This window comes from Vibrio sp. 14N.309.X.WAT.E.F5, from assembly GCF_030397615.1.
GTDB lineage: Bacteria > Pseudomonadota > Gammaproteobacteria > Enterobacterales > Vibrionaceae > Vibrio > Vibrio lentus.
Genome location: NZ_JAPNXR010000001.1, coordinates 403,700 through 461,370, shown reverse-complemented (window position 1 = coordinate 461,370; position 57,671 = coordinate 403,700). Strand labels below are relative to the sequence as shown.

Here is a 57,671-nt window from a genome sequence, read left to right as displayed (position 1 = left end):
TCGCCTTGCAGAAGTAACCGGAGAGATACTGAGACAGACCAGCTCGTTCAAATGCTTGAATGATATCTTGTTCTGTCGAGTCAGCGGCGTTGGTTGCGACATAGAGTTTGTGCTGTTTCGAAAGCACAGCTAGCACTTCACGCGCCCCTGCAACTTCTTCGACAACTTCCCAGTCGCACATTTTCCCTTGTGCTTCTGGGAAATCGACCATCAGCGTATTGCCCCAGTCGAATAAGACTATTTCTGTTAATTCGATTAGCTTTGTCATCTTGCCTCCTGCATACGATGAATTTCTAGCGTTTAGGCGAGCCTATAAGAACTTCTCAATAAGAACTTCGTCAAAGTACTGGTCACCAATCTTACCGTGTTTCTTAGCCGTTCCGACGATTTCAAAGCCTTGCTTCAGATAAACCGATAATGCGCGCTCATTGTCTGCTCTTACATAGGCGAACAGCTTTTCATAACCTTTGGCTTTCGCTGCTTTGAATGTGTAATCAAACAACTGCTTGGCGACACCCTGCCCACGGCTATTGGCATCAACATAGGTTCCAATGATACCAACATGCTCAAAGGCTTTAGTATAAGTAGCAAATGGCTCGACATTCTGGAAGCCAAGTAACTGACTCGTAGCTTCGTTAACTGCAACGCTAAACACACCACGCTCAGGGAACGACTCAATGAATGCCTTTTCTTCATCAACAGTAAAAGTCTGATCCAAGATCGTATAACGCGCTTCGATAATGATTGGATTCAAGACATCAATAATTCCTTGTGCATCTTCTACTGTTACTTCTCTGATTGTTAAGCTCATACTTCTCGACCTTTTATTGCTTTGGGCAGATTCTATCGCTACATGCCATCTCTTTGATAGGACAGAATGTTGTCGAAAGCGATATCGAAGTAGAGTTCGTAGCTATTTTGTTCAACATAGCCCAAATGTGGCGTTGCCGTGACGTTAGGTAAGGATAATAGAGGTTCAGCGTCTGTTGTTACTGGCTCACAATCGAAAACATCGACGGCGGCGCGCTTAGTCGGAACTTTACGTAATTCACGGTATAGAGCTTGTGGTTCAACTAATTCTGAACGGCTGATGTTTACAAACAGCGAATCTGATTTCATTAGCTGAAGGTCGTTTGCAGTAACACACCCTTTCGTCGCATCGTTCAAACGTAAGTGCAAAGAGAGCACATCAACATCTCGAAAGAAGTCTTCTTTGGTTGCTGATGCTTCAAATCCGTCAGCCTGCGCTTGAACTCTTGATTGCTGGCTGCCCCACACCACTACAGACATCCCAAATGCTTTGGCATATTGTGCAATGCATTTACCGATTTTCCCGTAACCCCAAATGCCAAGCTTTAGCCCTTTCAAAGTTCGACCTAACCCTAATGAGCCTGAATCTTGCCATTGGTTTTGCTTGAGGTTTGAAGCGTAAGTTGGAATGTGTCGAGACGCTGCCATGATAAGCGCCCAACACAGTTCAGACGGTGCGACAGGTGAACCGCGCCCTTCTAATACTTTCACGCCAAAACACTCACACATTTGAACGTTAATATGATTACTGACTTTGCCCGTTTGGCTAATCAGTTTTAAGTTTGGAAGCCTTGAAAGTAGTGACTCTGTAATGTCCGTTCGTTCGCGAATAAGGACCAAAGCATCAAACTCGCGCAGTTTTAACACCAGTTCATCTTCAGGATAGGTTTCTGTGAATACCGTAACATCATGCTGTTCTAACTTGCTATAACACTCAAGGCTTTCTACTACGTTCTGATAATCATCCAGTATCGCTATTTTCACTACACACTCCTTGTTGTATCGCTTAACCGCTTTACGCATTTAAGTGCCACGAGTTAAGATTCAATTAATCCTTGGACACTTTCCAAACTCACCATTTATTGATGAACCACTTTGAAACGCTCAAGTACCAGCATCATATCTTCACTCGGGTTTATCTTGAGCTCTTCACATTCACGAGAGAAAAAGTTCCAGTGCGCTTCTCGCCACCATTCGAGTGTTTTATCACCCTCTCCTTCGGGCGGCAGCAAACTCGGCAGTCACTTCGTTGTACGAACACGAAGAAACAGAGGTAATTTCAACGATACAAACTGGTTTGCCATCCCAATCAGTGACGACTTGCAAATGCCCCACGACAGGCATCGCTTCTCCTTCATGGCTATACCAATATTCAAGGCTACAAGAAGCCTGTTTTTCGCCTTTGAGTATCAGCTGCGCGCAGAGATTGGCGTTGTATTCGTCGGCGCAGTAATAGTCTGCACTAAAGGAGGTGTATTGCGAGGCAACGTCTGCTGACAATGTATTGAGGTAGCTATCGAGATAAGCTTTGCTTCTTTCTTCCATGATTTGTCCAAATTCAATATAAGGTCGAGTCGATAAATACTTATAGATTAAGCATTTGACTGCATTGGAAATAACCTATCAAGCCACGTTATGGCTGTAAACTGAGTGAATATGAAAATGTGGGCTGAGAAAGAAGAATATGGGTAGGAGTTTAAGACTAATACATGAAGAGCTAAAAGCGACTTAAGACAGTGCTTTTAGCTCTTCGTATTTCGTTACTAGTATCTAAGCAGGAAATTAACGATTTAAGAAGTCGACCGCTTTGTCTGGGAAATCGGTAAACACACCATCGACTTTTACTTGGTTGTAAAAGACATCCAACATGCCATCAAAGTTATCCGCATAATCTGGGATTCTTCCCGGATCGGCACGGAACGTGTACGGGTGAACGTCTAAGCCCGCGTCTTTTGCTGACTTCATCAATGGTTTAATAATGATGTTATCTTTGGTCGATGCATCATCCACCAGCATAGGCTTCCATGGACCAATGCCATCTGCGTAGCTAGCGACTTTTGCCATGCCGCCTTTCTCAAACATCCAATCATAACTGTACGGCGTCGCTTTATCGCCCTTGTAAGTCATGGTTTCGTTCCAATCTGTATAGGCCATCAGCTGAACAAGCTTAAGATCCATTTCCATCGCAGGCATTAATTCATCGTTAATACGTTGCAGCTCATTGGCATCAAAACACTGTAGATATACCTTGTCTTCTTTTGATAGATAACCATATTGCTGCAAGGTGGCAAGCACCGCTTTCGAGATATCTTTGCCTTCATGACGATGGAACCAAGGCGCTTTAATCTCAGGATAGATACCCACGTCATAACCCAGCGTTTTGTTTAAGCCTTGAATCAGTTCAATTTCTTCCGCAAAAGTAGCAACGCGAAAATCTGACTGCCACATAGGGAAACGTGTTGGGTACCCTGCCACTCTGTTGCCTTGCTCATCTAGGTTAAAACCTTCTGTCACTTTTAATGATTTGATCTCAGCAAGCGTAAAGTCAATCGCATAATAGCGGCCATCTGCTCGTGCGCGATCTGGAAAGCGGTCAGCAACATCGGTGACGCGATCTAAATAGTGATCATGCAATACCACCAGTTGGTCATCTTTGGTCATCACGACATCTTGTTCGATGTAGTCAGGTTTCATTGCGTAAGCGAGTGCCTTAGCAGGTAGTGTGTGCTCGGGCAAATAACCAGACGCACCGCGATGCGCAATCACTAAAGGATCGGCGAACGCATTTGCAGATAAGCTAAGTGCTAATAAAGTCAGAGACAGTGACGTTGTTTTCATTATTGTTTCCCTTGATAAAACAGAAGCAGGATATACCTGCCTCTGTTGTTTACTAGTATGACGTTGTCCAGTTAATGAACTATTGAGTTAATGCTTCTTTCTGTTGTTCGAGTTCTTTTTGTTTGTGGTGTTCACGCTCTCCTAAGAAGGCGTAAAGCAGACAAATTATTGAAGCAACACAAGCACCGACCAAGATAATGAAGCCGCCATCCCAACCGTAATGGTCAACCATGAAACCAAGCACGGCATTAGCAGCAACTGCGCCACCTAGGTAACCAAACAAGCCAGTAAGACCTGCAGCCGTACCTGCCGCTTTCTTAGGTGCAAGTTCAAGTGCATACAAACCAATTAGCATGACTGGTCCATAGATAAGGAAACCAATCGCGATAAGTGCCAGCATATCAACCGTTGGGTTACCTGCCGGATTTAGCCAGTACACTAATACAGCGACAGTAACGAGAACCATGAACAGGATCCCTGCTGGTGCGCGTCGGCCCTTAAACAACTTATCTGAAATCCAACCACACAGTAGCGTTCCAGGAATACCCGCCCACTCATACAAGAAGTAAGCCCAAGATGATTTATCTACTGAGAAGTCTTTTGCTTCTTTTAAGTAGACCGGAGCCCAATCAAGTACGCCATAACGGATGAGGTAAACAAACGCATTAGCAATCGCGATTGACCACAACAACTTGTTAGAGAAAACGTACTTAAAGAAGATCTCTTTCGCCGTCATTTCTTTCTCATGAGACGTATCGTAGTCGTCTGGGTAATCGTCTTTATGTTCTTCAATCGGCGGCAAGCCACAAGATTGAGGTGTATCTCTTACGGTGAACCAAACAAAAATAGCAACGAGAGTGGCAAAAAATGCAGGAACATAAAAAGCGGTTCGCCAGTCGTCATTAAAAGCCCAAAGACCCAATAAGAACATTGGACCGATCAAACCGCCGCCGACGTTGTGAGCAACGTTCCATACCGACACTATCTCGCCACGTTCTTTACGTGACCACCAGTGAACCATGGTTCGCCCACAAGCTGGCCAGCCCATGCCCTGAAACCAACCATTCAAGAACAGTAGGATAAACATCGCAGTGATGCTGCCTGTCGCCCATGGCATGAAACCAAAGCAGAACATGACCAATGCCGACATTAACAAGCCGCCACTGAGGAAATAACGAGGATTAGAGCGATCAGAAACGCTGCCCATTAAAAATTTAGATAAACCGTAAGCAATGGAAACCGCGGCCAAAGCAACCCCGAGTTCTCCGCGACTATACCCTTGTTCAATAAGATATGGCATCGCCAAACTGAAGTTTTTGCGGACTAAATAGTACCCCGCATAACCAACAAAGATGCCGAGAAAAAGCTGCCATCGTAATCGTGTGTAGGTGCTATCGATCTTATCGGTAGATAAGCGATCGATATGCGCCATAGGTTTGAATATTCCAAACATAGGAACCTCATGTGTATTGGGCGATAGAAATAAAAATGCTCGAACGAAAAAATTAAGCGCTCATTCGAAAGCCAGGGCATTGTATGTGCTTCAGGATTAATTTCTGTGATAGAGATAGCCATTAACAAAAAATAACTTTAAATACAGCATTTTAGTTTCATTTAATTAGACTACGCTTCATATTTTCGTTTGTGTATTTTACTTTTGGAAGGTTCTTTAGAGACGCTCAATAATTCGAATGAACAAATAACGAACGGAAGAAGAGTTAAACTGGTAATGCGAGATTCATCTAAACGACTGTTGAATCGATTAAAGCTATATGTAAGGCGGTGTAAATAAGGATAAAAAAAGGGCCTAGATTTCTCTAGACCCTTCTATATAACAGCGTTTTGTACTCGACATTATCGAGTTACACGAAGTGATTAATCTTCGATGTAGAAAGCTTCTACTGTGCCTTTAAGAGTAATAAGCATTGGCTGGCCAAAGCGATCTAGCGCTTTTGGAGAAGGGATCTTAACCCAACCTTCGCTGATGCAGTATTCTTCAACATCAGTACGCTCTTTACCATTTAGACGAATGCCGATTGGGTATTCGAAACACTCAGCCACGTGGTGTGGGCTGCGTGGGTTACCTGCAAGATGATCTGGTAAAGCTGGTCTTGAATTAGTATCGCTCATGTTCATTACCTGTATGTACGTAAATAAAAAAAGTGCGTCATTCTAGTCAATATAGGCTTTGTGCTCAACAACTGCTGCAATAAATCGTCTTGATCGTTTTAATCAGCGTCTAGTTGTTTGATTTAGCAGCGGTAGTTGCTCTGTTTGAATGCAAGATAAACCCATCAGTAACACAATCCAGTATTGAGCTGAGAATAACGATGACTGAAATCCGTGTAATAATATTATTGGTAGGAATAAGCAAAAAGTAGCGAACGAGTATGAAAATAGGCAAGCTATCGATGTATCTAGCAAATTAGCGCCAAGCTCAAGGGCTCGGCGCTACGTAGCAATGTTGATTACGCTTTATCAGTCTCAACCGTTTGGTTAGAACTAAAAAGAAGCGCATCGACGATTTCTTTAGAACGCACAGCCAACACAGAAAGCAGCGTATCACTCAGACCGTGAGAAGATTCACAGCAACCCTGTAGGAAAATCTTAACCTCGCAGTTTGACTTCATGTCTAATTGGTATGAACGCCCTACCGATTTGCTATCAATCAAGGGTTCAATCGAGCTGAGCATTTGGTTGAACTCATCGTATCGATAACCAGTAGCAAGAATGATCGCATCGTATTCATTCCATGCCTGTGTTTTGTTTATCGTGTTATTTAAGCGCAACGCTACTTTATCGTCTTTCATTGCCACTTCTTGGATGTCATGACAACGTAGATGTTGATGGTTACCTTCCCCCGTTACTTTCTGCAAGTAAAGAAGCTCATAAATCGCGTTAAGCTCCTCGGTATCCACAACTGAATAGTTGGTCGCGCTAAAGCGAGAAAGAATGTGATCACGTTGCTCTTGTGTGCTTTGGTACATATGGTCAGTAAACTCAGGGTCAAACACCTCGTTTACAAACGGGCTGTCATCAGCTGGGTGCAATGCAAAGCGGCGGTTAACCATGTGAACTTCACCATCCGCATAACGGTTTGTAAGATCAACGAATATTTCAGCGGCGCTCTGCCCAGCACCCACGATAGCGATTTTTGGCTCTGAGTTTGGCTTAAATGTTTCACGCCACGCTTTGTACTTCGAGGAGTGGATGATTTGTTCGTTATCATGACCTTCAAACTGTTTTGGAAGCTTCGGCATCCCTCCCATCCCAACAATAAGGTTCTTAGCGATTCGAACTGTCTGATTACCATGTATATCGGTAGAGGTCACTTTTACTTTGGAGCTATGACCGTTTTCATCAATCGCTTCAATATCAATCACTCGCTGGCCGTAATTTACGCGTTCTGAGAACTGATTAGCAACCCAAGTCAGGTAGTCGTTAAACTCAACACGAGAAGGGTTCATGCTGCCTAGGTTGATGAAAGCGTTTAGCCGGTCTTTAGTGTGTAAATAGTTTACGAATGAATATGGACTGGTTGGATTTCGTAACGTCACCAGATCTTTCAAACAAGAGATTTGCATTCTTGTTCCATCAAGCAACATGCCGCCGTGCCATTCAAAATGAGACTTTTGCTCCAAGAAGCAATAACTTAAGCCTTTATCTTTAGCTTGCTCTTCCAAAGCAATGGCTATCGATAAATTAGCAGGACCAAAGCCCACTCCGAGAACATCATATTCCTTAATTTGTTTCGTCATGTATAACCTCATAATAATTTCTTTGAGTACAAAGCACCCTCTTCCAACTCCCTTTCCCAGTACTTGCCGCTTAATTATTAGAACTCGTTACTGAAAAAGCTGTCTTTCAACTGACACATTAAAGCCGCACGTTTATGCGGAAATTCAAATTCTTTTACTTTGGCAAATCCATATTTCTGCAGATATCCGATCATCTTGTCGTTATCGGCTCTTGGCTCGCTAACAATCTTTTCTGTACGGGGATCTGATAGATAGATGAAGTGACAAACAGAAGGCAACCAAGCAGCAACTTTATGTGCACCACGGTGGGATTCTTCACCGACCAACATATGAATACCTCGGTCATAATCTCCCGCCGCGTAATAAGGTGCGATTCGGTCTTCTTTGGTCCAGTACACTTCGATATAAGCGAAAGGCTGATTGTCTAAACACACAACAAGAAGCTGATTCTTGTTGTTTTTAACTGAATCTTCTAAGTACTTTCTGTGTTCTTCCAGTGAGCCCGTTTGCTCCCAGAAATTCGCTACACGCTGGCTGTTTTGCCACTTATTGAAGAAGGTTAAGTGTTTGTCGACATCTAAGCCTTCTAGAGTGAGAACAGCGTTAAGGTCGGGAATATAACGGCGATATAACTCACCCAACAAGGGCTTTGGTCTAGCTGGGTGATACCCTGCAGCGTCGAGGATTTGTTTATGGGGGTAAAGCGTTCGGTGTCGATTCTTAAGCCAAAGTTCAGGAACTTGCATAATGGCTTCACGCCATAGCACCTTTAAGCCCTCAGCAGTTTCAAAGCACAAAGAATCCAATACTTCACTTCTAAACAGCCCAAGCTCAATCGTTCGAATTTCGGGGTTAGCAGAGAATAGAAGTGCAAAAGCAGAAAGTTGCTCCGTGTTTAACGCTGTCATTTGAGTTAAACGCCAGAACTGGTTTGTTTCACGCACAACTTCAACCACACCGGAACTGACTTCAACGCAGTAACGGTCTTGTTCCTCACTTAAAGAAACACTCTGCCCATCGGGCAGAGTGTTCAGAGGCTGGTGCTTACCAGTCATAGGTTACGCTCGCAATTACGTTACGACGGTCACCGTAAAAACAAGAACCAGAGCAAGTCGCCACGTATTCTTTGTCCGCTAAGTTCTTCGCTGCAACTTGGAACTTGTAATCTTCGATTCGGTAACTCAGTGTTGCGTCAAACAATGTGTAAGAAGGAACAACGTTAGTTTCTGTATTATCGGCATACGAATCGCCAACGTAACGCGCGCCAGCACCGACGGTTAGTCCATCTAGGGGACCACTCAAGAAGCGATAGTTTGCCCAAGCCGAAGCCAGTTGATCAGCAATTTGTGACGGAGTGTTCCCTACAATACTGTTATTTGCATCCTCGGTAATTTCAGAATCAATGAACGACACATTACCAATCAAAGTCAATGCTTCGGTTACGTTTGCCACCGCTTCTAGTTCAATGCCACGATTGCGGACTTCACCAATTTGCGTGAATTGATTTGTGTACCTACTCTTCAAGTTCTCTTTCGATACTTCAAACGCTGCAATGTTGAAATAACCGTCGAAACTACGCGGTTGGTATTTCAAGCCCACTTCGTATTGCTCACCACGTTCTGGTTTCGCAGGGTTTTTATTGTCATCGAGTTCGATAATAGGATTAAACGACTGTGCGTAACTAACATAAGGCGTAAAACCATTATCCATCAAATAAGCAACGCCGAGGTTAGTTGTCCACTCTTCGTTATCAACCTTAGTCTTAGCTCCGGTTGTTGTGTTATGTGTCTTGTTTTCAGAATCATCATAGCGAACACCAATCTGAACAGCCCATTTGTCAGCAATCATCATTTGGTTTTGTAAATACAGACCCAATTGGTGGTTTTTTGTTTTAGTCGTTTCACGATCCGACTCTGTATACGGTTGCTGGCTAACCGGATTGATCAAAGCGACATTGTTGCCATATGTAGGGTCAAAAATGTTAAACAGTAGGTTTCCATCAACTGCGACAAATGGGTCTGAGCCAAGATTAAATGCAACACCGTCTGTAGGATAGTCCTTACTATCGATATCAATATTTTGGTAATCGATACCAGCCAACAAAGTATGTTCTACGATGCCAGTGGTAAAGGTGTGCACAATACGGTTATCGATATTAAATGCGTCAGACGAGCCTTCTTCAGTAGTAGCCCCGCGTAGAATATTACTGCTTGTGGGGTCAGGAAAGCCCAAGTCTTTCGCATAGCCAACCGTGTACATTTGACGAAGGTTGATGTCCATCTTGCTGTAACGTGTGTTCTGCATGAAGTAGGTGCTATCATTGAAATGATGTTCAAATTCATAACCTAATGACAGTTGTTCACGCTCGAACGTTTCCCAATCTGTATTACCTACTGCAGTGCTATCACTGATTTTGCCATTTGGATTCGAGGTTAACGTTCCTTCCATTGGTAAAAACTGTAGGTACGGGTCAGAATCGTCTTTCTGGTAGCTCGTTAGTAATGTAATTTTTGTGTCGTCTGTGAATTTATAAGCCAGAGAAGGAGCGATGAAAATGCGTTCAGCTTCTACACCATCGACACGGCTGCCATTTTTACGCCCAAGCGCTTGCAGACGAAACGCCATTTTGTCATTAACTTCAGAGTTCACATCTAAGCTAATTTGCTTGCGATCATCAGTACCGTATTCGATAGCAAATTGACCAGAACCACCGTCAAATTGAGGGCGCTTGCTCACAACGTTAATTACACCACCTGGTGGAGTTTGACCATACAGTGCAGAGCCTGGACCACGTAAGATTTCAACTCTCTCCAATCCAAACGGGTCGATTTGCCAGCTGTAGAAGCCAGATGAGTACAAACGTGTACCATCTTGATACAAGCCGCTGTTTGCTTGCTGAAAACCACGGATAACAAACCAATCTTGCTTGTTGTCTTCACCAAAGTAGTTCGCTTGAATACTTGGTGTGTACTGCAGTGCATCGGCAATACTGATTGACGCTCGATCGTCCATTTGTTCGCGAGTCACAATCGAAATAGCGCGCGGCGTTTCACCTATCGCAACGTCAGTTTTGGTTGCTGTGCGACTGCTTAAACCCACGTAACTAAAATCTGGACCTACTGAACTGTCTTCAAGCTGCTGACCAATAACAACAACGGTTTCATCTTCGTTGGCCTGAACCATTCCTGACGATATAACTAAAGCGACCGCAAGAGCTGTTGGGGTGCGCATAAAGTGCCGATTCATATATTTCTCCTTCAATACGGCTATGAACCAATTGTAATAAAAGCACAAACAATAACGATAATGGTTATCATTGCGATTAATAATTTAACGAAGTGTACCACGTAATTTTCAAAAAAAAACATCTCAGCAATAGATATTTATAAAATTATTCACAATACAAATGCCTGTATAAGTCTTTGATTACTTTATTGTTCTGCACAATTCCTAAATGATCAGTATCTACAACAACGGAATATTGGAGTTCGTTATGCTTATTCAACCCTTTTGATAACAGCTCTGAGCGCCCATTTGGTTGCCCTGCCCACCAACAATGCAACTGGGTTTTTATGCTTGGTAATTGATAACCGCGACACAAAGCACGCATGTGTTGTTCAACAGCCCAGCTATAGAGCATTTGTTTTGCGTTGTCCGCCATGTAGTGGTCGAAGTTATTTTCCGCTAACCATGTATTAAAAACTTCTGGCCACCTTGGAGGAGGCGCAGAATCGAGCAACTGTAAACATCGCTGCCGTTGCGCTTCCGTAATTGAACCAAGCAGCAATGAAATATGCTCTATTAGTTTGGTTTTTGAGGTTGGTGAGTCCCACTGATCTTCAGTAATTTCAGTCCCTGGCACATAGCAATCGAGTAACCCGACGAATGCAATATCGTCACCATTCTTCTCTAAACGTAGTGAGATTTCCTGAACGAGTGCCCCGCCCAATGACCATCCAACTAATCGATAAGGGCCATGAGGCTGGATCTGTTTGATCGTTTGGTAGTAGGTGTCGGCCATATCATTAAACGAGGAATCAAATAAATTCTCTGATATAAAGCTCTGTGACTTTATGCCAAATACGCTTCTATCGCCTTCAAGCGCTTGTGCGAGTCTCTGGTAGCCCGTCACACGACCCGTTACCGGGTGAATACAGAATAGGGGCTCATTTTCGTCAGTCGTGTCATTGAGTTTTTCCACGAGTCGTGGATTCGCGGAGCATTGATTGGTATTTAATGTCTTGCGTTCTTTATTCATAGCACTGACAAGCACCGTTAAACGCTCGACATAGCGCTCGGCTATTTGTTGAATATCGTCCAGTGAATAATGCGTTTTCGCAAATTCCCATGACAGGCTTAACTGCCCAGACACAACCTGAGAATTGACGACAAGTGGCGTCAACATCTGATTGAGTCCAGATTGAGGTAGGCTTCCGTCTTCGATAGGCGTACACCAGTGTGCAAACCCGTCACTTGAGTACTGGCCGAGATAGTTAAACGTTGCACTTGCTCGATAACTATCAGTAGTACCTTTGTTTAAATGCCTCACGCCATAGCCGATACCGCCATCTTGCTTAACGCTCTCTAGATAGCCATGGGTTTGGTTGAGCACACCAAGAATATCTGGTTGGAAATGCCCAATCATTGGATACAAACTTGTCGTCCAACCTACCATTCGTGATAGATCAACGCCTGAGAAAACAGAAGCTTCTCGACCATGTCCCTCTAGATACAGAGAAATTTCAGGTTGCCCTTCATTCGTCAATGCTGACACTAACGCAGTAATCAACACGCTTTGGACATCGCCATTACTGGTGTTTGAAACACGCAGTAACGTTTGAGTTAGATCATTCGATAACTCAGTTTTGTAGACTTGTTTGTCTTGGTAAAAGGCAGGAATTATCTCTTGTTTATTTTCTATGGAATCAGCCGATTTTTGGGTTAATTCATGCCAAGAGTATTGCATCAACTTACCTTGCTCGCTTGATGACCACTTATCAATTGCTTGAACGGTTTCATCCATTGCACTCGAATTCGGCATCAGTTCGATAACTTGCCCTGCAACTTGTTGTTGATACGCTTTCCAGAGGTCATCTAATAGAATTCGCCAAGACACACCATCCACAGCTAAGTGATGAATCGCTATCATCAAACGATTCGGTGCTGCATTAAATTCTGCATATCCAGCTTGAATCAACCTTCCAGCCCCGATGTCCATACTTTGATGGATCTCTTGCGCAAACGCTGAAAACGCTTCTTCAGAATCCACCGAGGTGCGCCATAGGTACTCACGTTCCTGATAAGGTTGATACTGTTGCTTCCAATTACCCTGATGCTGATTAAACGCCAATCTCAAACTTGGGTGTTGTTTTACCAGTGCTTGAATCGCCAACTCTAAGTAATCAGTATTCATGTCTTGTTTAAGCTCGACACAAATATGCTGATTCCAATGATCAGGCTCTGTAAACTCTTGAGCAAAGAAGTGTGCTTGTATCGGCATCAATCCAAACTGTTCTTCAGTCAGAACACGCTCTTTTGCCACTTTATGGATATCAAGCATGCACGCCAGATCACTTAAGGATTTAGCTTCAAACACTTGCTGTGGTGTTAAGTTGTAACCCGCAATGCGTACTTTGCTCACCATTTGCAAGGAAAGTATAGAATCACCACCCAATGCAAAGAAGTTATCCGAGCAGCTTACTTCCTTGATACCTAGCAGTTGCTGCCATATCTCTACGAGCAACGCCTCTTGTTCGGTTTGAGGTAACACAAACGCCACAATCGATTTGGTGTTCCCGCTAATCGTCGGCAGAGTTGTTCTATCGATTTTTCCTGCCGGTGTTAGAGGAAGTTTATCTAGCACCATTAATTGGCTTGGTACCATGTAATCAGGGAACTCTCGTGAAAGCGCTTCGAGAATGTAATCAAGCTTAAAGCGATCAGGTTCACTACTCTGCAAATAACCAAACAACTGTTTTTGTTGACCAGCTTCTTTCACAGCCACAACACAATGTTCAACCTTAGATATTGCTTGGAGGCGGCTTTCGATTTCGCCTAACTCAACACGAAACCCTCTGATCTTCACCTGTTGATCTACACGCCCTATGTATTCCATAACACCATCATGATTCCAACGAACCAGATCTCCAGTACGATACATCCGCTCGCCCATCGATTCGTTTCTGCCATTACCGTTGTTAGTAAACGGATCAGGTATGAAACGCTCAGCAGTTAAGTCAGGCTGTTCCAAGTAACCACGAGCAAGACCCACTTCTCCGCCAATATATAACTCTCCGACTTTGCCAAACGCCACCTTATTCAGCTGTGCATCCAAGATATACAAGCGACGCTCACCGACAGGTTGGCCTATAGGTGCGTAGGCACTGCTTAGTTTATCTTTCGGGTACGCGCGCCAAATCATCGGTGTGACAACGGTTTCGGTTGGTCCATAACCATTGATAATACGAGGAGGGTTCACAACCTTCTGCAAACGTTGATAGGTTTCAGCGGTAAAGGCTTCGCCACCCAATGTCCAAGAACGCACATTAATAGATGGTTTTTGATATTCAATCCAATCTAGCAAAGGGCCTACATAACTAGGCGGGAAGCAGGCAATGGTGATTTTATCATCACATAACACTTCACAAGTTTTCTCTGCACTCCACAACGCCTGATCTCGAATAACGAGCTTACTGCCAAACGCTAATGGGACGGTCCAACGCTCGACGGCGCCATCGAAACTAATTGAGGCGAAGTGAAGTTCAACATCCTTTGGTGTCATACCATATTGTTTACCAATGGTTTGAACGTGCATCGACAAACCAATGTGGTTAATCGCCACGCCTTTGGGTTTACCTGTAGAGCCTGACGTATAAATGATGTAAGCCAGCTGTTCAGGGAGTATGGTTGGTGCGAGTTCACTCTGTTTGTCTGCTTGGTCTTGTTCATACCGTTGATCTAGTGAGTTATTTAAGTCTTGTGAACCATAAGCGAATGAACCTGGTTGAAACGAGGAGACATCAAACTCAGAATGAATGTATTGCCAACGTAATTCTAAGCCTTGCTGGGTGATCACAAAGCCAGCCTTAGAATCCTGAATCATGAAAGCCAGACGCTCGGTTGGGTAATCTGGATCCAGTGGCAAAAACGCCCCACCCGCTTTCATTACTGCGACCATAGCAACAACCATTTCTACGCCTCTTTCAAAGAGTACGCCGATAGCTTGGTCGCGCTGCACGCCTTGGGCGATAAGTTTGGAAGCGAGTTGGGATGAAGCTGAATCCAATTGCTGATAGCTTAATTCAAGATCTTGATGTTTTAATGCGATGGCATTTGGCTGTGCTTTCATTTGAGCATCGATCAATTCTATAATTGACTTAAAGCTCCATTGCCCTTCAGGTTGCGATAGCCTTTCTAACACGGATGCATCATGTGACGTCAGGTGATTAATTTGCACTAAACTTGTATCTGCTTTGTATTCCAACTCACCAATCAGATTTTCAAGTATGGCATTCAGCTCAACCATGGTTTCTGAATCGATTCGATCCTTGGAATAAGTCAGCACGATACGCGTTTTTAGTTCAGTCTCGCGAACATCCAATGCAATATCGAATAACGCAAATTCACCACTTTGATCTTCCGACGACAGCGTAAGTTGATTGTCTAATTGAATCTCATCAGCCAATGAATTTTGATGATTAAAAAGCACTTGAAACAAGGGTGTTTGTCCTGCTTTTCGGTCGTAAATCTTTGACTCACTATTGTTTTGCTCAGTCTTGAAAGCGTTGACCAACTGATCGAATGGCAATAGTTGATGTTCTTGCGCCTCAAGTACTTTGTCGTGAGCCCCATTAATCACATCAGATAAAGAGCTGTTAGGCGTTATAGATTGCTGAATCACCATGGTATTCACAAAGAAGCCAATCAGATTGGAAACCTCATATCGTGTGCGATTTGCCATCGGTACACCGACTGAAATATCTTCGCGATACGTGACTTTCGCTAAAGCCGCCTGCCAAACACCTAACCATAGGCTTGACGTTGTCACCGACATTTGGCGGGCAATCTGTTTGAGTTTTCCAGATTGCAACTCACTCAATTCATAACTGATAGCATCGGCAGTACGTCTTTGATTTGGGATAACTTCACTGTACCAAGGAAACAACATGGTTGAATCTGATAGTGCAAGTTCGCCCTTCCAAAACTCAATATGTTGATGCCCTTTCCCCGCATCTAACAAAGCACTCTGCCAGTGAGAATAATCACGATATTGAATCGGTAACTTAGGTAGTTCGCCTTGTTGATAAAGAGTTATCAGCTCATTTAAGAACACACCTATCGACCAACCGTCAGAAACAATATGGTGCATGACGAGTTGTAACTTCCATGCACCGTCATCAACTTTCAAACACTGCATACGAATCGGCAATTCAGTCTCAAGCTCGAACGGCTTTGCGATAAACGCTTGTTGAGCGTCAAGAACTTGCTGCTGATTCCAACTTTTGGCATCAACACTCACCGGATACATAACCGCTGCGTTATCGACAAACTGAATAACCTGATCCGTGGCGTTAGTTATAAAGCGTGTTCTTAACACATCATGACGATCCACCACTTGATTGACGAGATGCGTTAATCGCTCTGTATCCAGATCTCCATTTACCTGAAACGTGCCAGACATGTGATAGGCACTGTTCCCCTTATCTAAGCGATAGATATCCCACAGGCGTTGCTGCGCCGGGGACAACGCCACTTGTCGTTCACTACCAACCGATACAATCGGTAGCTTTTCGAAATCTAAGCCTTTGTTACTCAGCAGTTCGATGAACTTGATTTGTTCTGGTTTACCCAATAATAAAAAGCGTTTTGCTAATGCTTGTTTGTCGATTTTTCCTTGGCTCGTTGTCTTGGGTTGAGTCATCGTTTTGGAGTGACTCTTTGTTTCTAGTTGGATATTATCTTTTAGGTGGCTCATAGCAGCTCCAGTTCGTCCATCAATGCTGCCATGGCATCGAATTCGTCTTGTTCATGTTCATTTTGTGTTTGATATTGATTTTGCAAGCTATCCGTTAGTGCCTGCAGGCTATTGGCTTCGAAAAAGTCTTTAAGTACCACCTCTAAGCCAAGCTCTTGATGTGCCTTAGCTACCACTCGAGTTGCTAATAATGAATGGCCACCCAGAGCAAAGAAGTTATCGTCCAAGCCCACTTGAGGGACTTCTAGAACCTCTTCCCAATTAGTCGCAAACCACAATTCCAACTCCGTTTCCGGTGCGCGGTATTTGATTGATTGCCATTCAGGCGCTGGTAGCGCTTTTCTATCTCGTTTGCCATTAGGAGAGAGTGGCATTTCGCCCAACCCAATCAGTATCGTTGGCACCATGTAGTCTGGAACATGCTCAGATAGATGTTTCTTCAGGAGCTCTTGCTTGTCTTGTTCCCAGTGAGAGTCGATGACATAGCCAACCAATTGATCGCCCGTTTGGTGTTTAAAGGCGATCACCGCAGACTCTTCAACCCAGTCCAGTTGATTGATCACATTCTCAATTTCTTCTAGCTCGATTCGTAAACCGCGAATTTTGACTTGGTTATCCAAGCGACCTAAATACTCCAAACGACCATCGGCCATTTGCACCACTTGGTCACCAGTGCGATACATTCGACTGCCAGCTTCTCCAAATGGATTCGGTATAAATCGATCAGCCGTTAAATCCGGTCGAGCTAGATATTCACGCGCTAATCCAATGCCCGCTAAATACAGCTCACCGGGCACACCAATGGGTACCGAGTTCCAGTTATCATCAAGGACATAAAGTTGCGTGTTGCTGATCGCGTAACCTATTGGGATACGTTTAGAAACTGGCAACTCACAAGGCCAATACGTGACATCAATCGCCGCTTCCGTTGGTCCATAAAGGTTGTGCAGTTCGACAGGCGCATGGCTAAGCACCTGCTCTACAAGATCGGCAGGCAATGCTTCTCCACTACAGATGATACGTTTGAGTGACACACAATCCGAGATATTGGTTTCAACCGAAAATGCATTCAACATCGATGGCACAAAGTGAAGTGTGGTCACTTGTTCTTGTTGAATGACTTCAGACAACACACTTGGCTGACGATGAACCTCTGGCGGTGCGATCGCTAGTCGTGCACCAGTCATCAATGGCCAGAAGAACTCCCATACCGAAACATCAAAGCTAAATGGGGTTTTCTGTAACACACAATCGGACTCATTGAGTACATATTCTTGTTGCATCCAATTCAAACGGTTTTGTAATGCAGCTTGAGTGTTTACCACCCCTTTGGGCAAACCCGTTGAACCAGAAGTAAAGATCACATACAACGCCTGCTCTGGATGCCAGTGAACCAAAGGTGGTACTGAAGGTTGTCCCGATACATCAAGCTTGCATAAATCGACATACTCACAATCTTGGCTTTGTGGCCACAAGTGCACCGAGTTTGAGTCAGTCAATAACAGGTCAATGTTGGCTGATTGCAGAATATACTGCAGTCGCTCTACTGGATAACTCGGATCCAATGGCACATATGCACCACCAGCACGAGTGATAGCATGTAAGCCAATGACCAATTCAAACGAACGCTCAAGCCCTAATCCAACACGAGTTTCAGAATTCACTCCTTTATCTCGTAACCAGTTTGCTAGTTGATTGACGCGCTTATCAAACTCTTTATATGTGAGAATTTTACCTTGCATCGATAGCGCTATCGAGCCAGGTGTTTTCTCTACTTGATGCTGAATCTTGTGTGACGGCGTCACAAACCCACCCCAATCAAGGGACGTGTCATTGAATGCTCGGTTTTGTTGCTCTGCTGTCTCGTCTATCAAATGAAGTTGGCTAACTAACCCATCACTATTTGTAGCTACCCTATCTAAAAGTAATAACCAATGACCAAGTAACGCTTGTACGAAATCTTGTGTGAAAATCGGTGACACATAGCTTACGAAACCAAGCCACTTACTCTCAGACATCTGTTGGATGTCCATACCGATTTCGAGCTGAGCATTCACAACACCCGGATCAAATGGCTCAACATCCAGCCCCCCTTGCCAATCAAAGAGCTCTGCCTCATCAAAGCGCTGGAAGTTGAAACTGGTTTGGAAAACGGGATGGTATTGCAAATTCCCAGTAATCCCGAGTGATTCAACCAACATTTCAAATGGGAAGTCTTGCCTGCCCAAAGCTTGCTCAGTGAAAGACTTCACCTGATGCAATAAATCTGAGAAAGATTGCTCCCCATTAAACTGAGCCAGACTCACCAAGCTGTTGATGAAACACCCTTGTATCGTCTGTGTTTCAGGTTGTGTGCGACCAGCAACCGGCACACCAACACGCACTTGCTCTTGGCCGGAATACTTGTGCATCAACAAATGCCACAGTGTCAGCATTACAGTGAAAGGAGTCGTGTTATGCGACGTTGCCAATTGAGTGATATTAGAAACTTGCTCATTCGTCAGTTCAAAGTGAAGTCGGTGACCTTGTGTTTCGGTTTGTTCTCTTGGAACATCACTGTGCAGCACTAGAGGGTCGATATCGTATTTCAACGCGTCCAACCACCATGATTTATGCTCACTCGCTTCCTCGGACTCAAGCCATTGCTTCTGCCAGTTCACATAATCTGCATATTGAACATCATGAATAGCAGGAGTCTCAAAAGCTGCTGACTCCCCAGATTCTAAATATGCAGAAATCATCGATTGATAACAGACGGCTAACTCTTTTAGCAGCAACTGCATCGATATCCCATCAGAGATAATATGGTGCGCTACGATCAATAGCTCAGCCTGTTCAACACCATTAGATCGCTCGGAAGCTCTTACTATCCAATCAAAGCGAATCAACTGGCCTTCAGCGAAATCAAACGGTTTAGCGATCAGTTCTTTATATGCTAAGAGTCTTTGTTCATCGGACACTAAGCTTTCGTGCATCCCAAGGCAGATCTCACGCTCAGGATGGATAGACTGCATGAGCTCACCTTCAACCTGACTGAAGTTAGTTCTCAAGATCTCATGGCGTTCAACTAACACATTGATTGCACGCTCAAGGGCGGCAACGTTCACATTGCCCGTGAACTTAAGTCCTAGAGGCATGTGGTAAGCAGCACTGGCTGGCAACAGTTGTTGCACGAACCATAAACGCTTCTGCACAGCGGAGGCTGGCATGTAAGGCAGCCTTGAAGCTCGCGCTAAGGAGACGACTTCGCCCCTATTTCTAACATCTGTCAACATACATTGAGCAGCAAGATCTTTAAGTACTGGTGCATCGAACACCGCCTGTAATGATAATCTGATGTCGTCTTGTTGACTCAACCTTCCAACTAACTGGGTCGCCAGTAACGACTGACCACCTAAGGCAAAGAAATCATCCTCACGGCTTATCTGTTCTTTATCAAACAGCGCTTGCCACTGCTTTGCTAAAGTCAACTCAATCTCACCAATCGGCGCGATGTAGTCTGCGCTGACAACCTCTTGCCAATTCGGCATTGGTAAGCGTTTCTTATCCACTTTACTTGCTGGAGTCAGTGGAATCTTATCCATTTTGACAACTTGGCTAGGTACCATGTAATCGGGAAGATCTTTTGCAAGATCTTGTAAAGCACCTTCGCTAGACAGCACGTTATCGCTTTGAATATAAGCCACCAGATTTTTGCCTGACGGGCTGTCACAAGCAATGACCGCACATTGCTCTGAACCTGTGATCTTTTGTAGACGAGATTCAATTTCGCCCAACTCAACCCTGAACCCACGAATCTTAACTTGCTCGTCGCTACGCCCGAGATACTCCATCACTCCGTCTGAACGCCATTTCACCACATCTCCGGTTCGGTACATTCGTTCACCGTTATTTGAGAATGGATCGGGAATAAAGCGTTCTGATGTTAAGTGAGGACGCTCAAAGTAGCCCCTAGCTAACCCGACTTCTTCGCCAATATAAAGTTCTCCGGCAACACCTGTAGGCACACGATTGAGCGCAGAATCCAACACATATAAGGTTCGGTTTCCGACAGCCTTTCCGATAGGTGCATAGGCACTTTCTAGCTCAGTATCAGAATACGCTTCCCAAATCATCGGAGTCACAACCGTTTCAGTTGGGCCATAACCATTAATAATTCTTTTTGGTTTTAGTACGTGTTGTAGTCTGAAATAGGTATCGCGAGTGAAAGCTTCACCACCGAGTGTCCATGAGCGCACATAGAGCTCTGGGTCGCTACCCTCTATCCACTCCAACAACGGCAACACATAACTTGGAGGGAAACACGCAATTGTTACCTGTTCACGAGTCAAAACGTCACAAGTTTGTTGTGCACTCCACAACGATTGGTCTCGAATCACTAAACGAGAGCCGAACGCCAATGGCACAGTCCAACGTTCAATCGCACCATCAAAGCTTATTGACGCAAAATGGAGTTCAACATCGCTTGCTGTCATGCCATAGCGTTGACCTATGGTTTGAACATGCATGCTCAAACCTTGTTGCGATACACAGACCCCTTTCGGTTTGCCCGTAGAACCCGATGTATAGATCATATACGCCAGTTGGTCCGGCAAGATGACGGGGGTATCATTAAGGTTTTTAGTTAGATCAAACGAGTCATAACTAATGATTTTCGCTTGGTTCCCAATCTGATCCCCTAAAGACTCACTCAACGCATCATGAATCAATACTCGCGCGCCACTGTCTTGAATCATGAAGTCTAAGCGTTCTTGAGGGTAAGAAGGATCTAGAGGCAAGAATGCTGCGCCCGCTTTCATGATGCCCATCATCACGACCAGCATATTACAGTCACGCTCAAACAGCACACCGACAATATCATCGCGCTTTACACCTTCAGTGATCAACCTTGAAGCTATCGCAGCGCTTTGTTCAACCACTTGTTGGTACGTTAAAGATTGTCTTTGAAGGCCATTCTCGACTTCAACGTTAGAGACTAACGCCTCATCATTTGGGCGCAGTAACATCTGTTTTGTAACCAAGTCGGTAAACGGTTCAAATGCCCATGGTTCCGGTTGACGGTCAAACGACCTAAGTTCACGCAACTGATCTTCAGCTAATTCAGATAATCGGCCTAAATCTTCGGCTAGGTGTCCCACTAACTGAGTTAAATAATGTCGATTAGTTGCACAAAGCACTTCAATCTGTTGAGACGTAAATTTACTTTCGTCGTACGCGAAAACAATGCGAAGTGAGTCACTCGGCAAAATTGCTAAGGTTAACGGGTAATGAGTAAATTCATAGCTTTCAGGTTCGCCAATACTAAACTCGTCGTTACCTTTACTATTCAGAAGCGCTTCATCTAACGGATAGTTTTCGAAGACCACCAAGGTGTCGAATAAGTTCTCTCCTGACCAACCCGTCTGCGCTTGGATATCAGATAACGATGAATAACTGTACTCACGCTGTTCACTTGATGAGGTTTGAATATCCAACAACCATTCGGATACTCGCTTTGAAAGGTCAACTCGGTGCGCAATAGGCAAGGTATTAATAAACAAACCAACCATAGAATCACTATGAGCAAGCTCTGTTGGGCGCCCTGCTACCGTGTTTCCAAATACTGGAACCTCTTGCCCTGTAAAGCGATTCAATGTCAGTAACCAAGCCGCTTGCGTTAGCGTATTGAGCGTCACACCAGCTTGGTTTAGTTTAGGTAACCATTCGCTGACGGTTTCCGGTGAATAATCATCATTGTATCGATGGAAGCTAGACACCTTGGAATCAAATGCCTCAGTGTTCGATTGTCCAAAGGATTCTGCCAAACGCGTCGGTGATTCCATATCTTGGAGGTAATGCTGCCAATACTCATTAGACTGGTTTTTGTCTTGGCGCTGCGTCCAAGCCAGATAATCAGAAAACTCACCTTTGACCGGAGTAATAGCACGACCTTGGTACAAGGCGAACAAATCACTGAGTAGCACCCCCGTACTCCAACCGTCCATTAAGATATGGTGAATCGTGAAAATACACTGCACTTGATGGTCGTGAGTTTGAATGAAATCAACACGCCATAAAGGTTTTACCTTTGAACGCTCGACAACTTGCTCTAATTGAAAGCCACCCTCAACCCTTAGTTGCTTATATCCCTCAATATCAAATTGGCTGCGCTTACGAACATCCAACACCTCATAGTCCAAGCCAAGTTCTGCCCATTCCGCGAGATAAGCGTTCCCATCAAATGAGAACAACGTTGAACGTAGCATTTGGTGTCTTTGCATCACACCTTGCCAAGCCTCTACCATCTTTGGCACATGGACATTGTTCAAAGGCAATGTGATTTGATTGACGTAAGTGCTGTCACTATCAGAGAGCTTCGCGTGGAAATACAGGCCTTGCTGTAACGTTGATAACGGTAGAATCGTGCTAGGTAAATCGGCAGCGGTACTCACACACCCGCAAAGTTGCTTAAACTGGATTTGAGATAAATCGACCAATGGTGCATCGGCTTTCGTCAATATAGGGCTGGCTTCTATAAACAAGTCATGTAAACGTTCGATACTGCTGTCAAATGCCGCGTGTAAAACATCAATTTCAAATTCATTGAAACATCCATTGTCTAATTCGATATCCCACAATAATGCTTCTTTGACCACAGACGCATTGATCACAATGGCTGCGTCTGCGGTGTTAGACTCATCTCTCCACAGGCCTGTGTTAGTCACCTCTACTGCGTCATTAATCTGTTGAGCCGCATTACCAAGATAGTTGAACAGCACATCCATTTCGCCAACATGAGGCCAAAGGTTTTGTATAACACCAGCGTGGAACGTGACTCCGCCAAGTTGGTCAGCATCAAAGCTGTCTTTTATGGATTTAACCCACTCTTCCAACGAATCAAGAACCGGAATAGCTTGCGGATACAACGAGGTATACCAGCCGACAGTTCGGCTGAGATCGAGTCCAGAGTCCTCGGTAAAACGGCCATGCGATTCGCGATGAATAGTTAACGCTTTACCTTGATTTAACGTGCTTACGGTTAAAGTACTCACAAGGAACACTATTTGTTCTTGTGTAAGACGTGCAAAGCCAAATCCAGCTTTTGTCAGAGCTTCTATTTTTGATAACGGCGTATGCCAGTGTGTCGAAATAGGTTTACCACGTGGCGTGGAATAAAGTGGCTCCTTGGTTTGTTCTGCCCAATAAGCTTGTTGGTCATCAGATATCGACAGTGTATTTAAAGCATTTGCCCAATTTCCTTGATGATGCGTCTTTTGCGTAAGTAGATGCGGACTAGAAATACCTCTTGGCTCATATGAAAGCTCTGATGTAGGCTCTGAAACGTACAGTTTAACGAGATCTTCGATAATGACTGGCCATGAAAGCGCATCAACTGCTAAGTGATGAATAGCGATTAACACTTCACTATTCTCGGCCGATTCATCTAAGCCGTCCATACTCCGTATGCCAACCGCACCTATCACACCGTTGATTAAGTCTATGCTCGTTTGAACTTGGTTTATATTTATCTCGCTATCAAACGAGTGAATCGTAAACTCAACATCGTCTTGGTAATTTGCCGTCATTCCAATTGCGGTATCAGCAGAGAAACGTAATCTAAGCGCATCATGATGTTCGATAAGGCCGCGGAATGCGTTAGTCAATCTTGCTAAATCAAACGGATAGTCCCATTTAAACTGGATATATTGGTTACAACGACTTAACTCAAAGTGTTTGATGTATCTTTGCTGAATCGGCAACAACGCCACTTCACCTTGGAGTTTGTCTTGTTCAGCTACGACAAGTTGTGCTTCTTCTAAGTTCTCCGCCATATCTTGTAATTTTGGAAAATCGAAGACTTGTTTAGGAGATAACATGTAGCCCTGTTGACGCAGCTTTCCGACCAACTGGAGCGCCATAATCGAATCACCACCTAACGCGAAGAACTGGCTGTTCGCACCAACACTCTTCACTTTAAGTAATTCACACCATACTTCAGCAAGCATTACTTGTCGGTTGGTCTCAAGTGCACCTTGATCACTGCGTATCTCTGTCCAATCAGGAGCAAACAGCTCCTTTCTATCGACCTTACCAGCCGGAGTCAGCGGCAATCTGTCTTGAACAATAATACAAGCAGGTACCATGTAGTCAGGCAATGTTTGCCCTAGCAGTTCAAGCCATTGTGATTCTTCATTTCCATTCGAACTTTGCAATTGAGGCGTATTTGACTGGGCATTGCTTTTTTGAACTTTGTTTAGCTGGACATAGCCTACAAGCTTTTTACCCGTAGGTGATTCGTGATCAACAACAGCACAAAACTCCGCACTAGAGAGCGCTTGAAGTTGAGATTCAATCTCTCCGAGCTCAACACGGAAACCACGGATCTTCACTTGTTGGTCAACACGACCTAAATATTCCATGACGCCATCATCACGCCACTGTACGAGGTCTCCCGTTCGATACATTCTCTCGCCGTTACTTGAAAATGGATCGGGTAAAAAGCGTTCCGCGGTTAAATTAGGCTGTTTCAAGTACCCTTGAGCTAAGCCCACTTCTGAACCAATATACAGTTCTCCACTGCAACCGAACGGTACTTGGCTTAATTCAGAGTCAAGCACATACAACTTCCTATCACCTACTGGTGTTCCAATCGGTGCATACGCGCTGTTCATTATATCGTCGGCATACGCTTCCCAAATCATCGGCGTGATCACCGTTTCAGTTGGGCCGTAGCCATTGATGATTCGTGGCGGCGCTAACACATTTTGAATACGATCAAAGGTCTCGCGGGTGAAGGCTTCGCCACCTAAAGTAATAGAACGTAATGACAGTGCAGGCTTCGTCGCTTCAATCCAATCGAGTAGCGGGCCTACATAGCTCGGAGGGAAACAAGCAATAGTGACTTTTTCTTGCTGCAATACATCGCAGGTTCGTTCCGCAGTCCATAGCTCTTGGTCCCGAATCACTAGTTTTGAGCCAAACGCTAATGGCACAGTCCAACGCTCAACGGCACCATCAAAGCTGATGGAAGCGAAATGTAATTCTACGTCCTCTTCGCTCATGCCATAGCGCTGGCCTATGGTCTGAACGTGCATGCTCAAACCTTCATGCGATATGGTGACGCCTTTTGGCTTTCCCGTTGAACCAGAGGTATAGATGATATAAGCCAGTTCTTCTGCCAACGGGCGATTAAAAGAATTATCTGAAGGAAAGCTCGCAAGCTTTGCATTCTCAATACAGAATTGAGTGACACAGTTACCTCCACTCAAGACGTCTCTACATCTATCGTTAGATTTTGAGTGAGTGAGAAGTAATTCTGCCCCGCTGTCTTCCAACATGAAGCTTAATCGTTCCGTTGGATAATCAGGGTCTAATGGTAAGAACGGCGAGCCAGCTTTCAAAACTGCGATCATAGAGACGATCATATCGACACCGCGTTCCATCATCACACCGATTGGTGATTTGGCCGCTGTGCCTTGAGATAAAATAGAATGCGCTAATTGGTTGGAGCGAGTCTCTAGTTCTAGGTAGCTCATTGACTCGTTTTGGTGTTTTAACGCAATGCTGTTCGGGCACTTAAACGCTCGTTCAGTCACTAAGTCAGTGAATGGACGGTATTGCCATAAGTGGTCACCTGAACCATATTGATCAATTAATCTCATGTCTTTACTTGATAAAGCATTAACTGAGGCGACAGCAGCGTTAGGTGATTGAACAATGGTCGCTAAATTAATCTTAAAACTTTCGATAAATTTAGTAATAAACGGTCGGGTAAACTTCTCTTTTGCATAGACAAATCGCAGCGGAGCATCACCTTTATTGATGACATCCAACACCAACTCAAACGGTGTTTCTAATACTGGAAACTCTTCAAACTCAGCAAACACTCCGTTGGTGTTAATCGATAATTTGTCACCATGATTTCTAAAATTTAAAGCGGTTGTCGGTAGCGGTAAATCGCCCACTAGCGCCTCTAGCGGCGTGCTTTCAAATGCGAGCGATGCTTTCATAGAAGCGTGGGTATTATTGACTAGCTGCGACAACGACATTTCAGCATCAATGCGATAGCCCATCACGGCACTATTCACATAGAAGCCTACCGTTCTTCGGTTCTGAGCATTACGGTTTAGCGCTGGAACACATATAGAAGGATGAACATTGGAAGAGTACTGGCGTAACGTTAGCATCATTGCCGACGCTAACACCTCAAACTTAGTAGCGCCTAGCTCACTCCCTAACAGCTTGATCGAATCATTGATCTCTTTAGATAAATGAACAAGTTCATGTCTTGCCCCATAGGTGTCTTGCGACTGGTCATTCAGGTTTGATAACGACAGCGACTCTTCACCGATAAACTGATTTTCTATCCATGCCGCTTTCTGTTGCTTATAGATATCAGACTTTTCTGTACTAGCCTGCTCAGCTGCGTAATCAAGATAACTTTGAACCTCTTTTCCACTGTAGGCTTTGCCTGCAACTGAGTTGACTAGCATTTTAATTTTGATTTGGAATGACCAAGCATCAGTAACGATGTGATGAGTGGCAAGCAACACAGCGAAGCGATGTTCACTGACTTGATAAATACAACAGCGAGCAAGATTGCCTTCCAATAAATTAAACGGTTGTTGCCAACGTTTGCGAGCATCTTGATTAATAACTTCAACCGCATCCGAGCCACCCTGCATGTCAATACAATCATAATCAACAGGACTAAAAGGCAAGACGCGTTGAGCCGATTTTCCCTCAATTTCGGAAAACTGACTTCGTAATGAGGGAAATGCCGACACCATTTCATTTAATGAATGTTGGATCTTTTCAGCGGTGATATCTTTACCTTCAAACCAAAGTAAACCACCCAGGTTATAGGCCAGGCTCATCGGTTGTAATTGCTGAAATAACCACAAGCGTTGTTGAGAGTATGAGAGCGGGTTCCAAGGCGTTACGGAATCCAAAATTTGTTCATCATCCACTGACATTTTTATTACCTAAACATGAAATTTGGTTGCAGAAATCCTCAATTCGCCCGTTATAGGCGAAAAGTACAGGTGCTAACTAAAAGTTAAACGGGTTTAGTGTTCTAGAGCGTCTATCGCGTCGCGTAAACTTTTCGGACGCATATCAGTCCAAACTTCTCGGATGTGCGCAAGACAATGTTCTTTTTTGCCTTTTACACCGACCTCAGTCCAACCATTGGGCACTAAGTGGTAGGTTGGCCAAATGCTGTATTGTTCTTGTTCGTTTATAACAACGGTAAATTCCGTATTTGGGCTATCGATACTCATTCTTTCCTCAACTAACTTTGTTTTATTATGTTTTTGAGCCTAACTCGGCTCTTAAAAACTCAAGCGACAACACTTTCTAGTGCTTGGTGCGCTTGAGCCAAATTCCCTTTACTCAACTCAATAAGATTGCCGGTATCCATTTTGAAAATGCGGTCTGCGGCATCAAAATAAGCGTCATCATGAGTAATCGCGATTACAGTCACCCCACGCTGTTTAAGCAATGGTAGTAACTGGCGGTAAAAAAGTTTTCTAAAGCGTGGGTCCTGATCAGCGGCCCATTCATCAAGCAGAATACAACCGCGTTTTTCGAGTACTGACATCATCAGTGCCAGTCGCTTTCGTTGACCTTGTGAATAGCGAACATCACTCAACTTACCTTGCTTGTGATCGACCTTATGAGCCATTTCAAGACGTACCATCCACTCGTCAATATCTTTGCTATCGATGTCTTGACCTTCACCATCGACAATTTGATGGAATAGATGAAAATCACTGAACACAGCCGAGAATTGATGGCGATAATCTTGCCAGTGCGCTTGAGCCACCTCATTACCATCAACATAAACTTGGCCAGAATGCGGTCGGTAGAGCCCGGTAAGCAAACGAGCAAAGGTCGACTTACCACTGCCATTTCCACCAATAATGAAGATGTGTTCACCGCGTTCTATTTTAAAATCGATTGGACCTACGCTGAATGCGTCGCCATCAAAATCTGAGCGATATCGATAGCTCGCTCCCACGAGTTCTAGTGTGTTGAATACTTTGGTTTTTGCCGATTTCGGACTCAAGCTTCGATCGGTACTCAACTCTAACGACGACAACTTCTTCATCGAAATATTGGCAGTAATCAAGGTTGGAATTGAACCTACTGCAGACATCAATGGTGTTCTCATAAACAACACAACCAATGCGAATGTAGATGCGACTTCTAACGTCGCCCAACCTAAACCAGTCGCTAGGTAAAAGTTCAAACCAATCAGCGCCAATACCACGGTGTTCGCCATGTTGGCAGCAAAACCATTTAGGATATCGGCCTGTGTCACTTGATTGCGGTAACCTTCAGCATTGACTGAAAACGTTTCATCAAAGTAACGCTTAGCTCTGAATGGGTTTAAAGATAGCTCCTTACGACCATCAATTAAGGACTGGTAATCGTGATACAACTTGTCGTCGTACTCACGAACCTGTTTAACGTGTTTAGTGATGCGCGTAACAAGCAGATAGCCAATGACACCGGTTAACGACAGCATTAAAACGCTGACAACAAACAGAGGCATAGACAAAAAAGCCAGGTAGACCAATGCCACCACCGTTAACACCAAGCCATAAATCAGCTCAGGCAAATGTACGAATGCGATAGTGATATTTCGAATGTCAGTATTAAGTGACGCGAGTACCCCTGCACTTCCAACCTTCTCGACTTGTTCTATATCGGTATTCAACAGTTGAGAGACCAATTCACAACGCTTGTTATAAACGAATTTATGTCCCAGTTTATGGAGAGCAACTTGAGCAACGGTGGCTGTCACCAACAAACCAATCAGCAGCAAAGTAAACTGAATTAGGGTATTGGAAAGTGGACCACTGCTTTCAAGTAACTTATGCTGGATAAACGCAATCACGCCCACGCTCAAGAACGCACTCGCAATACTCAATAAGATCACGAACAACAGTGACTTTTTCTGTTTTTCAGCCAGCAATAGGATCAATCCCATTTCATATACACCATTCAATTAATTATTATCAATAAAGAAAAAGATAAACCCGTATAAACCAAGTACGATAATCTTGTTGTTTAGTCTTGGCCTCTAGAAGCTAAACCCGTTAATTCAACAGACACCCGTTACTAGTGTTCAGTAATCGCGATAATTAACGACAAGGACTACAAGCGACTGCTATAACCTTCTTAAGCCCCACATCAAGTACATGCCACCGATAATCGAAGCCACCAATCCTGCTGGGATCTCTTGTGGGTAAAGCCACTGTCTACCAAGCCAATCCGAGAACAACATCAGTGCCATACCAATTAACGAAGAACAGATCAGGTGCTCTTTAGCACGGCTATAACCAAATAATCTCGCCATGTGTGGAGCCATCAAACCAATAAAGCTTAATGGACCAACCACCAGCGTTGCGCTCACGGTTAAACATGCCACCAGCACCAACAATAGAATTCGAGATCTTGATACATTGATACCAAGAGATTGGGCACTCGCCTGCCCTAATGGCAACACATCCAACCATCGCGCACAGAGAAAACCTAACGAGATAAATACAACCGAAGATATCAGTAACGGCACGAGTGTTACCTCGGTGACGTAATACGTTGAACCTGCCAACCAAGCCAGAACTTGATAACTTCTTGGATCACCGCCTGCCAATACAAAACTTTGCACAGCGTTCATCAGTGCCGTTATCGCAACGCCTGTTAATAGTACTCTTTCCGGTTGGAAGCCCGACTTTTGGTTAAGCACAACAATGATGCCCAAAGTACAGACCGCGCCAATAAAGCCACCGACATAAAGGCCAACCACGCTGCTGCCAAAGCCCGCAAAGATTGCGATAATCAAACCTAATGCCGTACCAGAACTGATACCAATCACTTCTGGGCTGGCCATTGGGTTGCCACTCAAACGCTGAACGATCGTACCAGCGACTGCCAACATGCTGCCCGCTAATGCCGCTGCCGTTAATCGAGGTAAACGCCATTCGAGCATTGCCCAGTCTTGAGTTTGAAATAACCAACGCCAACCTTCAGTTTGTACAGAGAACAAACTAAACACGACCAGCGACATCGCAATAAACAAGCTGGCCAATACCACTGAATGCTTGTTTAAGCGAGAAGCTACTTCCTTATGACGCGTTAATACAGTTTGTGTTTGTGACTGACTTTTCATGGACAACTTGGGCAGCAACCACAACAACAGTGGAGCACCTAACGCAGCCGTTGCAGCTCCTGTCGGGACAAACATAGACATGATGCCCGGCAACTGTTGAATAAGCAGATCGGTAAGACTTAACAACAAGCCACCTAACAGCATAGATACCAATAACTTAGGCACTAAACGGTGCACACCCATCAAGCGTGCTAACGCAGGAGCTGCTAAACCAACGAATCCAATAACACCAACAGCACTCACAACCCAAGCCGTCAGCAAAACCGCCAAACCGAGACAAGCGACTCTTAATTTTGGTAACGAAACACCTAAGCTCTTAGCGCCCTGTTCTGATAACTGAAGCAAGCTCAGTGGTTTTACGAACAGAAACGCCATGAGAGTCGCAATCGCTAAGCGTGGAGCCAAGTACTGAACATCTTCCCACCCGGTTTGAACCAATGAACCTGCGCCCCAAATCATTAAGCCATTCAGTTTGTCTTGGTTCATCATTAACAAGACAGTACTCACAGCGCCAAAATAGAGGTTCACGACTAAGCCAGAGACAATCACGACGGTTGGAGATAAAGCACGTCGCCAAGACAAAACAAACACCAAACCAATCGTAGTGACGCCACCAACAAGTGCCACCAACGAATAAGACCACTCTAAAAGCCAAGGGGCATAGAGTGTCGCTAACATAAGTGCAAAGCTCGAACCGCTCGCGACACCTAACGTAGACGGTGAAGCCAAAGGGTTTCTGAGCACCTGTTGCATCAAGACACCCGCCACTGCCAACGCTGCGCCAGATAACAATGTCGTGAATAACCTCGGCCACCAAGCCAAATGCAGTTTCACTGACTCAGGAGAAGTGAAATCAGCGGTCCACAAGCTAGAAAGTCGGCTCAATCCGAACTGAGAGACAGATAAGTGTTGCCCAATTAGAGCCAATGTAGAAACCATTAAAAGAGTCAAAACACCAAACGAGAGAGCTCTCATAGCACGCCTCCTTGGTTCAATTCAGAAACAATGAACCTTGCAAAGCGTGTTGCAGAAGGTATCGCCCCGAAGCTCCACACCGCTGGTACTTGTAGCGCGGGATAACCCGACTCTTTCACAATGTATTGCCAAAACTGATTTGCTTTAAGGCTCTCTTCAGTCCCTGCTGGCATTGGCGAAATAATCACGATTTGACCTTTAACGCCAATAAGCTGATCGACACCAACCAAGCTGTAGCCCCAAGCGTTGGTTTGCGCCTTCCATGCTGATTCAAGGCCAATCTTGTTTACTGAAGCTTTGTATAGGCTGTTATCCCCAAAAACGCGAACGTGATTAGTGTCCATGAATTGCACCATCAACATTGCAGGCACATTGTTTGGTAGCTGAGTACCTAAACGACCCATTTCAGCATTCGCTTTCTGAATCAAAACTTCAGCTTGAGATTGTTTTTCAGAGACCTTTGCTAACTTTCGGGTAACCGTTTCTAACGCTGACCAATCGACATCACCGCTTCGGTACAAACCAATGGTCGTGACAGGGGCAATTTTGCTGAGTTGAGTCTCCAGCGTTGAAAACATTGGAGAGAGTAATATCTTGTCCGGTTTGAGCTCATGAATGCGTTCAAGGTTTGGCTGTGTTCGTAAGCCGACATCCGCAACAGTTGACGGGATTTGAGGAGACTTTACCCACGAGTTGTAATCGGGAATTTGCGCTACCGCAATAGGAGTAACGCCCAACGCCAAAAGCGTTTCAGTGTGAGTCCAGTCGATGGAAACCAATTTAGGTCTATCGCCATCATTCAACTCAGACGCCTCTTGACTGGCTGACGAAATTGGAGAAAACGCCAGTAAGCTAGAGATAACAACACTTGAGATAAGTGTACGATTAACGTGCGAGCGATATAATATTGATTGGAAAGACTGTTTGAACATCATGCTGGCTCCAAATTGCCAGGCATCGCGACTGGGTAACCCGCCGAGTGTTGAGCAATGTGCATAGGCACACCATAGATATCTTTCAATATCGACTCTTTGAACACCTCATCAACTTTACCTTCTACCAATAGCTCCCCGCTATGGAGGGCAATAATATGATCGCAAAAGCGCGCTGCCATGTTGATATCGTGTATCACGATGATCACGCCAATCTCTAATGTTTCACTTAGGCGCTTAATCAATGTCAGCATTTCAATCTGATGACCAATATCGAGCGCTGCTAAAGGCTCATCCAACAAAAGGTATTTGGTGCGTTGAGCCAACAGCATTGCAAGCCACACACGCTGGCATTCACCACCCGATAAGGTATCCACCAAACGATCAGCGTAATGCGTTGTGTCGGTAAGTTTCATCGCCTCATCAACGTATTGCTTATCTTTACTTGAAAGTCGACCCAATAAGCCGTGCCAAGGGTAGCGACCAAAGCTCACCAGGTCTTTGCCGGATAAACTGTCGGTTGCAGGTAAATGTTGAGGTAAGTAAGCAATTTGCTGTGCGAAGTCCTTATCAGACCATTTAGCGACCGCTTTATCTTTCAGGAAAATATCGCCTGAAGTGGCGTGCTGTTGCTTCGCTAGCAACTTTAATAAGGTCGATTTCCCCGAGCCGTTATGCCCAACCAAAGCGTAGATTTTTCCTTGCTCAAACGACACATCAAATGTCTTGAGCAATTGCTTATCCCCTACGCTAAAACCGAGTCCCTTTGCTTCGAGCATATCTTCAACCTTAAAACACATCATTCACTAAAAAATTAATGAAATACGAACATATTCATAAAATCATTAACAGACAAACATTTATACACTTGCGAAAACTCTAATGCAAACGATTTTCATTTAGATTAAACTATATACCATACGACCTTTTCCCCTATTTTTTAGTGGGTTAGAGGTCCTTACCATGAATAATGGATGCTTATTATTGATTATTCACCTTGTTGCAAAATGGTTAAGCTAATGATGAACAACACCTTTCGTCCACTACCAACGGATCATCCATTTATTGTGGCCGAATTTAACTTTCAAAAAGAATGTAACTGTAAAGCTAAGGGGATTGAAATCCATGTTGCGCAGTTTGATCAACAAAGCTTTGACGACAATTTGTTTTATATAACAAACGTGTACTGCCCTATCGCGATCACTCAATCGGTCGACAAAAGAAAGGCGGAGTATTTTGCGGGACGTTATTTAGTCGCGAGGGGATTAAAAAGTCTGGGCTTTTCACATAAGCCCCTAGAACCGAATATCGACCGAAGTCCACGTCTGCCAAATGGTGTAATTGGTTCTATTTCCCATAGTAACGACTTAGCCACTGTGGCAGTTTTACCTTCTTCTCATACGAACAAAGAAAACATTGGGGTCGATATACAACACCGAATCTCCCATGAAGTTTGTGATGATATCGAGAACATAGTCGCGACCGTACAAGAGGTCGATTTGGTGGTGAGGTATGGATTAACTCGAGCTGAAGCTGTGACATTGCTGTTTTCGGCTAAGGAGGCTATTTACAAAGCATTGGCTCGCTTTGTTTCAAGAGGACTAGATTTTAACTCGGCAATATTGATCGCGATTGACAAAAATACAGTTCAATTCGAATTGTCCAAAGATATCACTTCGCAGATTTCCGATTCAGAGAGTCATGATTTAAACGGCGATAAATCGGAGAGTATAATTTGCCAATATGACCATTTAGCACAAGAGAACGCATACCTGACGGTGTGTTACTACTCGGCAGATACATAGCGACTATTTTGTTTGAATCTAAAACGAAACGCTCACGACGTGATGATTGGGTTCGGTTTCAATCTCGACAATTGACCAACCAAGGGAAAGGTACAAAGGCTCAATATTGGTGTAGGCGTACAACTTAGACGTTGAATCTTTCGAGGGTTGGGATTGATAATAATCTGGCATCTGTTCAACAGCTCGTTTAATCAATTCACTCGCAATACCTTGGCCGCGCCATTGAGGTACAACAAACACGGCGTTGATCCACACAACATCCCGCACTTGATGAGGTTCCTGAAAATGGGAATATGCCAAGCCACCAATGACCACATTATCGCGAAGTACTGTTATTACTGGGGGAAGTTGCACGCTGTCTTTATACGTATCTTTAAACTTGAAATCAGACCATTCGCTTTGAAATAAGCCTTCTAATTCACTCCAACAAGGTGAGCTTTCATCACAATTTCTAAAGATTACTTTCTGCATTTTTTCCATCCTTTGAAGGGTAATTTGGCCATCCTAGCCTTGGTTTATATCAGTGTGGATAAAGCTACTCTTCTTCTTCGTAACTGTCTGCTGGATCTTCATTGATTTCTTCGCCACACCCCAAGCATTCGGCTTGCAAATCCGTTGGCATCACAATAATCAAGCCACAATGCGGGCATAAATCACCTTGTTGAAACATCCTGTTATTCCTTCTACGTCACAGCTATTGCTTCGGATACTTTTGCTTACTCGCTTCTAACCAATCATGAATAACTTGGCGAGCAGACTCAGATGGCGGTGCATTTCGTTTCCCACAAATCTGGTCAATTTCAAACGGAAAGGCTTTGCTTGGAACACGGCGTAGGCCAATGGTTAAGCGCTGAGGCTTAAGCATTCGAAACACCACATAGCGGTCGCTCATGATTCGATTGTGATAGACGCCAATACAATGTTTCTGTTCCACGCCTTCTTGTTCAAGGTCGTAGTAGTCAGTAAGCGGATGAATGTTGTCATTACCAAGTAAAGGAACTGGATAAGGGATGTCCATGTCCACAGGCCGATTTCCTTCTAGACGGCGTAACTGACGCTGTTCTGTCCATCTATCATGCAGTTGCTCGAACATAGCAAAGGAATTTTGACTGGTGATGGCGCGTAATGGATCGTCCATCTCCAAATCTTGACCCAGTAAAATCGCGTCTTGGAACATGGCCATCTTTGAAGGCGCATTGAGCCTTCCCTCTTCAACCATTGCAATACCTAATCGACTGCCGGTTAAAAATGGATGAACCTGATCCAAACGCAGCGCTGTGTAACCTACTTTAGAGTAATGTTTGAATTTGAGCACGCGTCTTTGTAGCGGTTCGAGAATGCGAACAATGTGGTCAAGCTCATCACCGATGTTGTAATGCAGCTCTAGCTTATCGATAAATTTGAGTGTTGCTTTACTGCCGTCTAAGCCCAGTTTGGCTAAGATTCTCTTTTGCCCTAGGCGACTCAGTTCCAATGCTTTCTTGTTATCGACACTGTGCTTCATGCAGATCAACGCCAAGATAACCGGTCGTAATTCGAGCAGTTGAGCCGCCTCATAAGTGTTCGCAGCCAACCAAAGCATCTGATATTGATACTCGGGAAAATCATCGGTTATCTCACGATAGCGAGCAGGTAACGAATCTAACCAACGACCATTTACATCAAATTGTTCAACAAGATTGAGGCTTAAACCAATACCACCGTCGAGCGGGCGTCTACCATCTTCAAACACATGAAAGCCCACGAGCTTTTGCGACCAATCACTGATCTCAATATCGTAGTCAAAGCCTAATGTGCGAGTTGGAATGGTAAGTAATGCTGTCATTGATGCCTCTTCGTTAATGGCGCGTTGGACTATCGAGCTTATCTAATAGCAAAAAAACGAAAGCTCGGTCTAAAGTCACTATAACAACCTTTTGTAAATTTCTTATCAATCAAAGCGATATAAATACGAGAGTACTTAGAAGATCTTTGAATGATGATTTTACGCAATATGAGACCTCTTCGATATCATTTACTTAGAGAGAAACTATGCTTGTAACATCACTAATAACAAGAGGCTTTAATTATGGAATACCGACATATTCTGGTCGCACTTGAAATGTCTGATGACTCGAAAATACTCATTGATAGAGCAACCTTCTTCGCAAACAAACTAGAAACGGAACTTTCGTTTGTTTATATCGACGGTACTCACGGAGAAATCTACCCAGAACTCGTTGATATTCAGCAAAATAATGGTGACTTACCTGTCAATGATGATGCGATAAAACACTTAAGAGAGTTTGAGGCTTACGCTAAACAGCCGATTCAGCATATTTTTGTAGGTACAGGTGATTTGAATGACAAACTCAAGGATGCCGTGAAAACGCACAACATTGACCTAATGCTTTGTGGTCATCACCACGATTTTTGGCATAAGATCATCTCGCACTCAAAGCAATTGATAGACTCTTCTCCCGTCGACATACTCGTCGTTCCTATGGACTAGAGCTTCTAGAGCCCCACGGTTCCTAAAGACTGTCGCTCTTAAAAAATAGCTGTTTGGCTTATAAAGCCAGGCTTCAATAGCCAGCCTCTATCGGTATTATTGGTTGGCTTACATCCCCTCTTCAATTTTCTTGTTTGCCCCAATCCAACTATCACTCACTTGCTGAGTTCATTTGTGATCTTGTCGGCTTATCAACTCGTAAGCGTCTAATAATTAACAAATCACGAGTGTAAGTAATGAAAAAGATTGGTCTCTATCTTTTTACAAACGACTTAAGAATCAACGACAATCAATTGTTCCATTACGCTGCACAGAGCGTCGATAAGCTCATTTGTGCGATTGTCGAACCCACTTTGGTTCGTTTCTCTGCTGATTTCGCGCAAGAACAAAGTTATGGTGCACATCACCAGACTTTTGTTTCACAATCGATAACTAACCTAGAATCGAATTTAGTTAAGTTTGGTCAGCAACTTGTCGTGATTCACAGTAATCATTTAGAACCAGACGCAGCCGAGCAAACACTCGACCAAATCATTGCGACACAACACGTCACCCACTTTTTCGCCAATGCACACTGCGGTTACGACGAGCGACAATTGATTCATTCACTACAAAACAGTCACCCTGACTTAATAAAATGCTTGCCACATCACTCGACCTTGTTTGACTCGCATGAGCTGCCGTTTGAATTATCAAAAGTCCCGAGCTCGTTTACCAAATTTAGAAAGCTAGTCGAACACTTGGACGTTAATAGCGATGAGACGGTTATTACACGCCTTCCACCAGCAGTGATACCAACACCAACACCAACACCAGTATCGGCAATCCCACTATTCAGTTCAGCAAATGATGAAAGCGCAGTAACAAACGATTATTTGGGTGGCGAAGACGCAGGACTAGCGCATTTAGAAAACTACTTTTCACATGATTACGCCCTTAACTACAAACAGACTCGAAACGCATTTGACGGCATCGAAAACTCAACCAAGTTTTCGCCGTGGTTGGCACTCGGCTGCGTTTCGCCTAAAACGATTTATCGCCATTTGAAACAGTTCGAAACCGAACATGGCAGTAACGATTCAACCTATTGGATCTACTTTGAGTTGTTATGGCGCGAATATTTCTATTGGAAATGCTTATCTATGGGCTCATCGTTATTCGGTGATTCTTCAGACCAAAAATTCAACACCCCAAACTCCTCGGGAACGTCGAACCTGAATTTCGCCAAATGGAAAAGTGGCAATACCAACTACCCGATTGTCGATGCGTGCATGCGCCAACTTAACGAAACAGGCTATATGTCTAATCGCGGAAGGCAGCTGGCCGCTAGCTGTTTGATCTTCGAATTGGGGCTCGATTGGAGGCACGGTGCAGCCTATTTTGAGAGCCAACTCATCGATTATGACGTGGCATCAAACTGGGGCAATTGGGCGTATATAGCCGGAGCGCTGAGACCTCAGGTAAACACCCAAGCCAACAAGCAAAATAATGCTAAGCAACCTAAACCTAAATCACGACATTTTGATTTGGGTAAGCAAACGGATATGTACGATCCAGACCATGCGTTTATCAATAAGTGGAATGCGAGCAGCAAAGAACCTGTCTTAACTAACAATCAGGATGTGTTATGAACTTCAAAACCGTGCGCCTTGTCTTAGGCGACCAACTCAATGTCCAGCACTCTTGGTTTCAACAGGTTGATGACGACGTCATTTATATCATTGCCGAACTCAAGCAAGAGACTGACTACGTTGCATCGCACATCCAAAAAGTGGCCGCTTTTTTCTCTGCGATGGGCTACTTTGCCGACGAGCTAAAACAACAAGGTCATCAGGTACTCTACCTTACTCTTGATGACACGACTCAATTTGAAAACCTCGAAGCTCTATTGCAACACTACGTCCACGAGTTTGCTGCTGAAAAATTTGAATACCAAAGGCCAGATGAATATCGACTTCTCCAACAACTGGCAAAGCTGAAGTTAACTGGAGTAACCAAAGGCTGTAGAGATTCCGAGCACTTCCTGTTTCCGTTTGACGAGATTGAAAACCAGTTTCCTAAAGACAAACACATCATGATGGAACATTTCTACCGTCGAATGAGAAAGCGTTTCGACATCCTGCTCGACGATGGCAAACCGGTTGGCGGAAAATGGAATTACGATGCAAACAATCGCAAGAAGCTAAAGAAACAAGACATCGAGAACTTGCCGCAACCATTAATGTTTGCCAACGACATTTCTGAGATTTTAAAACGCATCGAGCATCATCAAGTTCAAACCATTGGTGAAGTTGGCGAACAGTTGTTATGGCCAGTCAATCGAGCGCAAAGCCTGTCTCTGCTTGCTCAGTTCTGCCAAGTCTGTTTGCCGCTGTTTGGTCAGTTTCAAGATGCAATGACGACCGAGCACGATTCAAAATGGAGTTTGTATCACAGTCGCCTCTCCTTTTCGCTAAACAGTAAACTGCTAAGCCCCCAAGAAGTGATCGATGCAGCGCTGTCGGCTTATCAGGCTTCTTCAAAGCTAAACGCACCCACTATCGATATTGCACAAGTCGAAGGGTTCGTACGCCAAATTCTAGGTTGGAGAGAATACATACGCGGCGTTTATTGGTCAAACATGCCTGCTTACGCCAACAAAAACCACTACGCAGCAGACCGTCAGTTGCCTCATTATTTTTGGGATGGGCAAACCAAGATGAATTGTATGAAGCACGCGATTGATCAATCCCTGGAATTCGCTTATGCGCACCACATTCAAAGGCTCATGATCACCGGTAACTTCTGCTTAATTACGGGCATTGCTCCGGACCAAGTCGACAGTTGGTACCTTGGTATTTATGTTGATGCGATTGAGTGGGTCGAAATGCCGAATACGCGAGGTATGGCACTTTTTGCTGATGGCGGGATCGTCGGAACCAAACCATACTCTGCCAGCGGTTCTTACATTAATCGCATGAGTGATTACTGCAAAGGCTGTCATTACCAAATTAAAGAGCGCAGTGGCGAGAGTTCTTGTCCATTCAACAGCTTGTATTGGCGCTTCATGAACAAACATCGCGAGGCCTTAAATCGCAACCCTCGAATGGGCATGCTTTATCGGTCTTGGGACAATATGGATGAGCAAGACCAACAAGCGATACTCTACACCGCAGAGCAACGACTGACTAACTTGGAGAACTTATAATGGTGGAACAACTCAGATTACACATATTGGTCATTGGTGGCAGCGGCGGTATTGGTTTCGCCGTGGTTAAGCACCTATTGTCTGAGCTGTCTCGCTTTGATTTTCTCGATGTACATGTCGACGCGACTTATCATTCACAACGACCAGAATTGGAAGATAACCGTTTAAATTGGCACCAAGTCGATGCCACCAACGAAGCTGATATTGAACGACTAAGCACTCAATTCGAGCGATTGGATTGGTTAATAAATTGCGTGGGTATTCTTCATACGCCAGATCTAGGGCCTGAAAAGAATTTGTCCTCTATCGACCCAGAATTCTTTCTGAAAAACATCTCGGTAAACACCCTACCTAGCTTGTTACTGGCCAAGCACTTCACGCCAATTCTTAAAGCCAGTGACAATCCAAAATTTGCTGTGGTATCGGCCAAAGTCGGCAGCATTTCAGACAATCGATTAGGTGGATGGTATAGCTATCGCTCTTCCAAAGCCGCACTCAACATGTTCATCAAAACCATGTCGATTGAATGGCAACGCACATTGAAGAAAGGCACAGTGTTGGCGCTCCACCCTGGTACAACCGACACGGCTCTATCTAAGCCCTTTCAAACCAATGTGCCGCAAGGTAAGTTGTTTGAGTCTAGTTATGTAGCCCATCAATTGGTGGACATCATTCGAACGGCTACACCCGATAAAAGCGGGCATTTTTACGCGTATGATGGCGAGCAATTGACTTGGTAGGGAGGAATACCAATCGCTGGCTTTGATGAATAGTAAAATTTGATGAGTGGTAAAAATAGAAAACCCAACAAAGCTATGGCTCTGTTGGGTTTAGTCGTTAACGCGAAGCTGTTGGTTAAAACTAAAGATGTCGTTTCAATGAAGGACTCTCTGAGGATTCAACTAAGGATCAACACTGATCATTACTTTACTATTACCGCTACTCAGCCCAGTTGAACTTACTCTCGTCGACACCTTCTTTTTCTTCCTTCACGCGCTCGCGGCGGCTTTGCTCTTCAGCGCGGGCTGCGTCAATTTCTTGCATGATGGCATCAATATCTGCCAAGGCGTCACTTTCGGTAAACTCACCCGTTAGCTTGCTGTCTGGCTTCAAATCACCCTTCTCAAACAGTGCCCACATTTCTTTAGCATACTCAGTGGTCGCCAGTTCAGGGGCAAATTGCGCATAATAGTCACGGATGTTATTAACATCACGAGTCAGCATCCACTCAGCATTGTTGTTCGCAGATGCATCGACCGCTTGCGGCAAATCGATAATCACAGGACCATATTCATCAACCAATACATTGAATTCAGACAAGTCGCCATGAATTAAACCAACGCAAAGCATCTTAACGACATAAGTCATCATCACCGCATGATCTTCAATCGCTTGTTCAGGCGGCATCACCACATCATTCAATCTAGGGGCAACATAGCCTTCGTCATCAGTGACTAACTCCATCAGCAGCACGCCATCAAAGCAGCCATAAGGGACCGGCACGCGAACGCCTGCTTCTGCCAGCTTATACAAGGCATCCACTTCAGCGCTTTGCCATACTTTTTCTTGTTGCTCGCGACCGAAACCAGAGCCTTTTTCCATCGCTCTAGCGCGACGGCTATTGCGGACTTTTCGCCCTTCTCGATATGCCGTAGCTTTTTTAAAGCTACGTTGGCTTATTTCCTTGTACACCTTGGCACAACGGATCGTATCGCCACAGCGTACTATGTACACTGACGCTTCTTTGCCACTCATGAGTTGGCTTTTCACCTCGTCGACTAAACCATCGTCAACTAAAGGCTGTATTCTTTTAGGTATCTTCATGTCGTCTTTATACATGAGTTACCTGACAGATAAAATATTAACTCGTTAAATGAGTGGTTATTCTCAATAGATTCTTAAATGAAGGGAGATTATGTGGGTTTTGTCTTATGGCGACGGCAGCGTTCAGAGCAATAAATCACCTCTTCCCAGCAGCGTTGCCATTTTTTACGCCATGAGAATGGTTTGAGGCAAACGGGGCATGTCTTGGTGGGTAGATGTTGTTTCTTGTGCATGACCGCTCCCTTACCGATGAATCCATTAACCTATTCGTTGAGGAAAGATTCCCTATTACGCTCGTCCCTCACTTTAGGGAATGACGCCGTATTCTAATCGTTGCTGACTCTAAGGAGTGGCGGCGGTGTGATTGATAACAGCCCCCCCGACTCCGTCATCCTCGAGAAGGAGGAACGACTGAGTCGGGTATCTGCTTATCCAAACAGATTCGGCTTTATCTGACCTGACTCTGCTCAAATTCAACGAAGCCCGCTTAATCCAGTTAAGCAATAACCTTGTATTGCTTCTCCATCTCACTTACACCAAGGCCTGAATGTTTCGTCACTTTAAGCTGCACGGGCACACGCTCTTTCAGTGCTTCAACGTGGCTGATTACGCCAATCATCTTGCCTGACGCATTCAGGTTATCGAGCGCGTTCAGTGCAATGTCCAATGTGTCGCTATCGAGCGTGCCGAAACCTTCATCCAAGAACAGTGAATCAATACTGGTTTTATGACTCACAAGATCAGATAGCGCGAGTGCCAATGCCAAGCTCACCAAGAAGCTTTCGCCACCTGACAAGGTCTTAGTATCACGCATCACATCGCCCTGCCATGTATCCAACACTTGCAGTTCTAACCCATCATCGGCTTTACGTTTTAGCTCGTAACGACCGTGTAGACGTTGCAATTGTTTGTTGGCCAAGTACACCAAGTTCTCTAACGTTAACCCTTGAGCAAACTTACGGAACTTGTCGCCATTTCTAGAGCCAATCAACGAATTAAGACGTGAGATGTCGTCAAACTCAAGTTGTTGTACTTCGATCTGTTTGAACAAGTCTTGTTGATTACTGCGGTTTTGGCGATCCGTTTCCAAGTTTGCAGAAATCGCACCAATTTGCGTAGCATGACTTTGCTGTGCGTTGGAACAGTCCGTCACGGCTTGTTCTACTTCCTGTAGTGGAAGTTGTTGCCAAGCTTCCGCTTTATCATGACCTTTAAGTTCGACTAGATTCGCTTTGGCTGAATTCAAACGAGCTTGGGCACTAACCATCTCCTCTTCCAGCGTTTTCTTAAGGCTTTGCAGTTGCACTGTCACGGCTTCATCCAACAGTGCCGACTCAAACTCATCTTCGGTAGCAAATGGACTTGTCGTTAATGCTTGCGTCCAAAGCGATGTCACTTCAGTCAGAGCTGTCTGTTTCGCCGTTAGCTCGTCACTGTAAGATATGTGTTTCGTCTGTTCTGTTCGGTGCTCGAGTTCACAACGGTTAAACGCTGTTTGAGCGGCATCGTGTGCGCTGACGGCATCCATCACTTTTTGCTTCATAGTGTTGGTTACAATTTGAATGTCTTGTGTCCCAAACAGCTGCGTTCTAGATTCCGTAACAACCTCCAGCTCTTTCGACAGTAACTCAACCTCTTGATTCGCCACTGTGATGTCTTTCGCTAAGGCTTCTAGTTTGTCATCGAATGCTTTCAGCTCAGCATGTTGGCTAATCAACTGCTTATCTAACTCATCATGCTGCTGTTTTGTGGTCAGCCACGTATTAGAAGCTTCAAGCTTTTGAGCAAACCAAGCATCGATATGCGCTAACTCAGGCGCTTCAATCGATGTTTGAATAATGCTTTCTCTAAGCCCTTGCCATTCAGACTCTTTCGCTTGCGAACATTTAGCGGCTTGATCAATCAATGCGTTCGTTTGTGTAGAAAGGTCTGCGAGTCGTTGTTCTGCAAGTTCAAGATTAGATAGAACCTTCTCGACAACCATCGCGGTTGCTGCGCGCTGCTTCTCTGCGTCAAGGTAGGCATTTTTTGCATCAGCCATATTGCGCAGGAGTACGATCGTGTTGTTAAGCTGCTGCTCACAAGCATCAACGAACGACTGCACAACATCGCTATTACCTACCCCTTCTGCGTTTGGCAGATAGATACTGAGTGGGCAATTCTGAGCCAATAAAATTGCATTGCTTTGCTCTAGCTTGGCAACAAGGTTTGCCCAGTTCACTTTGGCTTGTTCGATGTCTGCTTGAGCACGCTGAATTTCATCGTTGAGGCCATTGATGATAGGCACCAATGAATCCAATTGTTGACGGTGTTCTGTGCCGTCTTTCTGAATAACGGCTAACTCTTGCTCTTCTCGCTCTTTTTGTACAACAAGATCAGCGATATCCTGAGATTGCTCAATAGTATGCTCGGTTGAACCGCACAGTGGGCATTCTGAATTTGGCTTCAACGCCGCGCGATACTTCGCTAATTCACCCTCTTGGTCAATTAGGCGAGTTAAACGCTCTAACGATGTCTTATTGTTCTGATAACGCTCCACCAGCACTTCACGCTCTTTTGTGAGCTTTTCACTATGTTGTGTATTGGTCCGCAATTCGACAGATTTAGACGTTATACGCTGCGTCGCCTGAACAAAGCCGCGATTAATATCCACCAGCGTATTGGTATTACGGCTCCAGTGCTCAAGCACCTCTTTTTGTGCATTAAGGGTATGCTCATTGGCTTGTTGCTGCAAAGCGTCCCATCGCTGTTTAGCTTGGTTCTCTGCTGAGACTAACTCTGTGAGTGCCTTGTCTTGAGCCAATTTAGAGTCTTTAGCTGCCTGTAACGCTGCTTGCTGAGTGGCCAGCGTGCGCTGTGAAGCTTGAACACTATTTAAAAGTTCCGTGTGTTGACGCTCAAGATCTCGAACCTGAGTCACCTTGATTTGCCATTGACCCAAATACTTCTCAAGCAGGCTATCAGCTTGGTTAGCCGCTAAATATTGTGCCGCGATCTTTTCTTGCTGCTTAATGGATTCAACAGTTTGATTCAAAGAGACTTGTAGCTGACTCTTCTCAACCTGTTGTTGATTAAGCGTATTTACCGTTTTAGAACCCGCTACTTGTTTGTCTTTCAACATCGCAATTTGGTTATCTAACGGGCGAACTTGTTCAATGATCTTCTCTTGATCTTGCTGCTCTTGTTTAGCGACCTCAACCAACTTGATGTGGTTATTAACGCTCTGTTGTGCCGCGTTTTTTTCTGCCTCTCGCTCAGCTAATCGCTTGGCACTGCTTTCAAGGTTAGCTTGAGTCGTCACGACTTCTTGGCTACAACGCTTTAAATCTTTATGAAGCGGACGCAGTTTTTCAGCAGGTTCGCTATTCGCTAAACGATCTAACGATGGTTGGTTTTCAGCAAGGCTTTCTTGCGCCGTTTTTAAGTCATGATTGCTTGCCGCAATAACCTGTTCGGCTTTAACGACATCTTTCCACCAGCCTAAATGCGCGTTCCATTCAGTAAGTTGTTCAGTCAAACGTTTCTGTTCAGACTCTAGATGGCCATGTTCTTTGGTCAGCTCTTGAATCTGATCTTCAGAGAGTAAGCTCACGCCCTCAGCCTTAGCTTTTAGGTGGTTGAGTGATTCTTCGCTCGATTTGAAGTGGTCGTAGATACGCTCTGAAATCAGGCTATAAATTTCGGTCCCCGTAAGCTCTTCCAATAACTCGGCACGGTCGTTAGCGTTGGCATTCAAGAAAGCAGCAAACTCACCTTGCGACAGCATGATAGATTTAGTAAATCGTGAAAAGTCCAAACCGGTCACGGTCTCAACCATCTTAATTTTCTTAGTGAGCTGCGTTTCTAATACAGCATCACTATCAGCATCCGCAAATTCACAGGTTGGTGTCTGCAGCGCACCGTCGTGTTTTCCGCGCGCTCTCTTATGATGAAAATTAGAACGGTAAGTTTTACCCTTCACTTCAAATTCAATCTCAGCGAAACACTCACCGGTACCGCGCGTCATGAGCTCGTTGGTGCCTTTAGCGATACTTTTCAAACGCGGTGTTCGGTGGAACAGTGCCAAACAAATCGCATCAAGAATCGTTGTCTTACCCGCACCCGTTGGGCCGGTGATCGCAAACAGACCATTTTCTGCAAACGGTGACTGAGTAAAGTCGAGCTTCCAACGACCTTTCAGAGAGTTCAGGTTTTCAAATTCTAGGCTTAAAATCTTCATACTCGTTACTCACCTGTCCCTTTGGGCGCTTCTATTTCTTCTTGGCTATCCGCACCGTAAGAGACTTCTTCCATCACTTGCTTGAACTTGATAGTCATTCGTTCTAAACGTGCTTTTTCAGAATCCGTTTCAAACTCTTCTAAAGCAATACGTTTTTCAAACACATCCATCGGAGTTAACTCAGATAAAGTTTCAGCAGACTCTTGCTCTAACCCTTGATTACGTCGCTCTCTCGCCCTTCTCAATTGAAGCACTTCGACATTCAAACCTTCCGTTAGCGCTCGCATGCGCTCTTGCAAATCAGACAAGTAATCCTGAGCTTGAACTTCTATCGACAGCCATACGCTTTGCCCTTCTTCCACGCCAATGTACTGGTTCAATTGCGACTCGATTTCGTTCAAATCACCTTTAATTTCAGCTAGGGGTTGGAATGTTGGGACAGCCAGCTGTGAAATGGTGCGTTCTCCTTCCACAAACTCAACCACACAGACCTGCTTTTGAGATTTCAGCTCATCAAAACTGAGCGGAATGGGTGAACCGCAATAACGAATATATTCACGTTTCGCGACAACTTGTGGGCGATGGATATGACCAAGGGCAATATAGTCCGCATTAGGGAAACCATCAGCAGCAAAACCATCTAGATTACCAACGTAGATATCACGTACAGAATCAGACTGCTTAACGCCCATTGCGGTTAAGTGACCCGTTGCGATGATTGGCATATTGTCGCTATTTTCAAACGTCGCACGCTTTGCAACAGCGGCGTCATAGACACTTTGATAATGCTGTTTGATAGCATCACCTAATTGCTTTTGACGCTCAACACCAGTAACGCCGGCTTGGCTGCTCAATACATCGCGAGGGCGAATAAACGGAATCGCGCACACCAACGCTTCTACATCGCCAGTTTTACCTTTGAGTTCGACAACCTGAGTCGCGTATTCTTCATTGGTATTGGGAATCACGTCGGCACCCATGTACTTCAGTAACTGCTGAGTTTCTTTGAGCACAGATACTGAATCATGATTGCCGCCCAATAACACCAATTGGCAACCGATCTTATTCGAGTCGACGACAAACTTGTTATACATTTCACGAGCATAACTTGGTGGCGTACTGGTATCGAAAATATCGCCAGCAACAATTATCGCGTCGATGTTGTGCTCAGTAACTTGCTCAAGTAACCATTGTAAGAACCGTTCGTGCTCATTCTTACGGCTTTTATTGTAGAAGTTTTGGCCAAGGTGCCAATCTGACGTGTGAAGGATCTTCATTGTTGCTCACTGGAAGTCGGTAATAGCTTTAATTTACCAAAATACCGATCAACTACCAAATGAGTTAGCATTATTTCCCCGTTTATAAGCTTGTGAAAAACAACTAATTTCGGGCTTTGGAGGATTCGTGCTCAAGGTGCCATCAATTGGTATTTGTTATATAAAAAAACCGCTCAACGTTAGAGCGGTTTTGATGTACGAATCTAGTTAACTTGGAACTTAATGGTTCGGGCGATTTAACTGAAGTAAGTCCCATTTGTTACCGTAGAGATCTTGGAACACAACCACAGTCCCATATTCTTCTACTCGCGGCTCTTCGTTGAATACAACGCCATTGGCTCTCATCAACTCATAGTCACGCCAAAAGTCATTGGTCTGTAGAAAAAGAAAAACACGGCCACCGGTTTGGTTACCCACTGACTGTTTCTGTTCTTCATTACTCGCTTGAGCCAGTAATAGGTTAGTTCCGTTTGAATTCGGAGGAGATACCTGTACCCAACGTTTCCCACCACCTAGATTGGTGTCTTCGATCAAAGTGAATTGAAGCTTCTTGGTATAGAACTCGATCGCGTCATCATAGTTATCCACGACTAGCGCGATATTTCCGATTTGCTGTTGGATTGGTTCAGACATCTGTATTTCTCGATTTTGACAAAAATAGGATTCTACACACTATGGCTATATTTACGAATCTATTGCCCCATAATTTACGAATCCATTGCCCCATAAAAAAGCCCACGTTATCGCTCGACAACATGGGCTATTTCTATAATTCAAATGCTAAGCAATTAGAAGTTGTACGAAGCACCCAGTGTTACTGTGCTGAACGCAACATCGCGACTCGCTAATCTATTACCGCGATTATCGAAGAACTCAACATTTACCGCATCCGCTTGCGAGATCAGACGTAACGTCAGGTTCTCAACTGGTGTGTATTCAACACCAACACCGAAGTGAAAACCGGCACCAGAATCATCATCAATATAGCTCGAACCCTTTGAGTTAAGGTCAACGTAGCTCAGACCCGCTGTTACGAACGGACGAATTGAATTATCGAAGGTGTAACCTACGTTTGCTGCAACAGAAAAAGACGTAGGTGAAAGCACCTTAGTGCCAAGCGCTTCGTAGTCAGCATAATCCGTGTAACCAAGCTCGATGCCTACGATACGGTTAAACTGGTAACCACCGTAAAGGCTGTATCCCATGCTTTCTGCGTCTAAATTGCCACCGCCATCCGTGTCTGAATCTTGATATACGCCAAGGCCAGCACCAATGTATGGACCGCCTTCAATACCAGCAGCAAAAGTAGGAAGTGAAACCAAGCCGACTAGGCCCAATAGAAATGTTGATTTAAGCATGAAAATACCCTTTTTAATTTGTCCTGTAGTAGCGTTGGCCAACCGGAAATCGTTATCCGACACCATTCCAAATGTTGCGCTACCGTTTAAAATATAATAAATAAGCAACTCCCAATGAATAATAAAACACCGTTCATTTGCGGAGTGAATGGGAAGTTATCACAACATTTTACGTTCATCAAATGAACAATTGACGACATTCAATAAGTCTTAATTATGAGACTCGGTATTTTAAGCAAGTATAAAATGGATAAATCAGTGGCGGAAAAACCGTAAGCCTCATGATGACAACCAACCTAACCCGTTAATTTAAAATATCTTATTTTTCGCTATTTCAACTCTCTATATATCGAATTTCCTTTCGTTAACCTAGCTCCTGATATTAAAAAACTCACACTATCGTCAAATAGAGTGAGTTTATTTTTTATCTAATTTTATTTAGATCGCCATTCTATTAAAATATATTTCAAGTTATGACTATATGTTACTAACGAGCTTCTGCTAGGCTTGCCAAGTAATTGTTCGTTAAATAGAAGCCACTAAACTTCTCGATAAAATCCTCAGGAACGGTTTTGTCGGTCAATCCAGATTCAATCAGCGCCGCTTGCCACTTCTGTACTTTCGGGAAGCCTTCGAGCATATCAAAGCCTGACCCTTCTTTAATTACTGACGCGCGGTGCAACAGTGGTAACCAAGCGATGTCGACATTAGAGATATAATCCCCTTTAAAGAATTCTGTATTGCCTAACTTGTTTTCGGCTTTTAGGAAGGCTTTTTGAAGGTTCGCTAAACGTGTTTCAAAAGTCTCTTTGTCTTTACTTCCCATTGTGCCGCATTGTGGCATGTAATGTTTACTCGCCTGATAAGACCAAGCACGGTCTAATGCTTTCTGCTCAGCAGTTACTTCTTCAATAGGTGAATATTTATCATCTAGGTATTCGACAATCGCGTCAGATTCAAATAACACAGTATCGTTTTCTGTTACTAACACTGGCACTTGACCGTTTGGTGAAATATCTAAGAACCACTGTGGCTTGTCATTAAGTTCAATATATTCAATTTCAAACGGCACATTCTTCATTACGAGAGAACCCATAACACGTTGAACAAATGGGCAATTTTTAAAGCTAATCAATTTAATCATTTTCGACTCCGAATTAGGTTATTAATTTCTGTTTACACCCTTAAGACGAACGCCAGATTCAAAAGACGAAAATTAATTCGTTATTTGTGGAAATAATTAATTACTGAAGTAACTAAAGGTAGTTACTTTAGGTAGTAAGTTTGAATACCTAAATACGGGTGGCTAAACGATCAGAGATAGCGCAATTGATGCGATGATCACTCCGACGACAAACTCCAACACCTTCCAGGCTCGTGGATTCTTAAACAATGGCGCCAAGAATCGTGCCCCATAACCAAGCGAAAAGAAGAACACAAACGAAGCCGACACAGCCCCTGCGCCAAACAACATTTGACTAGGTTGATATTGCGTTGAAATGGAACCCAATAGGACAACTGTATCCAAATAAACATGTGGGTTTAACCAAGTGAACGCCAAACACATAGCAATCGCTTTAGTTAACGAGTCTTTGGTTTCGACACTTGCTTCTAAAGCGTGATTTTCAGTGAATGCCGACCGAAAACTTAAGAAAGAGTACACACCCAAAAAGACAGCCCCACCATAACGAGCAAATTGTTCTATTTGTGGAAACTGTTTAACGAGCGCACCAAAGCCCGTTACACCGAAACTGATCAACAGCGCATCGGAAATAGCACACACGGCACAAACCGCCAGAACGTGTTGATTCTTAAGGCCTTGCTTTAAGACAAATGCATTTTGAGAACCAATCGCAAGAATCAGCGAAAGCCCGAGGGAAAAACCAGCAAAGTAAGTCGACATGAGAAAAGGTCTTTAAAAGTAGTAACGACGATAGTTAGCCACAATATGCCCATTTATCATGTTATTAACAAGTGAACCTATTGTCTATCAGAGACACGTTAGGTATGTATTCGGCCAATTGAGTAACCAGTTTCGAATAGTTCAGAGACTCACCACCGCTTCTTTTTATACTCATAGTCCCTGCCCCCAAAAATCGCTAACTAACAAACTAATCAATTGATTTTAAACATCTTTAATTTCAATGTATATTTTATAAATATTGATTTTATTAATAGAATTTAGCTCAAACTTTGAGAATTAAAAATCGATCACAGTGAGATCTTCCTACCATTTCATTGTTCAGATGAATGATACAAGTCTGATTGCATATTACCTTTTGATTGCGTTTTGAGCGGGCATTTCCCTCTCACAAAACTGACTTACTGCGTATTTTTTACACTTCTTTCGAAAGAGTCAGCTCTAGTCGCACAACTATTTAGTCGCACAATGATAAGGATGCACCACAGATGAATCACGGACAAAGACTTACCACTATAGCCCTCGCTATTATGGCTTCGGCTCACGTATCAGCAACAACTCTGAATGAGAGTAGTCCAGAGCCACAACCCGCCAACTCTCCTTTTATTCAAGATGTAAAAGGGACAATTGTTGAGGATTACTCACGAGAAACCATTCAACCTTCATTTTTCTCGATGAGAATGATGAGCAACGCTGATGAACAGCGCGGTGATTGGTTTAATTTAACGGCAAGCTACACAAGAATTCAGGGTGTGGGTTCTGATGTGGTATACGACTACTTGATGCCCCCTCTTCAACCACAACCAGTCATCGTTGCCGTTCTTGATTCAGGTGTCGACGTTGAACACGAAGACCTCAAAAACAAACTTTGGACCAATGAAGACGAGATCCCAAACAACGGGATTGACGATGATGGCAATGGTTACATTGACGATGTCCACGGCTGGAACTTTTTGGGTAACTCGTTAGGCATTAACGTTGACCAAGACACGTTAGAAGTCACTAGAGAATACAAAAAGTACCTTGAGTTAAAAGAGAACGGACATTGGATTCCGCGTAAGAAACGTAAGTACTATCAAGGTGTTGAATCCGATTACTTGTCGTCTCTAAAAGATGACCAAGATGCGTTGAATCGCGTAACGACAGCAACTGACCAAGCCAATGAATACAAAGAAGAGATTCTTAAATTCGTCGATCAAAAAGACTTTTCTACTAACGGTCTGAAAACACTGTTAGATAGTGAGAATGCTAGCGTCGTTACAGCAGCTGAAGGGCTTTTGAGTGTGTTTGATTCATGGTACTCCTTTGAATACCTGGAATCTCGTCGTAGCCGCTATCAAGACTCTCTAGATTTTCACCTTAACCTAGACCTCGATACGCGTGGCGACATTGTTTGGGATGACATTTCTAACCCTTGGGAAAAAGGCTACGGCAACAACGATGTAAAAGGCCCTGTCGGTTCGCACGGTACACACGTTGCTGGAATCATCGCTGCAGAACGGAACAACTCAGTGGGTATTGATGGTGTGGCAGATCATGCTCAGATTATGGCGGTACGTATGGTGCCAAATGGCGATGAGCGAGACAAAGACATTGCTAACGCAGTGCGCTACGCCGTCGATAATGGTGCTAAGGTCATTAACATGAGCTTCGGCAAAAGCTACTCGCCACGTAAGTACATCGTCGACCACGCGTTCCGCTATGCAGCGCGTAAAGGCGTGTTGATCGTTCACTCTGCGGGAAACAGCCGTAACGATAACGACATCAAACCAAGCTTTCCAAACCGCTACGCGAAGCACTACCGTTCAAAGCCTATTTCAACATGGTTAGATGTGGGCGCATCAGCAAAATATGCCGACGAAACGTTAGTGGCAAGCTTCAGTAACTTCGGTCAGAAATCAGTTGATGTGTTTGCACCTGGGTACCGCATTTTATCAACCACTCCGGGAAACACGTACGGTTCGAAAAGTGGCACAAGTATGGCTGCACCTGTTGTTTCCGGTGTCGCGGCATTGGTTTGGTCTCGCTACCCTGATCTATCCGTCAAAGAGCTCAAAGCAATGTTGATGGGTGAATCGAAAATCTACCCAGAGCTGTTAGTTAAAAAGCCTTCTAGCCCTGAAGATTTGGTTCCGTTCAACACACTTTCTATCTCAGGAAGTGTTGTGGATGCTGAAGCAATTTTCGCGGAGCTAGAAACTCGCTAACGTTTTCAATTTATCCATTGATTCATAACGAAAAAAGGTTGCTCAGAGCAACCTTTTTGTTTTTCACAACAGCAAAATAGAAGTACAAGTCGTCGAGATACCCCCCCCCTCGTCATTCCCTACAGTGAGGAACGAACGTGATAGGGAATCTCTTATTGCGATGTAGGGACTTCTAACGCAATTCGATACTCATAAACTGGCTGTAAGGATCTAACTCATAATCGGCAAACGGTTCACAATAACCAAAGCCAAACTTCTCATATAAGTTACGGGCAGGTTTGAAGTACTCTTCAGAGCCCGTTTCTAAGCTGATTTGTCGATATTGACGAGCGCTTGCAGTATCCAAGACATGCTGTAAAAGTTGACTAGCCACACCTAAGTTTCGAGCAAACTGAGACGTCCTCATTGACTTAAGCTCCGCGTGTTGAGTATCAAGCTCTTTGATGGCAACACATCCTAGTAATTGACTGTCTTTCCAAGCGCTGAAAAACGTTATCTCTGGCGACTTGAGTCCATCAAGATCAAGGGCATGTACGCTCTCAGGCGGAGACGTGGCATACATATCGGCAAGATGTTCTTCTAATAACACGATAACTTCGCCGCCGGACAAATCGTCTATTTTAATGTCTATGACTTCCTGTGTTCCCATGACCACTGTGCTTTCCTTATCACTTCGTTTGATTGGGTAAAATTACTGATTAATAAAAAAGTTATAAATGCCAAACTGATTGATACTTAGATAGCATACTTTGCTGGTCTAGTCTCGTCGCAAAAGTGTTCCATTGCACTCTTGCGATCAAAGCGCCTAAGGAACAACACGTAGTTCAGTTCAGTTCAGTTCAGTTCAGTTCAGTGAAAAAGTAGCAGGAACATATGAGTATTCAACTAGATTTAACCACCACAATGCCCTGTCAGAATTTCGATTCAACACAAGGCCATATGACGCTACAAGATCACCGAGTCGTTGATGTTGACAATAACATCGCCAAAATTTTTGGCTACACCACTCGAGAAGAACTGCTGGACAATATCGACTTTGTCTACGCTTTGGTACCTAACGGACACCAAAGCCTCGCAAAGAAGAGATACCTTGAAGCCATCAAATGCAAACTTAATAAAGGAAAAGTCTACACGGATATCCCGGTCAATGGCCGTAACATATCCGTTTTCTGCCTTTCACATGTTATCGAACTGAATAACCGACCCGCCTTACAAGTTACGCTCATTGATATCACACAAGTGGTCGAAGGCGAACGCAAGCGTAACGAGACTGACCGGATGTATCGGGAACTGCTCTGTACATCAAAACAGGGCATTTTAATTCATCGCAATTTCAAACCTTTAATGGTCAACCAAGCTTGGGTTGAACAACAAGGCGCAACATCGATCGAACATGTGTTATCTATGGAGTCGGTTATTTCAATCGTTCCTGAAGAACAACGCCAATCGGCAATAAAACGTTGCCATAATATCCTTAACGGCAATCCACCTAGCTTTAGTTCTGTCGTCATCAATCAGTGCTTTGATGGGACAAAAAAGTACTTTAATCTCTATGACAACGTGATTAACTGGGAAGGTGAAGACGCAATTCAGGTCGTGCTTGAAGAAGTAACCGATAAAGTAGAGCTAGAGAGAGAACTGCTTTACCGTGCGATGCATGACGATCTAACCGATGTCTTTAATCGCCGCGCAATTTATGATTGGTTAAATAAGCCAGCTCATCGCAACATGGAAATGTCTTGTTTATTGCTTGATATTGATGACTTCAAGTTAATTAACGATAAATTTGGGCACACCGTTGGTGATACTGTAATTAAACAACTAGCAAACACCATCAAAACACATGTCGCGGCCTTGAAAGGTGTGATTGGTCGTTGGGGTGGAGAAGAGTTCATTGTATTTATCCCGAATGCCAAACCCACACAAACCCAAGTTATTGGAGAGAGAATTTGCCACGACTTCAGTCAACACACATTCTATGGGTTTAACCGCAGACAGTTTACATCGAGCGTCAGTATAGGCATTACCAACCATTGTATTTGCCATTCGACGAGTTCGATTAACACCTTAATTCGCGTAACGGACGATGCCCTTTATAACGCCAAAACTAACGGTAAGAATCGAGTGTCAGTTAATAGAGATGCGGTGTGCGTTGAAGCATTAGGATAACAGAATACCCCATGACGATTTTAAAGATTATAAATCCTAAAAGCGCGTAAACAGCAGAACGCTTTGACAACGAAAAGTCTGTATAAAAACCCATAGGTCATTGAATATTTAGTTGTGATTTCAACATTTCAGTATATGATGCGCCACCCCAATTTTTTCAGCTTATGCTGCAGGCAAACATGTCCGCCAACGCACTCTATACCGACCTATCTGGTTACTATGATTTAATGTGTGTCGATATTGACTACCAAGCGCAGAGTGACTGCGTTCGTAGGCTACATCAGATTTTTGGAAATAAAGGAAAAACTCACCTAGACCTTGGATGTGGTACAGGGCCACATGTTCGTCATTTTATTGATTACGGCTATCAAAGTAATGGCCTTGATCTGAATAAACCGATGCTCGATATTGCTCAAGTTCGTTGCCCTGAAGCCAACTTCTCAGTGCAAAACATGAGTAACTTTGAAGTCTCTGAGCCACTCGACTTGATCACCTGTTTCTTGTATTCAATCCATTACAACGATGGTCTAGAGAAACTAAAAGAGTGCATTGCAAGCGTGCACCGAGCCTTGAAACCCGAAGGTGTGTTCTGCTTCAACGTGGTCGACAAAGAGAAAATCAGTAATGACTTGTTTGTTCGACACACAGCCAACCAAGAACAAGATGATTTCACCTTTCGCTCAGGTTGGTATTACTCCGGAGAAGGTAGCAAGCAAGCGTTGAAACTCAGCATTGAAAAGACAACTGCGGGTGAAACGCAAATTTGGAATGATGAACACCCTATGGTCGCGTTCTCGTTTAAAGAGTTGATTGAAATACTGAAGCCTTACTTCGAGGTTCATATCTTTGAACACGATTACGATAAGTTACTTCCATGGGATAACTTGTCAGGCAATGCTTTGATCACTTGTGTAAAAAGCTAACACTTTTCTACACCTATGCTCAATCTAGTTACGAGCGCCCAAATCAAAAGAACCCACACTCGCCAATCTCTTTATAGAGTATCTAGCCTGTGTGGGATCTTTGTTTATTGCTTATCAATTTAACGAGTGAAATCACTCATACCAGATTAGAAATCTGCAGTCATACCAACGTAGTAAGTACGTGGCTCTTCTACATACCCCATGTTCTCAAGTTCTTGAGATACTGCTTCATCAGTCAAGTTAGTAATGCCTGCGCGTACTCTAACTGAATCATTAATGTTATATACGCCGCCAATGTTCAGTGTCGTGTAAGCATCTTGAGTCAAATCAGTTTCGATATTACGTTCACCTCGGTAGCGAGCGCTGATGAACGTGTTTAGATCGTAAGTTGGACTCCAGTTCAGCTTTACTAAACCTGAATGCTTGTAACGCTCAAGCAGTTCTTCACCGGTTGATTTGTCTTCTGTGTCTAAGAACGTGTAGTTACCAGACACGCCCCACTCATCGGTAATTTGGAATTGACCAGTCAGTTCAGCACCTTGAACCACAGCCTCTGAAACATTGGTATAAGTACGTTTTCCTTTCACATAGCCAGTTGAGCTAGAGCTATCCGCACACCCTTTACCCGATTCAAATATGCCGCCGTTCTCGCAGTATGTATCGTCACGGTCAATAAGATCGTTAATTTCATTACGGAACAAAGCACCTTCGACATTCCAACGAGGTTGGCTGTATATAGCCGCAATCTCATAGTTCCAACTAGTTTCAGGCTTAAGGTCTTCGTTACCATATAAATCACAAGCACCCTTACAGCTATTCACTTGATAGTCTGCTTGGTTTTGCGTCAAAGTCGGCGCTTTGAACGCCTTGCCTACACCACCTTTGATGATGAGGTCATTGGTCGTTTGATGAACTAGATACACACGAGGACTGAACTCTTCACCGTACAATTCATGCTTATCTAAACGACCACCGACTGTTGCCGTTAGCTGCTCAGTCATCAACCATTGGTCTTGAACAAACAATGCACCTTGGTAAGCTTCTGATGTTCCATTAACGAGGTTTTCTTTGTTGGTTAATTCACTTAACTGGTAGTCCATACCAAATGTTACGGTGTGACTCTCGCCAAGATAAGTCGTTGCAGACGCTTCTACGATTTGAGTTAACTCTTCAACATCGCTGCTGTAGTTAGTATCAGAGTCAGCAGCATCATTATCAGTCACGTTCTCACGAGAATAACGTACTTGCGTATCACCCCAACTCCAAAAGCCACTGTGCGTAATCGCTTGGCTGTTACGTACAACCTTACTATCAACAGGGTTTGCACCTGTAGCGTATTCAGCCAAACCGTCACGTTCGTCGTCGCTGTAACCAAAATCAAAGTCGATCGTTTGGTTGTCTGTCGCATTCCAAGTCAGGCTTGCGAGTAAGCTTAGTGTGTCACGTTCTTCTAAAGCGGTAACATCTGAGCGATCGTAACCGGAGCTGTGTGTACCAGAGTATGGTTGCCACGCATTGCGACTAGTTTGGTTCACAGAAACGCGTGCAAACAATTCATCTTCAATTAGAGCACCAGAGGTTGTGAAGCCCATCGAGTACTCTTCACCACCATCACCATCTAACGGTGAAGACGTGTCCATGCTTAGTGTCGAACTCCAATCATTTTCTGGAGCTTTAGTGATGATATTGATTGTGCCACCCATGCCATCTGAACCGTACAGTGCAGACATTGGGCCACGGATGATTTCAACACGCTCGATTGAATCAGCAGGGATGGTAGAAAGGTCGAAATCGTTACCACGGATGATGGCACTTGCTGAGCTTAAACGACGGCCATTGACCATG

Annotated in this window: 37 protein-coding genes and 1 pseudogene (2 of these 38 running past the window's edge); 8 read left to right on the top strand and 30 right to left on the bottom strand. The window is 44.1% G+C overall.

What is annotated here, in order from left to right; all coding sequences use genetic code 11:
* The 17 genes and pseudogenes from OW495_RS02035 to OW495_RS01955 form a co-directional block, all read right to left on the bottom strand.
* Positions 1 to 268 carry the 5' portion of an HAD family hydrolase gene (locus tag OW495_RS02035; RefSeq protein ID WP_289884660.1) on the bottom strand. 239 nt of this gene lie to the left of the window's left edge, so only the first 268 of its 507 coding nucleotides appear in the window; it begins with the start codon at positions 266 to 268; its stop codon lies beyond the left edge, outside the window.
* Between the two features lie 42 nt (positions 269 to 310).
* Positions 311 to 811, bottom strand: a complete 501-nt coding sequence (locus OW495_RS02030) for a GNAT family N-acetyltransferase (protein WP_289884659.1) — start codon at positions 809 to 811, stop codon at positions 311 to 313.
* Between the two features lie 38 nt (positions 812 to 849).
* Positions 850 to 1,794, bottom strand: coding sequence for a D-2-hydroxyacid dehydrogenase family protein (locus OW495_RS02025; protein WP_289884656.1), 945 nt, complete (start codon positions 1,792 to 1,794; stop codon positions 850 to 852).
* Between the two features lie 95 nt (positions 1,795 to 1,889).
* Positions 1,890 to 2,355: pseudogene (locus OW495_RS02020) on the bottom strand (ASCH domain-containing protein).
* 237 nt (positions 2,356 to 2,592) lie between these two features.
* Positions 2,593 to 3,648 (bottom strand): glycerophosphodiester phosphodiesterase, encoded by a 1,056-nt coding sequence (glpQ, locus tag OW495_RS02015; RefSeq protein ID WP_289884655.1) that lies wholly within the window; start codon positions 3,646 to 3,648, stop codon positions 2,593 to 2,595.
* Positions 3,649 to 3,727: 79 nt separating this feature from the next.
* On the bottom strand, positions 3,728 to 5,101 hold the full coding sequence (gene glpT, locus OW495_RS02010; RefSeq protein ID WP_017107967.1) for a glycerol-3-phosphate transporter: 1,374 nt from the start codon (positions 5,099 to 5,101) through the stop codon (positions 3,728 to 3,730).
* Positions 5,102 to 5,523: 422 nt separating this feature from the next.
* Positions 5,524 to 5,778 (bottom strand): DUF3297 family protein, encoded by a 255-nt coding sequence (locus OW495_RS02005; RefSeq protein ID WP_029223190.1) that lies wholly within the window; start codon positions 5,776 to 5,778, stop codon positions 5,524 to 5,526.
* Between the two features lie 338 nt (positions 5,779 to 6,116).
* A complete protein-coding gene (locus tag OW495_RS02000) occupies positions 6,117 to 7,406 on the bottom strand; it encodes a lysine N(6)-hydroxylase/L-ornithine N(5)-oxygenase family protein (RefSeq protein WP_289884649.1) in 1,290 nt (429 codons plus the stop codon).
* 77 nt (positions 7,407 to 7,483) lie between these two features.
* Positions 7,484 to 8,461, bottom strand: a complete 978-nt coding sequence (locus OW495_RS01995; RefSeq protein ID WP_289884648.1) for a GNAT family N-acetyltransferase — start codon at positions 8,459 to 8,461, stop codon at positions 7,484 to 7,486.
* Positions 8,451 to 10,637 (bottom strand): TonB-dependent siderophore receptor, encoded by a 2,187-nt coding sequence (locus tag OW495_RS01990; RefSeq protein WP_289884800.1) that lies wholly within the window; start codon positions 10,635 to 10,637, stop codon positions 8,451 to 8,453. Before OW495_RS01990 ends, OW495_RS01995 begins: the two co-directional genes overlap by 11 nt.
* Before the next feature lie 160 nt (positions 10,638 to 10,797).
* Positions 10,798 to 16,326: a non-ribosomal peptide synthetase gene (locus OW495_RS01985; RefSeq protein WP_289884798.1), complete on the bottom strand. Its 5,529-nt coding sequence runs from the start codon at positions 16,324 to 16,326 to the stop codon at positions 10,798 to 10,800.
* 50 nt (positions 16,327 to 16,376) lie between these two features.
* On the bottom strand, positions 16,377 to 27,335 hold the full coding sequence (locus OW495_RS01980) for a non-ribosomal peptide synthetase (protein WP_289884647.1): 10,959 nt from the start codon (positions 27,333 to 27,335) through the stop codon (positions 16,377 to 16,379).
* 93 nt (positions 27,336 to 27,428) lie between these two features.
* Positions 27,429 to 27,641 (bottom strand): MbtH family NRPS accessory protein, encoded by a 213-nt coding sequence (locus OW495_RS01975; RefSeq protein ID WP_017110665.1) that lies wholly within the window; start codon positions 27,639 to 27,641, stop codon positions 27,429 to 27,431.
* Between the two features lie 59 nt (positions 27,642 to 27,700).
* The gene (locus OW495_RS01970) at positions 27,701 to 29,356 is read right to left on the bottom strand and encodes a multidrug ABC transporter permease/ATP-binding protein (protein WP_102514590.1); all 1,656 of its coding nucleotides are present in this window, start codon (positions 29,354 to 29,356) and stop codon (positions 27,701 to 27,703) included.
* 180 nt (positions 29,357 to 29,536) lie between these two features.
* A complete protein-coding gene (gene fhuB, locus OW495_RS01965) occupies positions 29,537 to 31,513 on the bottom strand; it encodes a Fe(3+)-hydroxamate ABC transporter permease FhuB (RefSeq protein WP_102514591.1) in 1,977 nt (658 codons plus the stop codon).
* Positions 31,510 to 32,448, bottom strand: a complete 939-nt coding sequence (locus tag OW495_RS01960; protein WP_102514592.1) for an ABC transporter substrate-binding protein — start codon at positions 32,446 to 32,448, stop codon at positions 31,510 to 31,512. Before OW495_RS01960 ends, fhuB begins: the two co-directional genes overlap by 4 nt.
* Complete coding sequence (locus OW495_RS01955; RefSeq protein ID WP_289884643.1) at positions 32,445 to 33,224, bottom strand: ABC transporter ATP-binding protein; 780 nt, start codon at positions 33,222 to 33,224, stop codon at positions 32,445 to 32,447. The genes OW495_RS01960 and OW495_RS01955 overlap by 4 nt, the downstream gene beginning before the upstream one ends.
* Before the next feature lie 240 nt (positions 33,225 to 33,464).
* Between OW495_RS01955 and OW495_RS01950 the strand changes: the two genes are divergently transcribed.
* Positions 33,465 to 34,250: a 4'-phosphopantetheinyl transferase superfamily protein gene (locus OW495_RS01950; protein WP_198599817.1), complete on the top strand. Its 786-nt coding sequence runs from the start codon at positions 33,465 to 33,467 to the stop codon at positions 34,248 to 34,250.
* Between the two features lie 18 nt (positions 34,251 to 34,268).
* On the opposite strand, the gene OW495_RS01945 is transcribed toward OW495_RS01950, so the two are convergent.
* The 3 genes from OW495_RS01945 to OW495_RS01935 all read right to left on the bottom strand — a co-directional run bounded on the left by OW495_RS01945 (position 34,269) and on the right by OW495_RS01935 (position 36,075).
* Positions 34,269 to 34,721 (bottom strand): GNAT family N-acetyltransferase, encoded by a 453-nt coding sequence (locus OW495_RS01945; RefSeq protein ID WP_102514595.1) that lies wholly within the window; start codon positions 34,719 to 34,721, stop codon positions 34,269 to 34,271.
* 64 nt (positions 34,722 to 34,785) lie between these two features.
* Positions 34,786 to 34,920, bottom strand: coding sequence for a hypothetical protein (locus tag OW495_RS01940; RefSeq protein WP_017107965.1), 135 nt, complete (start codon positions 34,918 to 34,920; stop codon positions 34,786 to 34,788).
* Positions 34,921 to 34,944: 24 nt separating this feature from the next.
* A complete protein-coding gene (locus OW495_RS01935; RefSeq protein ID WP_076671826.1) occupies positions 34,945 to 36,075 on the bottom strand; it encodes a PcfJ domain-containing protein in 1,131 nt (376 codons plus the stop codon).
* 243 nt (positions 36,076 to 36,318) lie between these two features.
* On the opposite strand from OW495_RS01935, the gene OW495_RS01930 reads away from it, so the two are divergent.
* The 4 genes from OW495_RS01930 to OW495_RS01915 all read left to right on the top strand — a co-directional run bounded on the left by OW495_RS01930 (position 36,319) and on the right by OW495_RS01915 (position 40,668).
* Positions 36,319 to 36,741 (top strand): universal stress protein, encoded by a 423-nt coding sequence (locus tag OW495_RS01930; protein WP_102338937.1) that lies wholly within the window; start codon positions 36,319 to 36,321, stop codon positions 36,739 to 36,741.
* A gap of 236 nt (positions 36,742 to 36,977) precedes the next feature.
* Entirely contained in the window at positions 36,978 to 38,372 is a 1,395-nt protein-coding gene (locus OW495_RS01925; protein ID WP_102514596.1) for a DASH family cryptochrome, read from the top strand.
* A complete protein-coding gene (locus tag OW495_RS01920; protein ID WP_102514597.1) occupies positions 38,369 to 39,928 on the top strand; it encodes a cryptochrome/photolyase family protein in 1,560 nt (519 codons plus the stop codon). The genes OW495_RS01925 and OW495_RS01920 overlap by 4 nt, the downstream gene beginning before the upstream one ends.
* Positions 39,928 to 40,668, top strand: a complete 741-nt coding sequence (locus OW495_RS01915; protein WP_102514598.1) for an SDR family oxidoreductase — start codon at positions 39,928 to 39,930, stop codon at positions 40,666 to 40,668. The genes OW495_RS01920 and OW495_RS01915 overlap by 1 nt, the downstream gene beginning before the upstream one ends.
* A 199-nt stretch (positions 40,669 to 40,867) precedes the next feature.
* Here the strand turns inward: OW495_RS01915 and OW495_RS01910 are convergent, their stop codons facing one another.
* The 8 genes from OW495_RS01910 to OW495_RS01875 all read right to left on the bottom strand — a co-directional run bounded on the left by OW495_RS01910 (position 40,868) and on the right by OW495_RS01875 (position 50,509).
* Positions 40,868 to 41,752, bottom strand: coding sequence for a PA4780 family RIO1-like protein kinase (locus tag OW495_RS01910; protein WP_280136710.1), 885 nt, complete (start codon positions 41,750 to 41,752; stop codon positions 40,868 to 40,870).
* 89 nt (positions 41,753 to 41,841) lie between these two features.
* The gene (locus OW495_RS01905) at positions 41,842 to 41,985 is read right to left on the bottom strand and encodes a DUF2256 domain-containing protein (RefSeq protein WP_102307268.1); all 144 of its coding nucleotides are present in this window, start codon (positions 41,983 to 41,985) and stop codon (positions 41,842 to 41,844) included.
* A gap of 263 nt (positions 41,986 to 42,248) precedes the next feature.
* A complete protein-coding gene (locus OW495_RS01900; protein ID WP_102514599.1) occupies positions 42,249 to 45,971 on the bottom strand; it encodes an SbcC/MukB-like Walker B domain-containing protein in 3,723 nt (1,240 codons plus the stop codon).
* Positions 45,972 to 45,976: 5 nt separating this feature from the next.
* Positions 45,977 to 47,248 carry an exonuclease subunit SbcD gene (sbcD, locus tag OW495_RS01895; protein WP_102514600.1) on the bottom strand — a complete coding sequence of 424 codons (1,272 nt, stop codon included), beginning with the start codon at positions 47,246 to 47,248 and terminating at the stop codon, positions 45,977 to 45,979.
* Positions 47,249 to 47,467: 219 nt separating this feature from the next.
* Positions 47,468 to 47,881: a VOC family protein gene (locus OW495_RS01890; protein WP_076671812.1), complete on the bottom strand. Its 414-nt coding sequence runs from the start codon at positions 47,879 to 47,881 to the stop codon at positions 47,468 to 47,470.
* A gap of 155 nt (positions 47,882 to 48,036) precedes the next feature.
* A complete protein-coding gene (locus OW495_RS01885; RefSeq protein ID WP_102514601.1) occupies positions 48,037 to 48,606 on the bottom strand; it encodes a porin family protein in 570 nt (189 codons plus the stop codon).
* A 487-nt stretch (positions 48,607 to 49,093) separates the two neighbouring features.
* Positions 49,094 to 49,750, bottom strand: coding sequence for a glutathione S-transferase family protein (locus OW495_RS01880; RefSeq protein ID WP_065112484.1), 657 nt, complete (start codon positions 49,748 to 49,750; stop codon positions 49,094 to 49,096).
* A gap of 162 nt (positions 49,751 to 49,912) precedes the next feature.
* Entirely contained in the window at positions 49,913 to 50,509 is a 597-nt protein-coding gene (locus OW495_RS01875; protein WP_289884623.1) for a LysE/ArgO family amino acid transporter, read from the bottom strand.
* A gap of 506 nt (positions 50,510 to 51,015) precedes the next feature.
* Between OW495_RS01875 and OW495_RS01870 the strand changes: the two genes are divergently transcribed.
* Positions 51,016 to 52,734 carry a S8 family peptidase gene (locus OW495_RS01870; protein ID WP_102327541.1) on the top strand — a complete coding sequence of 573 codons (1,719 nt, stop codon included), beginning with the start codon at positions 51,016 to 51,018 and terminating at the stop codon, positions 52,732 to 52,734.
* Positions 52,735 to 52,906: 172 nt separating this feature from the next.
* On the opposite strand, the gene OW495_RS01865 is transcribed toward OW495_RS01870, so the two are convergent.
* Positions 52,907 to 53,383 carry a GNAT family N-acetyltransferase gene (locus tag OW495_RS01865; RefSeq protein WP_229634965.1) on the bottom strand — a complete coding sequence of 159 codons (477 nt, stop codon included), beginning with the start codon at positions 53,381 to 53,383 and terminating at the stop codon, positions 52,907 to 52,909.
* 224 nt (positions 53,384 to 53,607) lie between these two features.
* Here OW495_RS01865 and OW495_RS01860 point away from each other — a divergent pair, with 224 nt between their 5' ends.
* Together OW495_RS01860 and OW495_RS01855 are read left to right on the top strand one after the other, a co-directional pair.
* Entirely contained in the window at positions 53,608 to 54,903 is a 1,296-nt protein-coding gene (locus tag OW495_RS01860; protein WP_102327542.1) for a diguanylate cyclase, read from the top strand.
* A 179-nt stretch (positions 54,904 to 55,082) separates the two neighbouring features.
* Positions 55,083 to 55,826 (top strand): class I SAM-dependent methyltransferase, encoded by a 744-nt coding sequence (locus OW495_RS01855; protein WP_017110687.1) that lies wholly within the window; start codon positions 55,083 to 55,085, stop codon positions 55,824 to 55,826.
* 146 nt (positions 55,827 to 55,972) lie between these two features.
* Here the strand turns inward: OW495_RS01855 and OW495_RS01850 are convergent, their stop codons facing one another.
* Positions 55,973 to 57,671, bottom strand: partial view of a TonB-dependent receptor gene (locus OW495_RS01850; protein ID WP_102327543.1) — the 3' portion only. Its footprint extends 347 nt past the window's final position; only the last 1,699 of its 2,046 coding nucleotides appear in the window; its start codon lies beyond the right edge, outside the window — the gene reads right to left on this strand; the stop codon is at positions 55,973 to 55,975.

What these genes read in the sequence shown, in the direction of transcription:
- OW495_RS01890 (WP_076671812.1), bottom strand. Translation starts at nt 47,881, where the DNA reads ATGTCTGAACCAATCCAACAGCAAATCGGAAATATCGCGCTAGTCGTG.
- OW495_RS01900 (WP_102514599.1), bottom strand. Translation starts at nt 45,971, where the DNA reads ATGAAGATTTTAAGCCTAGAATTTGAAAACCTGAACTCTCTGAAAGGT.
- glpT (WP_017107967.1), bottom strand. Translation starts at nt 5,101, where the DNA reads ATGTTTGGAATATTCAAACCTATGGCGCATATCGATCGCTTATCTACC.
- OW495_RS01870 (WP_102327541.1), top strand. Translation starts at nt 51,016, where the DNA reads ATGAATCACGGACAAAGACTTACCACTATAGCCCTCGCTATTATGGCT.
- OW495_RS01880 (WP_065112484.1), bottom strand. Translation starts at nt 49,750, where the DNA reads ATGATTAAATTGATTAGCTTTAAAAATTGCCCATTTGTTCAACGTGTT.
- OW495_RS01955 (WP_289884643.1), bottom strand. Translation starts at nt 33,224, where the DNA reads ATGCTCGAAGCAAAGGGACTCGGTTTTAGCGTAGGGGATAAGCAATTG.
- OW495_RS01905 (WP_102307268.1), bottom strand. Translation starts at nt 41,985, where the DNA reads ATGCACAAGAAACAACATCTACCCACCAAGACATGCCCCGTTTGCCTC.
- OW495_RS01885 (WP_102514601.1), bottom strand. Translation starts at nt 48,606, where the DNA reads ATGCTTAAATCAACATTTCTATTGGGCCTAGTCGGCTTGGTTTCACTT.
- OW495_RS01925 (WP_102514596.1), top strand. Translation starts at nt 36,978, where the DNA reads ATGAAAAAGATTGGTCTCTATCTTTTTACAAACGACTTAAGAATCAAC.
- OW495_RS01935 (WP_076671826.1), bottom strand. Translation starts at nt 36,075, where the DNA reads ATGACAGCATTACTTACCATTCCAACTCGCACATTAGGCTTTGACTAC.
- fhuB (WP_102514591.1), bottom strand. Translation starts at nt 31,513, where the DNA reads ATGAGAGCTCTCTCGTTTGGTGTTTTGACTCTTTTAATGGTTTCTACA.
- OW495_RS01865 (WP_229634965.1), bottom strand. Translation starts at nt 53,383, where the DNA reads ATGGGAACACAGGAAGTCATAGACATTAAAATAGACGATTTGTCCGGC.
- OW495_RS01990 (WP_289884800.1), bottom strand. Translation starts at nt 10,637, where the DNA reads ATGCGCACCCCAACAGCTCTTGCGGTCGCTTTAGTTATATCGTCAGGA.
- OW495_RS01980 (WP_289884647.1), bottom strand. Translation starts at nt 27,335, where the DNA reads ATGTCAGTGGATGATGAACAAATTTTGGATTCCGTAACGCCTTGGAAC.
- OW495_RS01915 (WP_102514598.1), top strand. Translation starts at nt 39,928, where the DNA reads ATGGTGGAACAACTCAGATTACACATATTGGTCATTGGTGGCAGCGGC.
- OW495_RS01995 (WP_289884648.1), bottom strand. Translation starts at nt 8,461, where the DNA reads ATGACTGGTAAGCACCAGCCTCTGAACACTCTGCCCGATGGGCAGAGT.
- OW495_RS01945 (WP_102514595.1), bottom strand. Translation starts at nt 34,721, where the DNA reads ATGCAGAAAGTAATCTTTAGAAATTGTGATGAAAGCTCACCTTGTTGG.
- OW495_RS01960 (WP_102514592.1), bottom strand. Translation starts at nt 32,448, where the DNA reads ATGATGTTCAAACAGTCTTTCCAATCAATATTATATCGCTCGCACGTT.
- glpQ (WP_289884655.1), bottom strand. Translation starts at nt 3,648, where the DNA reads ATGAAAACAACGTCACTGTCTCTGACTTTATTAGCACTTAGCTTATCT.
- OW495_RS01855 (WP_017110687.1), top strand. Translation starts at nt 55,083, where the DNA reads ATGTCCGCCAACGCACTCTATACCGACCTATCTGGTTACTATGATTTA.
- sbcD (WP_102514600.1), bottom strand. Translation starts at nt 47,248, where the DNA reads ATGAAGATCCTTCACACGTCAGATTGGCACCTTGGCCAAAACTTCTAC.
- OW495_RS01860 (WP_102327542.1), top strand. Translation starts at nt 53,608, where the DNA reads ATGAGTATTCAACTAGATTTAACCACCACAATGCCCTGTCAGAATTTC.
- OW495_RS01920 (WP_102514597.1), top strand. Translation starts at nt 38,369, where the DNA reads ATGAACTTCAAAACCGTGCGCCTTGTCTTAGGCGACCAACTCAATGTC.
- OW495_RS01940 (WP_017107965.1), bottom strand. Translation starts at nt 34,920, where the DNA reads ATGTTTCAACAAGGTGATTTATGCCCGCATTGTGGCTTGATTATTGTG.
- OW495_RS01875 (WP_289884623.1), bottom strand. Translation starts at nt 50,509, where the DNA reads ATGTCGACTTACTTTGCTGGTTTTTCCCTCGGGCTTTCGCTGATTCTT.
- OW495_RS01930 (WP_102338937.1), top strand. Translation starts at nt 36,319, where the DNA reads ATGGAATACCGACATATTCTGGTCGCACTTGAAATGTCTGATGACTCG.
- OW495_RS02030 (WP_289884659.1), bottom strand. Translation starts at nt 811, where the DNA reads ATGAGCTTAACAATCAGAGAAGTAACAGTAGAAGATGCACAAGGAATT.
- OW495_RS02000 (WP_289884649.1), bottom strand. Translation starts at nt 7,406, where the DNA reads ATGACGAAACAAATTAAGGAATATGATGTTCTCGGAGTGGGCTTTGGT.
- OW495_RS01910 (WP_280136710.1), bottom strand. Translation starts at nt 41,752, where the DNA reads ATGAAGATACCTAAAAGAATACAGCCTTTAGTTGACGATGGTTTAGTC.
- OW495_RS01970 (WP_102514590.1), bottom strand. Translation starts at nt 29,356, where the DNA reads ATGGGATTGATCCTATTGCTGGCTGAAAAACAGAAAAAGTCACTGTTG.
- OW495_RS01985 (WP_289884798.1), bottom strand. Translation starts at nt 16,326, where the DNA reads ATGACTCAACCCAAGACAACGAGCCAAGGAAAAATCGACAAACAAGCA.
- OW495_RS01950 (WP_198599817.1), top strand. Translation starts at nt 33,465, where the DNA reads ATGATGAACAACACCTTTCGTCCACTACCAACGGATCATCCATTTATT.
- OW495_RS02005 (WP_029223190.1), bottom strand. Translation starts at nt 5,778, where the DNA reads ATGAGCGATACTAATTCAAGACCAGCTTTACCAGATCATCTTGCAGGT.
- OW495_RS01975 (WP_017110665.1), bottom strand. Translation starts at nt 27,641, where the DNA reads ATGAGTATCGATAGCCCAAATACGGAATTTACCGTTGTTATAAACGAA.